Source organism: Candidatus Omnitrophota bacterium, from assembly GCA_028715965.1.
Classification (GTDB): Bacteria; Omnitrophota; Gorgyraeia; order Tantalellales; family Tantalellaceae; genus JAQUQS01.
Genome location: JAQUQS010000015.1, coordinates 1 through 44,287, shown reverse-complemented (window position 1 = coordinate 44,287; position 44,287 = coordinate 1). Strand labels below are relative to the sequence as shown.

The window sequence follows — 44,287 nt, the reverse complement described above, 5'->3', positions numbered from 1 at the left end:
CCTCCTTTTGTTATATGTCCCTATTATTAGAGACAACAAAAAGAGGTTTTTCCTTGCACCTTTTTTGCATTTACCTCATAACTCTTTTATTCTTATATGCTTACCCAACACGTCTGACTTAATTCCTTTCTGGAAATGGACGTATCTGAATTGACTTGTTTCTATTTGTCTTAACCGAATATGTTCCATTACGATTTCGGACAATTGTAGTCCTGTTTAGAATATTTACAGCTGAAGCTTCTTCCCTTTTATTCTCAGGAAGTGCGCCCGTAAAAAAATTAACCAACAAATCAACACTATCGAATTTTTGTATTATCTGACTGTGAATGTTCTTGCTTAATTCTGGATGAAATGATTGTGAGAGAGTTAACAACGCTTCTTCTTTTGGGTATCCATTTACACGGAGGAGAGAGTAGTCTTTTCGGCATTGATTCCACAATCTAACACCCTGAGTAGCTCCAATTGACATATTTACGAATACTGCTATGGGAAAAGCTATTATTCCACCAACTATTCCCCACATTTGATAAAAAAAACCTACCAAAATACCAACAATTATATAGGCAAGGGGCATGTTTCTAATTTTCCTGTTTCGCGATTTTATCTTAGTGAGCACGCTATCTTCTTGCTCCGCTCCCCTTTCAGTTAAGGTATCTCCGCAAGCAAGACAGACCCTCCAACTGTCATCATAAGTTTTGCCACATTTAGGACAACACCTGCCACCTTCCATCTTATCCCAAATAACACCCGCATCCTTTCTTATCCTAGAAAATTGTGGGTTTCCCATAAAAAGTCGAACGGAATCCTCAATCATTTTTTCTCCACCATAAACATCTGTAGCCTTCTTGATTGCTAGTCTAATTGCCTTCTCTTGAGATTCACAAGACTCTTTGACATCTTCATAAGGGAACTCGGGGCTCTCAATGGAAAAGATTAATACTTCTAGCTTGATTATGAAATCTAGAAGCCTATCTTTACCATTTACGGTATCTTTTGCAATATCTATGATTTGAGCATATTTTATTTGTTTTGTAGTAAATATATAGACATTCGCATCAAGTATTCCGGTGATGGCTAACAAGGAAGTCTCATCTGGGAAACATTTCCCATAACTCTTTTTTAGTTCCAAATAATATTTTGTAACCATACTAGCGATTAGCGTAAAGTTGCTGTCTTCGCCTATTGCCCCAAAAAAATCTGAGGCCAAATAAATGTCATTAGAAGACCCTCCACTAACAGATGTTTCAAGTGCTTTTCCAACCTCGGTAGTATATTTTTCAATAGCGTTTCCCCAATATTGTATGGGGTAATCTTCTATTTTTGACAGCTTTTTATCTGCATCACCACCATCTTTTATCTCAATTCCAAATAAGGATGACAGCAGGACAATAAACTCAGTTTCTGTTATGTCTTTATCTATTTTTTCTTGAAACCACATTACAAAATCCGGGAATCCAGCTATTAACCAAAATGGCATGTTCCCAGGTCTGCTGTGGGAGAATTTGTATTGGTGTATTGACTTTGTTGATGGCATTTGGATTTGGTCTACAGCAAAGCCTCCAGAAAGTAAAAGTAAAAGGTTTCCTGAAAACTTTGAGGGGTCAACCTTATGCTTTAACATCAAAGAAATCACATCATCAACTTTTTCTTTGTGCACTAGTGGTTCTTCGTACTCATTAGAAGCAAGTATGTTTTCCCAAATTTTTTCAATCACAGTTTATCCCCCCCCCCACCACACACACGCACACACACAAATTTCTGCCCAACTATCCACAAAAAAGGCAACCCCAGCCTAAGCCAGGATTGCCCATAATTTACCCAAAAATACTTTTCTTCACCATCACCTCACTATGTAAGGGTAAAAGTTTCTATGTGCTTTATTATACCCCTCTTATCAAAATTTGTTAACCATAACTTGCTAGGCCCACTCATCTTTAATGCCATTCCATCTTGAGAAACCCTCTATACTCTTCCCGGTTTTCTATCATTTTTCTAACAATCTCAAAATTGTTACTTTGAGAAAAAACGAAACGACAAGAAAACATTACTTGTAAATAATTTAAATTCTCCACCATTTCACGTTGTAAGGTAACACTTCTGCCCGATTTAAAACCTTCTATCATTTCATTTAAGTAGGCACGTCCGATTTTGGGTTCATAGTGGGGGAATTCCTTTAGTTTATCCTCTAGTTCGAGAAATGCTTCTTCGATGGAGGGACAAAATAATGCAAGTTCATATTTATGGGAAATAGGAAAATATATTTCTATCCCCTTGACCGCCAATCCGAGGTTACCATATGGAGAATAATCATTCTGATTTTGCAGCGTTACTGGGTTGTCCCCTATATAGAGGTTTTCACGCTCTGGAGCTTTTAATAATATCCATTTTTTGTTAAGAAACTGCGGGAGATTTCTATCCGCCTTCATTATCGTCCTTAAATGGAACATCTTTAGGTCTGTTTTATCCATCGCCATACTTTTGTCTATCTGTCCTTCTGTAAATCCCATCTTTACGCAGTGCTCTTTTATGCCATTAAACATTTGTCTTATTTGTAATGCAGTTACTTTGACCCTGAGTTGCTGAACCGCCAAAAATAATCCAAATATAACTTTCTCCTCTTCTGTCAAACCAGATATTGCATCTGCTTTTATCATTTTCTCGACAATACTAGCAGCCTTATCCTCAAGTTTATTAAACTTTTCCTCCATTGTTATCGTATAATTTCCTGTTTTTAAAAAATCTATGACCTCTTGGGGCAGGTCATTTTTTTCAAACTTATCATCTTTCATTAGTTTTTCCGAGAGCTCCTTGCCAGAAATATCATAAAAGCCTGTTTCAGCTGCGATATTTCTTATCTGTGTCTCAAAAATATTATCTGTGTGCTTATCATACGCCCACACTTTTTTCTTTTTCCCATGAGCAAATCCCTTAAGTATCGACTGCGGAACATAATGTTGGTTTTTGGGGAAACTGTGTTTTGCCACTTTTGCTCCTTCAGTAAGACTGCCCTTCTCTCTGCATACACCGTAGCCTACGCCTAAAATAGTAAATTGGAATTATTCTTTAATATTTTATAGCTATTAAGCGAATTGCTCAATTACATTATCCTTGGGGACCGATTGGGGACGAAATGGGGACTAAAAACAAAGACCTTGCCCTGCCTTTATACTCAAGGAGAGTTGTGGCGCGTGGCTGACAGGTGACGTTTGCTAAACAAGTAGCTTATTACAAGAGATTATAAGAAAAGGGATTACGATAAATAATGGGCTATAAAAAATATATGGCGGAGAGGGAGGGATTTGAACCCTCGGTAGGGCTTTAACACCCTACGACGGTTTAGCAAACCGTTGCCTTCAGCCACTCAGCCACCTCTCCGCACTTCTTCGCTTCTATTTTCGACTCACTAAGCTTCGAAGGTGCTCCGCTCTATTCTATCCAAGCCGCAAGTTCCTGCGAAGCGCATTGCTAAGCTTCTCGCTATTCGCAAAGCAGAACACCTCTCCGCCGATATCTGAACTATATATACCATTCTTGCGAACGTATATCTCAAACTCAAGTCTTTTTAAGTCCTCCGGGGCGCGACCGAGGGGTACCACTCCCCGAGGAAGTGCAGAGGTTAGAGAACCTCTGCCAATGTCCGAGGAAATGCCGTGAGCTCCGTCGAACGGCCTCCGCCGATATCTGAACATATGTCGTGCGCTAACAAACTATATATTATACTTCCAAGAACCAGGTCGCTCAGGGGACTTCGCGACACTTCCTCGGACATTACGTCCTCGGTCGTCCCCTATTGGTCGAGAAATATTTGCAATTCTAGCACAATTTAGCGAAGTTGAAAAGTTTTTACTGCTCGCGCCGTATCGTATGACGAAGGTGCCTGCCCAAATGAGCCAGGCACCGATCATCCTTACTCCACTGGCCTACTATCTGCCTTCGCTCTTACGCTTTGCAAAACAATCCTTGCAATATACCGGACGGTCGCCGCTCGGCTTGAAAGGAACTTCGCATTCTTTCTTACATTCGTCGCAAGTGGCCTTGTGCATTTCACGAGGTCCGCCGCCGAACCCACCGCGTGATCCTCCACCGAATCCGCCGCGTCCGCCTTGTTGATAACCCATGTCTCCTCCTCTTTGTGTTGGTATAAATACAGCTTATCCTAAGCCCTGTTCCGCCTCGGTCCCGGACTTCTGGTTCTTTTTCTCGAGTTTATTTTTCATTTTTTCTTCTTTTTTCTTCTTCTTCGCGAGTTCTTTCTGCCGTTTCTGGTATGAATAATTGTCTCTTCCCAACATATCCTCCTTTTATCTTATCCGCCCGCTTGCCGCGGACATCCCGGCGCCCGGAACGCGTCTCGGACACATCAAGACCGAAATGGTCACTACTAGCTTTAACTGGAAGTGGAGCGCCTGGTATATAAGGGTTTTTGGCGGATATGCCGGTTGGGGACTATATGGGTTTTGTTACCTTTTCCCTAAAAAGAACTCCTGCATGATGGTCCGGCATTCGGGTTCCAGCACCCCGCCGATGACCTCGATGTCGTGGTTGAAAAGACCCGGCTTTGTAAGATCCACCGCCGAACCGCACGCGCCGGTCTTCGAATCCGTCGCGCCATAGATGATACGCCCTAGCCGCGCCAGTATTGCCGCTCCCACACACATCGAACAGGGCTCAATTGTAACATAAAGGTCGCAGCCATTCAACCTTTCGTTCGCCAGTTGCGCCGCCGCCTGGGTAATAGCGATCATTTCCGCGTGGGCCGTCGGGTCCTTGAGCATCTTTATCTGGTTATACGCCCTGGCTATGGGTTCGTTATTATACACGATCACCGCGCCTACCGGGACCTCGTCGTTATCAAACGCCGCGCGGGCCTGGGCAAGCGCCATATGCATATAGAACTCGTGCGTCTTCATGATGTGGAGATTTTACCATATTTTAGCGCTTTCCTGTATATTATTTTGTTAACCCCATGCTTTTATTGACTTTAAATATGATATTTGTTACATTGGATTGTATACTAACCTTTTCGGAGGGCCGAACTTGACCGAACGGATGAACAACAAAGAACTGTCACTCGTGGTTATCAGTACATTATGCGCGCTTTGCGTCATAACGGCGCTTTTCCGCGTCTCGGCAATAAGCCTTTTTCCCCTGGTAGAGCTCGTGAAACGCGTCTACATGTTCGTCAACATGAACGCCTTCATGCCGTTCATAGTTTCCGGCAAAAGTATCTTCGTTTACCTGTACACAGGCATATTCACATCCCTGGTCCTTACGGGCACGGCCCTCGTGTACCTCCGGATAAAACGGCCCGAAAGCCTGCCGGAAGTGAAACACGCCTTCACGGTAGCGCTTCTCGCGCTTTTCGCCTGCGTGGCCGCTATCCAGACAATAAGCCACGCGTCTATATTCGGCCGCGAGATGACCGCGTTCTCGGGAAAAGATGAACGCCAGAAAAAGCTCATGGTACACGGACTGCCTTATATGTTCTCGGAATTCGCGCACGAGGCTCTACCGGGCAGGCATAAAGCCGTACTTATAACGGACATAGAGGACTGGCCGGACCAGGATCATTTCGTATTGCAGGGAAGGCTTCTTTACAACCTCCTACCCATAGACGCCGGCGACCTCACCAAAGGTAAGGACGACTGCATGGTGGTATTCTCAAAGAAAGAACCGACTATTAGCGCGGAACTCACGGAAAAATACCCGACCGTGAGCATAATGGGTAATTATATGGCCATCGCCGTAGGTCCGGAGACGGAAAGGAGCGACCGCTAGCCCATGATGCTTCTTTTGAAAGCCATAATAGGACTGCTTATACCGACCGCCACAGGTTACGGCCTCATGGTCAACCTCTCGAGCCGGGAAAGATCTCCGTTCTCCCTTGACCTCGCGCTTTCTTTCGGCCTCGGCATGGGTCTCTTGGGGCAATGGATGCTCCTCCTGGCTATCTTCGGCGTAAAATTCTCACTGTACTCGATACTCCTGCCGCTACTTCTTTTCGCGGCCATGATGCTATGGACCGGACGGAAAAGGCTCGAGGGACGTTACCAGTTCCACGCGCGCGCCGTGATCGACGGGATAAAAGGCCTTTTCATGAAAGGGCCCCTCGCCTGCCGACTGGTATTCGGTGTATGCGCGTTATACCTCGCGTACACTCTTTTCTATATATTCTGGCGCGCCTGGTCGGTCCCCATAAACACGTATGACGCGGTGAACGTCATAGCCCTCAAGGCCAAGGCATTCTACTACTGGGGCGAGCTGGGCAATCTCGGGAATTTCTATCACCCGCCGTACCCCCTGCAGGTACCCTTCATGGAAACGTGGATGGCGTTCGCCTCCGGTGGATGGACGGAACCGGCGATAAAACTTATCTTCCCGGTATGTTTTGTATCGTTCCTCGTGGTGTTCACCGAATCGGTACGGTCCCTCACTAACCGATTCTGGGCGGCGATAGCCATACTCATGTTATGCTCGTCGCATTTCCTCCTGTACCACGCGACCATATCGTACAGGGACCTTTTCATGATGTATTATAACTTTACGTCGATATACTTCCTCATCAGGTGGTACCGCTCGGAAGACCCCCGCACATTGCTCCTGGCGTCGCTTTTCGGCGGGTTCGGCATATTCACTAAGCTGGAAGGCCTGTCGTATTTCGCGCTTCACGCGCTCCTATTGGCGACAATGCTGAAAATAAAGACATCTTCCGGATACGGTCCGCGTCCCATAAAGGCCCTGGCGGCTTTTCTCGTGCCAGCAGCGCTTATCGGAGGCCTTTTCTATTTTTTCAAGGCCTACGCGGGACTGGCGCCCGAAAAGACAGCCGTGTACCTCACCCAGGAAAGCTTCTCCCGGCTCTGGCCGACGGCAAAAGCGTTCTTCCAGCACCTTTTCATCCTGGGTAACTGGAACATCATATGGTTCATCCTGCCGGCCATCGCGCTTATGTACCCCACGCGCGTCTCCGGCAGGAAAGAACCCGCGTTCCTTATCATAATAATATTCTCATACCTGGTGTTCTACGTGGTCTACGGGGCGTTCAGCGAAAGTTTTGTCTGGATAGGCGGAGAAAGCAACATAACGACCACCGGACGGCTGGTCCTTCACTTCTATCCGCTCGCGATAAGGGCTATCGCCCTTATATTGTCTTCCGAATATGTAGTCCCACGGACTAATGGTTCCTGAATTATCCTCCTTCGCCAACTCATTTATATATTCTCCGGCTATGGAGGATCATCCGCTATCCCGGCCGGGAACGGAGTCCACCGAAGTAACACTATATCTCTACGCATTCTTTCCCAAAGCGCGAGAACAAAGGCACATATGATCGTGTGAAGTTCCTTCGAAGCTGAGTAAAAAATGTATTAGAAGCGAAGAAGAACGAAGGCGGATAAATATTAAGGCTTGAGACCGAGAACGAGTTCGGTGAACCCGCGGAAGCATACCCTCATAAGATGCAGCCCGTGCTGGAGGGTCTTCATCTTGGACACACCGGCCCTGCGCGCCTGGTAATGGACAGGCACCTCTATGATCTTGCTCCCGTTATGCACCGCGCCGAACAGGAGATCGAAGTCTCCCCACTTGTCGCGGCCCATCTCGATACGAAGGTAATCTTTTTTGTAGAGCGCCTTTGTGCCGCAAAGCGTATCGGTTATATGCTGCCCTGTAAGGTATGTAAGGATGAGCCCGAAAACCTTGTTGCCCAGGAGGTTAAGGAACCTCATGGATTGCTGGGCCATCGGGTACACCATACGCGTACCGTTCACGAACCCGCATTTACCTTTGTTGAGGAGATCAAAGAATTCCGGCAGCTCTTCCGGCATGACCGTCATGTCCGCGTCAAGTATCATGACCACTTCCTGCGCGGCGGCGTCGAACCCGGCCTTCACGGCATACCCCTTGCCGTGGTTAGGGCTGTACGTTATGAGCCTGAGCCCCTCGACCTCTCCTTCAAGCGCGCGCGTTATCCCGGCCGTCCGGTCATTAGAACCATCATCCACGACGATGATCTCGGTGTACTTACCCATACGCGGCACACGTTTCACGGCCTCGGCGATGTTCCCTTCCTCGTTGTAACACGGGATAACCACCGAGCACCCCATCCCAAGGTCGGTCCTGTCCTCGGGAGTGGCCCTAAGCACGGCGTAATGCACGAACGAGAATTTGTTGAGGAGCCACGTCTTCACCCCTATGGTATTCGCCAGGTATGACAAAAGCGGTATCTTCTTGGGGAACAGCAAGAGATACCCCGTATAACTTATGGCGTAATCCAGGTACTCTATGATACGCGCGAGGTTCCGTTGTTCGACGAAATTATGCGGCCCTTCCGGCATCTTGGCGCCTATTTTCTCCATGAAGTCCAGGACCGGGCTCCACCACGGGTTTATCGTAGTGATAAGGAGCTTGGTCGTGGGTTTGCAGTACCTGTGTACGCTGCGCAACACGTTCGCGACGTCATACACATGGTCCAGGAGGTCCACCATTATTATATAGTCGAACTTTTCATCGAGCCCGAGTTCCTCTATGGGGGAAGATATGAATTCTATGCTCTTGTCCGGATACTTGCTCTGGGCAAGCTCTATCATGCGGTCGGAGAGATCTATCCCAACCCCGCGCGCCGGTTCGGTAGCCGCTATTATATCGCCCGTCGCGCACCCGACCTCGAGCACGCTCGAACCCGGCGCCACGTGTTTCCTGACGAAATCGATCAGGCTCCGGTGATAATACCAGTTCTTTTTCTTCCACTTGTCGTATTCCACCGCTACGTTATCAAAATGTTCCTTGACCCCGAGCTTGTGTTCGTTAAAGCTCATCCGGTATGCCTCCGTTGATATTGATATGGTTATTTATGGAACTTTTCCGTGCGCTGTTTCACTATCTCGCCGATCATTTCATTGATACTTATAGTGAGTTTCCAGTTCGGGTAATCCCTGCGGAACTTGGTCATGTCGGAATAATAACATATATGGTCGCCTATGCGGTTCTTGTCCGTGTATATATAGTTGAGTTTGAGGCCGAAATCCTCCTTGAGAATATCGATGGTCTCGAGTATGGAGATCGAGTTCTCCCTGCAACCACCCAGGTTGTAGACCTCCCCGTGTTTAGGCCGCTTGTAGAACTCGAATATGGCGCTTACAACGTCCTTTGAGTGTATCTGGTCACGCACCTGTTTCCCGTTATACCCGAATATGGTATAGAGCTTCGAGGTTATCGCGCAGTCAACTATGTACACTATGTAGCCATGTAGTTCGACCGCGGAATGCTGCGGACCGGTAAGACACCCGCCGCGGAATATACCGACCTTCAGACCGAAGTACCTTCCGTATTCCTGGGCCAGGATGTCGGCGGCGGCTTTTGACGCGCCGAACAGGCTGTGGGTGCTCTTGTCTATGGTCATCGCCTCGCTTATACCCCTTGTCGACACTCCCGCTACCGCCTGTTTCTCCGCGTAATCGTACCTTTTTTCGAGCTCGACCAGCGATACGCCGTTAGGCGCGTCGCCGTACACCTTGTTCGTGGAAAGGAAAGCGAATACCCCGTCCGGGGAATACCGCCTGAACGCCTCCAGGAGGTTCAATGTCCCGACGGCGTTCACGTCGAAATCCGTGAACGGTTCCCGCGCGGCCCAGTCGTGCGAAGGCTGGGAAGCGGCGTGTATAACAAGGTCGAACGGTCCTTTTTCCTTGAAAAGTTCGGCTACAGCCTCGCGATCGCGTATATCCATGGCGTGGTTCTTGAAATGCGGGTGTTCCTCCTCGAGCGCGATTATATTATGCGTTACGTCGCCTCCGGGACCGAAAAAATATTTCCGCATATTGTTGTCTATCCCGACGACCTGTTTAGCGCCTTTCTCCGTGAAGAACCGTACCGCTTCGTATCCGATGAGCCCTCCGGCCCCGGTCACCAGTATGTTCACGCCACCACTCCTTTATTATAAATACCTATAAGATATATATACTACCTTATTTGTCTATATACTACCCTCGAAACACCGAATAGGCAAATAAAAAAACAAGGCCCGGCATGGGTTGGGGAAGTTCATTACCGGGCCTTTTGCGTGGATGGCCGCACCAGGAGCTACCCGCTGTTGCCATCAAGTTCTTCAAGATGATGTTTGACCTGCTTGGCGCGCACCATAAAAATAACGTCTTCGGCTATGTAGGTCGCGTGGTCACATATCCTCTCAAGATGCCGCGCAATGAGATAAAGAGGCAGGGCCCTGGGCGCGCATGTGCCATCCTTCATCATGTGGTCGAACAGAAGCTCTTCCTGTATGGCGTTCCGGAGTTTGTCCGCCTCAGGGTCCATATATATGACCTTTTTCGCAAGCGCCTCGTCACGATTGACGAAAGCGTCTATGGTCCCCCTTACCATCCATCGCGCCACTTCCGCTAGGCGCGGGATATCGTCAAGCGGCTTCAGGGGCGGCTCTCCGGCTATATCCAGCACCCTCTGGGAAATATTGACCGCGAGGTCCGCGATACGCTCTATCTCGGCGTTTATCTTTATGGAGGTCGCCACGAACCTGAGATCGAACCCCACGGGCTGCTGGCACGCCAATAGCTCTATCGCCCTTTCCTCTACCACCAGTTCCAGTTCGTCGATCTTGTTGTCGTCGTCTATGACCTTTTGGGCCATGTCCTTGTCCTGTTTTACCAGGGCCTCTACGGACCTGTATATCGCTTCCTCGGTAAGTGTCGCCATTTTTATAAGGTCCGTATTAAGTTGTTTCAGTTCATCATCTATGTAGCGTTCCATGGTATATCACCTTTCATTTGTTTTTTATCCTCGTCCTTCGGCCCGGCGTACCGGGCTCAACCGAACCGGCCGGAAATATAATCTTCTGTTATCTTCTTCGACGGGTTAGTGAATATCTTGTTCGTTACGCCATATTCCACCAGTTCTCCAAGCATGAAAAAAGCGGTATAGTCGGAGACCCTGGCGGCCTGTTGCATGTTGTGCGTGACTATGGCTATGGTGTACCTTTGCTTGAGCTCGTGTATGAGTTCCTCGATCTTGGCCGTGGCCGTCGGATCAAGCGCCGAAGCCGGCTCGTCCATAAGAAGGACCTCCGGTTCTACCGCGAGGGCCCGGGCTATGCAAAGCCTTTGCTGCTGCCCGCCGGAAAGATCGAAAGCGCTGGCGTTCAGGCGGTCTTTCACCTCTTTCCAGAGCGCCGCCCCCTTAAGGCTTTCCTCCACCTTCCGGGCAATGAACCCCTTGTCGCGAACACCGTTTATCCTGAGCCCGTAAGCCACATTATCGAATATGCTCTTGGGGAACGGGTTGGACTTCTGGAACACCATGCCTACACGGCGCCTGAGCGCCACGACGTCCACTCCCTCCCCCAGTATATCCTGCCCGTCGAGGAGCATCTTTCCTTCTGTACGTATGCCGGGAATAGTATCGTTCATGCGGTTTATGGTGCGGAGGAACGTGGATTTCCCGCATCCCGACGGCCCGATCACCCCGATGACCTGGCGCTCATATATATCCATGTCCACGTCCTTGAGCGCGAGGACGTCCCCGTAATAAAAGTTGAACCCTTCCGTGTGGATCTTGACCTTGGGCGTTATCTTTTCCATCATTATCCTTTTCTCCAATAATAGTGTTTGTTCCATCCGCTAATCCCTCTTCAGCTTCCTCAGGTGATATCGCATTATTATGGCTATAAGGTTCATCCCAAAAACGAGCAATATAAGCACTAGCGCCGTACCGTAAGCTATGGGCCGTACGCCCGTGATGTCATGATGCTGGGTAGCCATTACATAAAGATGGTACGGAAGAGCCATGAACTGGTCGAACGGGCTCCGCGGCAGGAACGGCAGGAAGAACGCCGCTCCGGTGAAAAGTATAGGCGCCGTCTCACCGGCCGCGCGGGAAAGCCCCAGTATCGTTCCGGTAAGCATGCCCGGTATGGAGTACGGCAGCACATTGGTCCTTATCATCTGCCACTTGTTGGCCCCGAGCGCGAGCGACCCGTCACGGTACCCCTGCGGTACGTTCTTGAGCGCTTCTTCGCTGGCGGTTATGGTCAGGGGAAGTGTCATGAGCCCGAGCGTAAGGCCCGACGCGAGTACGCATGTGCCAAGGTCCATAAACTGCACGAAAAGTACTACCCCGAACAGACCGTAAACTATCGACGGCACGCCCGAAAGGTTCCTGATGGACATCCTGATAAGCCGCGTCAGTTTGCTGTCCCGCGCGTATTCGTTGAGATATATCGCGCACCCCATTCCCAGCGGCACCGCCATTATAGCGGTTATAAGGGTAACAAAGAACGTCCCGACAATGGCCGGATATATGCCACCCTCCGTCATGCCGTTCCTGGGCGGCTGCGTAAGGAAGGTCCAGGAGACCTTGCCCATGCCCTTGGTCACTATATCCCATAGTATTATGAAAAGAACAAGGCCGACGATGCCCATACATGCCCTGAGGACCATGAACCCTATGTCCTGCTCTATTTTTTTTGATCTCCGGGACCGGTATATCGTCATCATCTCGCCTTTATCTGGTATTTGTTAAGCACTATATCGGCTATCATGTTAATGAAAAAAGTTATGATAAAAAGCGTGAGCCCCACCGCGAACAGGGCGTAATAATGCGTCGTATTATACGGCACTTCTCCCAGCTCTATCGCTATGGTGGAGGTCATCGTGCGCACTGAATCAAGGAACCCGCGCGGCATGGCCGGGGCGCACCCCGTGGCCATAAGTACCGTCATCGTCTCACCTATCGCGCGGCCCATCCCGAGCATGCATGAGGCGAATATCCCGGATACGGCGGCCGGTATCTTCACTCTCGTCACGGTCTGCCAATGCGTCGCCCCCAGCGCGAGCGAAGCCTCGGTGAATGACTTTGGCACGCTTTTCAGGGCGTCCTCCGAAAGGCTTATTATGGTCGGGAGCGCCATAACACCTAAAAGCACGGAGCCGTTCACCGCGTTAAGCCCGTTAGGCACGTGGAAAAGCTTCGCGATCATCGGACCGACAAGCACTATTCCCAGGAAACCTATTACGACCGACGGGATCCCTGCGAGTATCTCTATTACAGGCTTGGCTATTTCCCGCACCCTGGGCGAAGCCACGTCGGAAAGATACGCCGCGGTGCCTATGCCCAGCGGGATCGCGAACAATAGCGCGCCTATCGTTACCATGGCGGTACTCACCAGCATAGCGAGTATCCCGTAAGAGTTCTCCACGTATGAAGTCGGGTTCCACCGGGTGCTGAAAAGAAAGTTCCCTATCTTTATTTCCTGGAAAGCCGGAACAGCGGTAACCACAAGAAGCGCGAATATCCCCACAAGAACGGCCACGACCAAAAGACCGTTGAACAAAAAGAGGCCATGTATCACCTTCTCTTTTATCCTCATGATATTTACATGGCCTCCTTTTGTCATATACATTCCGCGTTACGATCCCAGCTGTTTGACGTTATAGTCCTGGTATTCCTTGGGAAGCATGAAGAACCCTTCCTCCTCGACTATCGCCTGGCCCTCGGGACTGAGCTCGAATTTGATGAAATCGAGCACATCTCCTTTGGGAGTACCGTTAATATATTGGTTGAGCGGTCGCGATATCGGGTATTTCCCGCTTTTTACGTCCGCCTCGTCAAGAGGGCTCGCGTAAGGGAAACTGGCGTTCTTCGCTACCTTTAGCACGGTTATCCCTTCGGCCTTCTTCACATACCCTACGCCTACGTACCCTATCCCGGTCCTGTCGGCTTTTATGGCCTCGACTATCTGGGAGTTACCGTTCATCCTCTTCATGTTGGCGGAATAGTCGCCTTTAAGCACTTCTTCCATGAAGAACGAGAACGTCCCTGAATTGGACTGGCGCCCGTAAAGCGTAACCGGAGCGTTATCCCCGCCCACTTCCGACCAGTTCTTTATCTCGCCGCGGAACATCTTGCCGAGCTGTTCCACGGTAAGCCTGTCAACGGGATTATCCTCGTTAACTATGACGCTCAGGCCATCTATGGCCACGACCACTCTTTTCGGGGTTATGCCCCTCGCCTCAGCCTGCGTTATTTCCTTCGCTTTTATGTCACGCGAAGCGTTGGCTATATCGCACTTGCCGTTCATAAGAGCGGCTATCCCGGTACCCGAACCGCCGCCGGTAACGGCTATGTATTTCCCGCTGTATTCTTCCATGTACACTTCGGAGAGCTTCTGCACCAGGTTTATAAGGGTATCGGACCCTTTTATCTGGAGCATGTCCTTAGCGAACCCGTTCGAAGTGAACATGAAAAGGGCCAGCACCATCATCGCGATCATCTTGGTGTACTTTCTCATTTATCAGCTCCTTTTCGCTTTATTCTAAAAAAACTATGCGACATTCACGCTACATTTGTGTTACAAAACCGTGAACTTAGAACTTCACGTTTATGTCCGTCTGCCATAGCTGGTACGGCTGGTCATACGCGCCGGCATCCAGGTCTATCGGGGACGTGTAATAGTACTTTACGCTCAGTACGGTGTTCTTGAAAAGAGCGTAATCGATCCCGCATACCGGGCCTTCGCCGTTCGTCCCGCCTCCGGCGGGAGCGCCTGTCGCGCTCCTATACCCGTAGAAATCCGAATCCGGCATGAAGTCCGGCACCGCGTCCTGCTCGAGGTGTCTCCACTCGAAATACGCCTTCCACTGCCCGGGATCCTTGGGTTTCTTGTCCCCGACATACGCGCCGAGCATCCAAGCGAAGTTCCTCTTACTGGGATCCGTGTTCCAGATAAGGTCCGCGTACACACCATGGCCCACTTTAAGATCGAATATGGCCTTGGCGTCGTATTTGAGTATGACGTCCACCATATCGTAGCCATACTTGAACGTATTATCGGCGTTGTAGCTGTTGGTACCCGATCCGGCCACGACCGCGGCGCTCGTATAACTGTCGTTGTTCTTTATGTGCGAAGTGGCGTAATAAGCCGCGTAAGCGCCGAACGTCGCGTCCCAGTCCTCTATAACGTCCATCCTGGTCCCGCCCTGGAACACGAAAAGGAGCGGATCTTTCTGCGACGTCGAGAGTTCATCGATCCAGAGGAACCCAAAGTTGCCGAAAAGTGTCGTCGGGACGTTCCCGAGATCGAAACTCGAGGAAGCATAGTTCATGGCTATACCGCCCGGGCAGATATCCCCGTCCCAAAGAAGAGAAGTGTTCTCGAACGGGTTCTTGAACTTACCGGCCCATACATCCATGGTACCGATATCGGAAGGCAGCGCGGGATGCCAGTCGATATAGTACTGGTCAAGCCGGATATCCTGGGTTTGCCAGTTGTTGTCCAATGTCTGGTTCGTGGACCTCGGGTCGGTAGACCCGGTCACAAGGAGCACCCCCGCGTCTATCTCGTCATTGACCTGGCCCTCTACCCCGAGCCTGGCCCTTACCCTGTTCCGGATACGTTCGTGTGCCGGATCAAGTCCCTTTCCCCACTCGACCTGGTTCCGGTACCGCACGTCTCCCTTTATCTTTATCTTCTGCGTCCAGCTCGGGGCCGTGACCGCCTCACCCTTGGCCAGCTCCCGGGCAGCCTCTTCTTTTGCTTCGGCCACTATTATCTGGGCCTCATAAGGCGTAAGTATGCCTTTTTCCACCAGTTTGTCGACCAGTATCTCCATTTGACCGGCCTTGGCGGTATACACACCAAAACCGGAAACGAGAGCCCCGGCTATAAGGATCATGCTTAGAATCTTCTTCATCGTCTTTTCCCTCCTAAAAGTTATTTTATTTCCCGTGATCGCTACATATTTTAACGTCGATCCCGTATGCTCCAACGTCCATAAGGCCGGACCGTTCCACCCGTCCCGCCCCTGGCCGCGTTCTATCCTTTATCCCATCCATGTTCTTATAAGTGAAACAGTGATCGGCCACAAACCCAGCGAGGGCCTTCCCCTCTTCTTTCGCTCGTTCACCTCCCTTCCTTACGGTCTTTTCATGGTCCATCACCGCGGTCAAAAGATCATTAGAGATTTCCGCGCTGAAGACAAGATGAAAGAACCCCATAACGGTGAACGCCAAAGCCAACACTACAAGGATCATCATGGTGGTTCTCCCTTCTAAGGTCACATGAATTGTACAAGCCCGAGGTGAACTCGGTTTGAAGGTAAAGTGAATTTCCCGTGAACTTGGAAAAGGGGTTTTTACGCGTTCTTTGCCGTGCTATTACGATATCAGGGTATAGTTCGGGATAGTGAAGGTGAAGACGGAACCCTTACCCGGCGCGCTTTCCACGAATACCTGCCCGCCGTGTTCCTGTATGATATGTTTTACGATGGAAAGACCAAGTCCGGTGCCGCCTATCTTGCGCGACCTGGCCTTATCTACCCGGTAGAAACGTTCGAAGATACGCGGAAGGTCCTGTTCCGGTATACCAATGCCCGTGTCGGAGACGCTGCATTCGGTGAACCCGTCACGGCTCTTCGCGTTTATTCTTATGGAGCCTTTATCCTCCGTATATTTTACGGCGTTATCCACAATGTTCATGAGCGCCTGGTATATAAGCCTTTCGTCAGCCAGTATAGCGGGCATGCCGTCCGGGACGTCTATTCCTATATATATGCCCTTGTCGTTCGCCTGTTGTTCTATATCCGCGACCACCCTGCCGGCCAGGTCCTTGATGGAACAAGGCGCGAGTTCGAGCGCGAGCTTGCCCGATTCTATGCTTGAAAGGTCCAGAAGGTCCTCGATAAGGTTCGCCAGTCGTTCGGAATCGTTATATATGATCCTTATGAACTCTTCAGCGTTATCTTTATCCCCGAGCGCCCCATCAAGAAGTGTCTCGGCGTACCCTTTTATATTGGTTATGGGCGTCCTGAGCTCATGTGACACGTTCGCCACGAAATCCTGCCTTACCCGTTCCAGCCTGCGCATATCGGTAATGTCGTGAAAAACAAGGACCGCGCCTTCGACCTTATCGTTCTTTATGACGGAGGTCGCGTGCACAAGGAGCTTCTTCTCTTCCGGAAGAAGCACCGATATTTCCTCTATCCCGACCTTACCTTCCGCTCCCAGTACCGAATCAGCAAGTTCCTGGACCTTCACGTTGCGTATCACTTCGAGTGGTTTCCGGCCCACGGGATCCTCTTTGACCGACAAAAGATCCCTTATCGCCCTGTTCATTATGAGTATCCTGCATTTCGCGTCCACTATTATGACGCCGTCGAACATGCTCGCGAAGACCGCCTCGAGCCTGGACCGACTGTCGGTAACGTCCTCTATGCGCGCCTTTATCTGGTCAGACATATCGTTGAACGTCGTAGCAAGGTCCTCGACCTCATCCCGCGTGTTCACGAGTATACGCCTTGAAAAATCACCGCGCGAGATCTCCTTGGCGGCGTCCGATATCTGTTTCAATGGATGTGAAATGAAGAAAGAACCTACGGCCCCGAATATAAGCGTTAGTATGAACACAAGTACGAACGATAGTCCCGCTATGCGTTTAAGATACCCCGAGACCTCCGCGAGCTCAGAAAGCGGGACGGAAAGCCTTATCACCCCGCGCGCTTCCGGACGACCGAAGATGGACGCCATGTACAGTCGTTGGTCCTGCACTGTAGTGCTGAACCTTTCGCTCTCACCCGAACCGCTCGCGAGGGCTTCCTCCACCTCCGGGCGGTTTATGTGGTTCTCAAGCTCCGCGAGGTCTTCCAGTTTTATTTCCGAATCGCCCAGGACATTCCCGTCCGTACCAATGATCGTGACCCTGGCGTTCAGGTCACGGCCGGCGATATCGGCGAACTCGTCCAGGGCCGCCGAGGACATGTCGGGCGGGGTCTTCTCCAGGAAAGACCGCAGGAGCCCGGTATCTTTGTCGAGATTGTTCTTTATCCTCTGGTATGTATATTGCCTTAAGTTATTATTAAGGTAGGCATAGATCACCGACAGAACAAGGGCCAGCGTCAGGGCAAGCACAATGGTTATCTTATGGTACAGCTTTATCCTCAAGCGTCAGTTCCCCTTCTTGAACCTGTATCCTATCCCGCGCACCGTCTCTATCGCCTTGCCCGACTTGCCGAGTTTTTCCCTAAGCCGCTTGATATGCGTGTCTATGGTCCTTGTGGTAACATCCGAAGAAATATCCCATACGTCGTTGAGAAGCCGTTCTCGCGATTGTACACGTCCGGCTCTTTCCATCAAAGTAAGCAGGAGCTTGAATTCCATCGGGGTAAGGATCGCTTCTTTCCCGTCCACAGTGACCTTATGGCATGGCACGTCTATTTTTATCCTGCCCGCTTCCAGCGTTTCGACCTCCGTGCCCCCTTCCCCGGAAGCGCGTTTAAGTATGGCCTTGACCCTGAGCACAAGTTCACGCGGACTGAAAGGCTTTACAATATAATCATCCGCCCCCAGCTCCAACCCCACTATGCGGTCCACTTCCTCGCCCTTGGCGGTCAACATGACCACAGGCACATTACAAGTCGCCTTTGCACCCTTCACCCTGCGGCACACCTCAAGCCCATCGATCTCCGGCAGCATGATATCAAGCACTATAAGGTCGATTTTCTCGCGCTCGATCCGCGAAAGAGCATCCTCCCCGGAGAAACTGGCCAGGCAGGCGTAACCCGCTTTTTCCAGGTTATATTTCACGAGATTGGAGATATTGCGGTCGTCTTCCACTATAAGTATCTTCTCTTTGGACATACCAAGCCCCTTTGTTGTACCATGAACAAAGAACATCGTTCTATCGAATATCTTACAGTACCAGGCGGGAAAAGTCTATACCGCGTGACATGATTATTTTACCATAAAGCCTTGAAGACATGAAATTTACGTTCACGGTATATTAACTTTTCCGTAACCGGAACGTCACGGACAATTGTTAAAATATTTCGTTTTGAGCCTTGGTGGACAGCTCTTTTATGCCCTGCCTATGCCGAAATACCTGAACCCGGCTTTTTCCGCCGCGTTCTTGTCGAAAATGTTGCGGCCGTCAAAGATGATCGGGACCTGCATAAGTTCCTTCACCCTGCCGAGGTCCAGCGTCTTGAACTCTTCCCATTCCGTACACACAAGAAGCGCTTCAGCCCCCTTAACTACGGCATACGGGTCACCGCAGAACTCGAGGTCAGGATATTCGACGCGGGCCCTGTCCATCGCCTTTGGGTCATAGACCCTGATAACGGAACCTTTCTCTCTAAGCTCCTCGATGATCTTGAACGCGGGAGCGTTACGTATATCGTCGGTGTCGGGCTTAAAGGCAAGGCCCAGTACGCCTATCACTTTCCCATCAAGCACCCAGAGCTCTTTTTCTACCTTATGGATGAACCTCTGCCAGGCGCTTTTGTTGATCTGTTCGACGGCGCGCACAAGGGAACTGTCCACGCCGAGAATACCCAGTGTGCGGTTGAACGCCGCTATGTCCTTAGGAAAACAGCTTCCCCCGAACCCTATGCCGGGCGTCAGGAAACGGCTGCCGATGCGCTCGTCCAGACCTATGGCGTCAAGGACCTCAAGGGCGTCCGCGCCCGCCTCTTCACATACCTGGGCGATGAGGTTGGCGAATGATATCTTCATCGCGAGGAAAGTATTGGCGCCGTGCTTGATAAGTTCCGCGCTGCGCACGGATACAAGCCTTACTGGAGCGCCGGTCCTGTCTATGAGCGGTTTATAAAGCTCCAGCATCTTTTTCGTGGCCTTTTCGGAGTCCGATCCTATGACTATCCGGTCCGGTTCCATGGTATCCTTGATCGCGGTCCCTTCCCTGAGGAATTCCGGGTTCGACACCACATCGAACTTGATACCTTCCGTTCCGTACCGTTCTATGGTCTCCCTGACCTTTTCCGCCGTTTTTACCGGTACGGTGCTTTTGTCCACGATGACCCTGTAGTTCCCGTCCAGGTTAGCGGCCACTTCCTTGGCCACTTTTTCCACGTACTTGAGCTCCGCCTTGCCGTCCTCCCTCGACGGGGTGTTGACACAAATGAATATTATCTCCCCTTGCTTGACGGCCCCCGCTATGTCGTCCACGAAACCCAGGCGTCCCGACTTCATCCCCTTTTCCAGGAGTTCCTCCATGCCCGGCTCGAATATCGGCGATATGCCTTTCTTGAGCCCGGCGATCTTTTCGGCGTTATTGTCTACACATAGCACGGTATGCCCCAAATCCGCCAGGCACACACCGGTCGTAAGCCCGACATATCCGGTTCCTATTACGGATACTTTCAACACTTTCTCCTTTCTTACACTTTCATTCCCGATCGGATAAGGTTACTATATAAAGGTCCTTTTTTCAAGCCTTCCCTGCGACAGCAAGCGCGCGTTCTTTTATCCACGAATAAAGCACCGGGACCAGCACCATATTAGAAAGGGTAGCGGTAACAAGTCCACCTATAGTAGGGATAGCCATGGGTTTCATTATCTCCGACCCCGTCCCCGAAGAGAACATTATGGCCATAAGCGCGAGTATCGTGGTCGCTACGGTCATTATGGCCGGACGGATGCGCATAAGCGCGCCTTTCTCCACAAGCGCCCTTATTCCTTCCCGGGTCCCGGGCTTTTCCTTGTTAAAAAGATCGTCCAACACCGATAAAAGTACTACGGCATTATCGGTCGCCACCCCAAAAAGCGCTATGAACCCGACCCATACGGCGGTAGAGAACTTGAACCCGGCCACGAATAGCAGTATAACCCCGCCCATGAGGGACACGGGTATCCCCGAAAAAAGCAACAGGAGCGAGCTCAGTTTCCTGAAAGAGATGTACAGGATAAAAAGTATCACCGCGAGTGCCAGGACAAAGGACGGCACCAGACGCTGCCGTGCCTGCATCTCCGACTCGAACTGCCCTGACCAGCTGATAAAATATCCCGTCGGGATGACCAGGCCACCGTTATCCACTCTGTGTTTCACGGCGCGTTTGGCGTTCTCGACAAAGTCCACTAGACCGGTCTTCTCCGGGTCCACGTTTATGAATACCCTGACATACGACTGCGTATTCTCCGAGTTTATCATCGCGGGCCCGGACGTTTTTTTTAGTTCCGCGAGCTGCGCTAGAGGTATATGCTTGCCGTCCGCCGTACATACAAGCACACGCTCGAGTGATACCGGGTCATCCCGGAGTTCACGCAGGTACCTGACCCTGACCGGGTACCTTTCCCTGCCGTCTATCACCCATGTGAGGTTCATGCCGCCTACCGCGGTCATGATTATATCCTGCACATCATCCACCTTCACCCCGTACCTGGCGGCTTTTTCCCTGTCTATGATGATCTCAAAATACGGCCGGTTCGAGACCCTTTCCGCGTATGGATTGACCGCGCCATCGACCCCGGACACTATGCGCTCAAGCTCAGACGCTATCTCGACGGACCTGTCGATATCCGGACCGAACACCTTTATGCCTACCGGCGTCTGTATGCCCGTGGCCAGCATATCTATCCTGTTGCGTATAGGCTGCGTCATTATGGGGCTCACGCCCGGCATCATGGTCTTTTCTTCTATGAGCCGCACAAGTTTCTCCCTTGTCATCCCCTTACGCCACTTACTCTTATCCTTGAGATGTATTATCGTCTCGATCATCGTGACTGGCGCGGGGTCTGTCGCCGTCTCGGCCCGCCCCAGCTTGCCGACCACCCACTCCACCTCGTCCGGGAAACCCTCCTTGATGATAACATCCTGCCGTTTCATTACATCCATGACCTGGGTAAGCGACGCTCCCGGAAGGAGCACAGGCATAAAGAGAAGGTCCCCTTCGTTCAGGGGCGGCATGAACTCCTGTTTCACGTTCATGCCGCAAAAGGTCCCGACTACCACAAGGAATACGGCGACCGCTATAACCACTTTTTTGTTGTTCACGCCCCATTTTATAACAGGGCGGTATATGGACTTCAGTATCTCCGTAGTCCTGTTCTTCTCGGGAGGAGACAATCTGCCTTTCAGGGAATAATACGCGAGCGTGGGCAGGAGCATGAGCGTGATAAGCGCCGCCCCGACCATGGTAAAGGTTTTGGTGAAGGCAAGCGGCCTGAAGAGTTTGCCTGCCTGGCCCGTAAGCACGAATATCGGCAGGAAGCCTATGATAGTGGTCAATAGAGCGACCAATATCGGTTTCCCGACCTCTCGCGCTCCCTCCTCACACGCGTCGAGCCTTTCCGCGTCACTTACGCCTTTATCCCCGGACCTTTCCTGCCTTACGAGTATACTTGTATATATGTTCTCCACCATCACGCAGGCCGAGTCCACCATGACACCGATAGCGATAGCTATCCCTCCGAGTGACATTATGTTCGCGTCGATCCCGGACATGGCCATAAGAAGGAAAGCTATAAGGATACCCAGCGGCAACACCACGGATATGGCCAGGCTCCCCAGGAAATGCAGAAGGAATACCGATATGACCAGGACGGTTATTATTATTTCCTGCAGGAGTGTCGTCCTCAGGGTGTTGATCGTCCTCAGGATAAGCCCGGTCCTGTCATAAAAAGGCACGATACGGACCCCGGGCGGAAGCCCGCTCTCTATCTCTTTTATCTTCGTTTTTATCCGGGAAATGACCTCTAGGGGATTCTCGCCGTACCGCATTATCACGACACCACCAGTGACCTCTTTCCCCTCTTTATCCAGCGCTCCACGGCGGAAATCCGGCCCCATTGTGACTTTGGCAATGTTCTTCACGTACACCGGGGTGCCATTCTTGGCTTTTATGACAATGTCCTCTATGTCCTTAGTGCCGGTTATGAACCCGACGCCTCTAACGATGAACTCCATGCCGCCCTCTTCGAACACCTTGGCACCTACGTCCAGGTTGGAGGCCTGGACGGACCGCATCACCTCATGCAGAGATACATCGTTAGCGATAAGCTTATTGGGATCTACGTCTATCTGGTACTGCCGGACAAACCCGCCGATCGACGCCACTTCGGACACGCCTTCTACCGACGCGAGCTGGTACCTGACATACCAGTCCTGCAACGACCGGAGCTTCTCAAGATCATAGCCGTCGCCTTCTACGGTATACCAGAATATCTGCCCTACGGCAGTGGCATCCGGCCCCAAAGCCACGACGACATCTTCGGGTATGGACCGCTTGGCCTGGTCCAGCCTTTCAAGCACCCGCGTACGCGCCCAGTAAAAATCGGTCCCTTCCTCGAATATCATGTTTACAAGGCCGAACCCGAAAGCGGATGTCGACCTCACCACCTTCACCCCGGGTGTCCCCATAAGGCCTGTGGTCAAGGGGTATATGACCTGGTCTTCTATGTCCCGGGGGCTGCGGCCGGGCCAGTCAGCATATACTATTACCTGCATTTCCCCGATATCCGGGATCGCGTCTATCGGCACCTGTTTCATGGCGTTAAAACCCGCGAGTGCCATGAATATGAAAAGACCGATGACCACGGTCCTGTTCCTGACACATACTTTTATTATTTTTTCTACCATGTCATCCCATCACATCAATGTTGATGTGCCGTTTCTTTCGTCTTAGGGCCAAGGGATCCGCCGTATGCCGAAGAGGCCACGCCGGTTATCTGGCTTTGTGAGTCTATAAGAAAATTCCCTTTTGTCACCACTTCTTCTCCCTCGCTGAGCCCGGAGATCACGGGATAGAACTCCCTATCTCCCCCCTCGTCCTTCGAAGTCCCTATGGCCCCTACTTCTACCTTCCTTCCCTCGAACTTCCCGGGTCCCGTCATAACCCATACGATCTTACGTGTACCCGTATCCAGAAGCGCCTCTTTGGGCAGGGCCAGCGTCTTGCCGTCACTTGAGACCAGGCACGTGCCTTCTATGTCCACATTAACATACATCTCCGGTTTAAGTTCCAGTTCCGGGTTGTCGATCTCGGCCCTGAACCGTACCGAACGCGTGGCCGGGTCGATTACCGGGTCTATAGCTGAAATAACGCCTGAGAACATCTTGCCGGGATAACTTTCCGATGTCACCGTCACCTTACCCCCCACCGGCACCCAGCTGATCTCATACTCGTATATATCACCATACACCCACATCTTTTTATCGGGGAGCACAAGGCCTTCCTGGATCTTACCCGTCTCCGATATCCCGTCGATCTGTTCGTCGCTAAGTCCAAGCAGCCTTAACTTCTTCCGGGACGCGTCCACCATTCTTTGCGTTCTGTCCCTTATCTCCGGATCCCCGCCTCCGGACATTTTTTCCATGGACTCGATACCGGAGATCAGCTCTTCCTGCGCTATGGCCATATCCGGATCATACGCAACATTGCCAGCCGCCCGAATGTTCTTGCACAGTTTCCTGCGCGCAAGGGTTTCGGTACGCACGTCCGCGCGTAAAAGCTGTTCTCTCGGCACCGTGAGCGCCACGACCCCGGCATCCGGGCCTAACGGCCTTTCTTGCCCTCCGCCCGCCATCACGGCGACAAGAGACATACCGCATATCGGGCACTTCGTTGACCCGTCGCGGTATTCTTCCGGCGAGACATGTACCGTCGGATGCATACCGCAAGTATAGTATTTCACATGCTCTTCTCCCGATACCTTGTCGGCGGAGGGCCCCTGAAGCCTTCCGCAAGAGGCGAGCAGCACGGTCGCGCACACGAGCGCGGCCATGTAAACGAATGGACATGTTCTTCTCATATGTACCTCTTCTCAGAATTCACGACCTACCACCCTTTCAAGAAAAGCCCTTGTCTTAGCATGGTCGGTTATGGCCCGATAATACGCCAACTTCGTCTGTAAAAGAACCCTTTCGGAATCGAGCCAGTCTATGAAATTCAATGTACCGGTCTCATATCCGTATCGCGTCACTTCCAGGGATTGCTCCGCCTGCGGGATGAGCGCGGTACGATACAGGTCTATGGTATCCTGGTAGAAATTCAGCCGGTAATACAGGTCTTCCACCTCATACCGTACCCTGTCTTCCATGCTGCTGACCTCTTGTCTCCTGGCTTCAAGCATGGCCTTCTTTTCCTTTACCTGCGCGGATAACTTGTCGAACCATAGCGGTACGTTCACGGACACGGTCCCCATCCAGGCGTCCTTTCCGTCATCGGGACGGCTCGTATACCCGGACCCTACCGAGATATAATCGAACCCGATCGACACGTCGGGGACATATTCCGCGACTGCTATGTTCTTTTCGTATTCGGCCCGGTCCTTTTCTATGCGTGCCGCCGTAAGTTCCTGGCGGCCCTCCATAGCCATTGATATGAGATCATCAAGTGCTATCTCGGGTCCGGGTGCCGGCACATCGGCCACGCGTCCAACCGGGGCGCCGTCCTTTCTCCCCAGGACGGATCTCATGCGCGCCTCGGCCGTTTCCCGGCTGTTCCTGAGCTGCAGCAATTTGTCGTCGAATCTCGCCAGCTCGATGTTAAGCTTGATAACATCCTGCTGCATAGCCTTATTGGATTCATATTTTGTCTGCGCGGTCCTGGCCACTCCGTCGACGATGCTTTTCTCCTGCTCCGTAAGGCTTATCGCCTGGTCTATCCAATAAAGCTCGAAGAAAATGAACTTCACGTCCTTTATTACGTCCATGATAGCGGCTTCATATTCCTTCTGGAGCTTTTCCGCGCTTTTTTCCTGTGCTTTACCACGATAATACAGCTTCACAGGATAAGGCACTTTGAGCTTTCCGCCATATTTATGTTGTTGCGGACCCACACGGGTCTCGACGCTTTCCCCAAAATACGTATAGCTTACCTCCGGGTCCGGCAGGGAATATTCCCGCTTTACCCTGTATTTAGCCGCCTGCCATAACCCTTCTTCTGCCTTTATAGCGGGATTGTTCTCTATAGCTTCGGTTATAAGAGTTTTCAGGTCCTCGGTAGCGGCCCACGAGATCGTACCGCACAGGAATATGGGGAGGAACGCTATTATGAGTATAATACGTGTTCTTTTCGTTGGCATGTTCCGTCCTGTTCCGGGTTATATACTATCAGAACGCTTTTTTAAGGTTCGTTTCGGCCTGGTCGGACAGCCATTCCTTGGAGTCTTTACGGCCGTATTCCCAGCCAAGGTCTATAACATTCCCGGGGAGAGAGTCCCGCGACTGCCAGATATACTGGGTCCCGAGGTTCCGTCCGGTATAAAGGCTATTATACCACACGAGAAATATCGCCGAACAAAAAAGACCCGCGGCCAGTATGGATATCCACCGTGAACGGATATCCCTTACCGCTGACAACGGGTAAACCAGCAGACCAAAAAGGGTGGCACACGAGATGACCATCCCCCAGAAAGAGGCCGGGGAATGGTACCTCATTTCGATCGTATGTCTGCCCGCGGGCATGAATACGGCTTGCTCCATCCCGTTCGCCCTGTATATGCCCGCTTTTTTGCCGTCAAGCGACGCCTGCCATCGCGGGCTGTATGGATAATTAGTGATAAAAAAACAGTTGGCGCTGGCTACCGCGTCATATTCCACCCGGTTGAAAGAACTGTATACCAGATTGAGGTATCCCAGGAAATCCTTGTCATATCCGTTCTTGGCGACCTCGTCCCCCACGTATCCCTCGACTATCGCCACACCTTCTTTTTTCGCGCCTTGCCCCATAAGGGTGTAATCTTCCTCGTTCGACGACGCCGGCACGTATGCCGGGCAAAGTTCCGCAAGCCGGGACTCGAAGAAGAAACCTTTGTCCCTGTGTATGCTTACAGCCCTGGAAGCCATCCCGTACCCGACCTCGGCCGCGTAGGAAAGCTTCATCTTCTTCTCGCGCTCCATGCTCATCATCGTCCTGCTGTACTTCTCGGGATGGAAAAGCGTGCCATACCTGAGTACAGATATGCTCTGCAGCAGCACGAGTACCACCGCCGCCGCCAAAAAGAGCTTTTTCCTCCCGGGGACGATCCCGCTGAGGAATACGGCCGCGAGGGACAGAAGCCCGGCCATGTTCGATACGTAACGTACCGCAACTGGTGCCGTATATATAAGGCCCGTGTCCCATTCCCCCACGTTATGTATCGGCACTTTACATGTAGCTACCCAGAACACCATCATGGTCACGGCCGCACACGCCGCGAGAACGGAATAAAGAGGTATCCGCCTCTCTTTGCCCCGCGCCTTCACGGTAATATCGCCATACAGGAACACCCATGTCAGGAGCATTGAAGCTAACGGGGGAATGACCACTCCTATCCACCATGAATGCCGGAGCCCTGAAGCAAGGGGCAGATATTTCCGCATGTAATACGGTATCGGCGTGAGGGGATCAATGGAAAAAACAAGAAAGAACATCATCGCGGACCACAATATCCACGCGCTCCTGGATATTTTAACCTTAAAGATACTGAGAACAGGCATAACAGCAGCCATAGCCATCACCGCGGAGCCGCCGAAAGAACTTTTATAACTGCTCTTCAATGGGTCAAAGAACGCGTTCAGGCCTTCTACCAGAAGTGGCCATGTCCCCGGATCGAAAACATACCGGATCTCTTCCTGTACTCGATCAATATTGTCCGCCAGAAAACTGAAATAGAACGGCACGGCATATGCCGCGGATAAAAGCATACCGGCGGACATCCCCCCGAAGACCGCGAAATAATATCTTCTCTTCTTTCCCGGGTCAACGGTCCCGACACCACAGTCCCGCAAGAACGCGGGTACCATAACAACGAAAAGAAAGACCGATATCAAAGCGTAATACATGACCTTGGGATGTCCCCCGCATATCGTGAGATATGTAGCTCCGGCTATCATGAGCGGTCCGGCATATTTAGTCTCCTTCATATATTGCCTTACGAGAAGGGCTATCAATATGATAAATGCCGTATAGTTCTCAAGCGACGCGCCGTATCGGAACACGAAAAGTGTTTTGAGGTTGTATATCGCGATAAACGACAATATGAACGCCGGGAGCCCATCGGCCCCCATACGCCTGAGGATGCGGAACAGCATAAGCTGGACAAATCCCATCGAAAGAAACCTGAGAGCGGTATTCCACTCAAGTGAATATCCCGTCCAATATCCCGGCATTACCGACGCGACATAAGGAAGCGGATGGAATATCTGTCCTAGGGTAAGGGCGCTGGAGCTCATCCCTCCCCAGTATCCCGGAATATACAACGGGAAAGAACCTTTGTATATCGAGAACATGAGTTCCAGCTGGTTGTTCATGGGATAACGGAAATAATCAAGCCCTAACGCGTTCTCCGAGATAAAGGGCGCTATCCAATAGAAGACAACGAACGGGACCGCGAAGAAAACAACGTCCTTGAACCTCATGGCCGCGCTCTTTATCGTTGGGATCTTTTTCCGATCAAATATTCCCATGCGCTCCCCGGTCATGTTGCTTTCTCCCCACCACGTAATATTGCGCTCCGGCTGGCAACCATGAAATGGATCGCTCGAAGGCCCGGGTCCATTTACCGCTTAGCCTGGGCGGCACGAACAGGAAATATCCCGTTCTTACGTGCGCCATACCGGCTTTTTTCATAAGAGATACGGTTTCCACCGAAGAGAGCAGTTCCGCGTTCCTGTCGATCTCGGCCCTCTTGACCACGAACAGCGTGAGCGGGTTCCATGGATTATGCTCGAACACGATGAACGTCCCCCCGGGGACAAGTGCCCTGTATATGTTCGTGACCACGACCTGCCGCAAGACCGGCACTATATGATGGAAAACACAGCTTGCGTATATAACATCGTATCTCTGGTCGGGCAGCGCGCGTCCTTCCGGGTCCATTTCGAACAATTTCGCGTTCCCGGTATCGTGTCGGCACCGCCCCTCTTCTATCATGCCCGGGGATACGTCACACCCTTCCAGCCGGAAGCCCTTCCCCCTCTCGCTTATAAGTCCCAGGAACTCACCGGTTCCGCACCCGAGGTCCAATATGCTTATATCTTCACGCCCTGCCCTACCTGTCCCATAACGGGCGGCGATCTCGTCCATCAGGATATTCGCTTTTACCGCCAAAAAATCTTTCTGGCTCCGACCCATCATCTTTTTGAGCGGGTCATCCATTCCACCGTCATATCCTTTGGCGTAAGAGTCGAACTCTGCCGGTTTTTTCCTGTCTTTTCCCATAACGACCTTTATTCCACGCGGAAGGGATAGGGTTCCGCGGCTCGCAGGGCCCCATCCGTGACCATATCGCTCACAAAATACAGCGGGCGGTCCTTTGCCATATCATATATACGCCCCACGTACTCACCTATAAGCCCAAGCGATAAAAGATTAAAGAATCCGAAAATCACTATTGAAAGTATCAGACTGGTCCATCCGGGTACCAGTTCCTTCCCTCCGGCGAAATGCTGCAGGAGCACATACACCAGGTAACATAGCACCGTCGATGAAGCTATAGCGGAGAATATATACGCCAGTCTGAGGGGAAAAGAGCTGAACGATACTATGGCGTCCATTGCGAAACTGAACATCCGTGACCATGTATATTTAGACCTTCCGGCAGCACGCGGTTTCCTTTCATAAGGCACTATAGCGGTCTTGAAACCCATCCACCCCACCATACCGCGTATGTACCTGTGCCGTTCCCTTAAAGTAAGGAACGCCTTCATGCTCCTGCGGTTCATCAGGCGGAAATCCCCGGAATCCGCCGGCGCCGAACTCCTTGAGACAAAAGTGAATATCTTGTAGAACCATCTCGCCGTGAGCTTCTTGAGCAGGCCCTCCCCGTGCCGTCTTTCCCTTACGGTGAACACGATGTCGGCGCCCTTTTTCCATTCTTCGACAAGAAGGTCCACCACCTCCGGCGGGTCCTGCAGGTCAGCGTCCATGGATATAACGACATCGCCCCTAGCCAGGTCATATCCGCACGTAAGCGCCTGCTGGTGCCCGAAGTTCCTGGAAAGCCTAACGGCGCTCACCCTTTTATCTGAAAGGGCGAAAGTCGCTAATTTTTCCCATGTGGAATCCTTACTGCCGTCATCCACCAGCACGAACTCAACCTCGTACTCACCGGCGTATTTCCCCCCCAGCTCCCTGAGCGCCGCCTCAAGTGATGACATAGCAGTCTCTTCGTTATAAAGTGTTATGACAAAAGATATTAATGGTTTTTTGCCTGACAGCATATTCCCCCTCCGTTCAATGATATTTCGTGATTTAGTATACCATTTTACGCCGTTAATTTAAAATATTTTAAACCGTCCGGACCCGCGCGGTTAATCTTGTGCCATCATGGGAGAGATGCTATACTTATTGAGGCTGGTTACATCCTATTTTACCATGGTACGTATGTATGAGAAAATATACGCGTTATAGAAAAGTTGTTCTGGTCTCCGGGTTTTGCCTGGCGTTCATCCTGTCCCTGGTCTTCCGGTATATATCGGTCTTAAATGCCGGCAAGGGACCATATCTCCGTCCTCTCGGCGAGATATACCATACTTTCGGTAATTTTTATTATTTTCCGCTCCTCAAAAAGAACTACCGTCTTTTTGTCGGTGAATACACCCGCAACGTGGTCCTACCGGCATTAAAGGACGCGAATGATACCGGTCCCAACCCGCGATTGAACTGGAAAGCCTGCGCGGCGCTAACAAGTTTCCTGAAAATGCCTAAAGACCCTTTGACCAGGTTCATCCCGTCAGACCAGTTAAACGGACAGTTCAAGCTGGCTTACGGGTACGACATCGGTACGGGCATAAGCGGATCGGATACGGGCAAAGGGTTCCTTGTGGAGAAGGTCGAAAAACATTCCAACGCGTATAAACGCGGAGTAAGGCCCGGACAGGTGATAATACGCGTTAACGGTATCGACGCTTCCGTACTTGGGGGCACGATGATAACCAACATGCTCGAGGGGAACAACGGTCTTGGGCTCGAACTGGAGCTTTTTTCCCCGGATACCGGGCTTTACGGCACCTGTTCAGTGATGAATACACCTTTCTTCATAGAGACCGTTCTTGAGGAACCCACAGGGAAGAAAGGTGTCCGGTGCATCGCTATAAAACATTTCAACAAGAAGACCGCGGAAGACGTGGACGAGTTCATAGAAAAATTCCTTGAAGAAGGTATGACCGGTCTTATAATAGATCTCCGAGGGAACTCCGGGGGGCCACCATTGGCTGTAATGGATATAGCGAGCACTTTTGTCCCGCCGGGGGTTACTATCGCGGGTTTTTATAAAAAGAACGCTGTCCCCTTCGGCCTGATCACCAAACGCAAGGATATTTCCTATTCCGAGCGCCTTATGCTTATCGTCGACGGGACTACCGCCGGTCCGGCCGAGATCCTGGCGGCTGGCCTGCAATTCTTCAAGCGGGCCGTCATCGCCGGGACTGAGAGGACAGCTGGCCTGGCGTTCATACGGGAACTTTTCCGGCTGGAGGACGGTTCGGGCCTCGAGATGATAACGGGTAAGCCTTTCCTTCCCGCCTGGGGAGAGGATTTCTCCCTTTTTATTGAAGATGTGGTCCCAGACGTGCCTTTGCCTAAAGAGCATCACGATCTTGTGGGATATGTAGCGCGGAATTACTTTTGATATCCTGCGGGTCCACGGGGACAATGAGGGTCTTTTTGGGTAAAGATATCCATGCCGGCGCCGCTGGTAACAGCCATACAACCTCCGCACACATGCCTTAACCGGCAACCCCGACAAGCCTCGGGCCCCATACGGTATCTTTCCGCCAGTGAGGAATCATATATATCACCCAGACGTTGCCCGTTGACGTTCCCCAGAAGGGAGGGAAATTTCCTGCAAGCGTGCACTTCCCCGTCGGGGAGCACAGTAAGAAAATTGAACGCCGCGCCACACCCGTGCCCAGTACACCCTCCGAACAGCTCATCTTCGTTCCGGTCAAGCACTACATTGATCAGATTATCCTTGAACCCGATAATGGGGTTAGACTCCGAGGCCTTAACGAACCTTTCGACGAACTCCATATATTCTTCTCCCCCGGGCAGTTCAAGGGCCGCGCCAGAGCCTACCTGTGAAAGTCGGTTATAGGTGAAGTATTCCGCGTGCCCTCTCAGCCTTTCCGCAAGGGGCAGCACCTGGTCCATATTATCCTTAGTCAGGGTAAGCATGACCGCGCTTGGTATCCTCAGGTCGCGCAATATGCCCAGGAACTCTATTACGTTATGGAAATTGCCTTTACCCCTTATTTTATCGTTGTGCTCCGGGAGTCCCTCCAGGCTTACCTGGTAATATCCCGGCTTATGTATGGCTACAAGCCTTTTGAGCGCTTCACGGGTAACGGGATTCCCCAATATGGACGTGGAAAGTCCCCGTCGCACGGCCGAATGGTACATCTCGAAAAAATCAGGATGCATGAAAGGGTTCCCGCCGGTAAAACATACGTGGCCGCGCACTCTTTTTACGCGACAAAGTTCTTTCATGTCATCAAGGATCTTGTGGCTCTCGGCAAGCGAGATCTCCTCACGCCGGCTGCGGTCATAACAATGCATGCAATTGAGGTCACACGCATGGGTTATATGCCACTGGAGCGTAAAGACATCGGCATCGGTATATTCCCGTGACGGGATCGTACCCTCGTCTTTAGGGAACAGGCTGGCGTCCCTTCTTATGCGTGACCGCGGCGCGATCATTATACCTTTCGCCGCGGCATTCCTCAAGGCGTTCTCTATGGTCCCTTCGGCGTTCTCGCCGACTTCCGCCAGTTTATCCGGGTCTATCTTTTCCACTATGACCTTTATGGCCAGGAGTTCCTCCTTGGAGGCCGGGGCCACGTTCACGTTCCCGTTTTTAGGATCCTTCCAGGTAAGGACCCACTCCTCCCCGGGCATTGGCATATACACATGCTTCTGGTCATGTGGACTGAACAGGTGCGCTATTTTCCAGGTCGAATGCATCACTTCAAGAACGGGATTCAGTTCATATCTATCTACTTCCGGCATTTCCATGTCCGGCATTTCCGAAAGATCTACCTTTGCCCTTTCCACAACCAGAAGTCCCGGGAGAAAACCCGGTACATTTATATCATCGGCTACGCCCTCCACCACCTCAGGAAAAGCGCCCGGATCTACGGTATTCGGCACATGGGCTATTATCCTCTCCCATTCCTTTTCCCCAACTATGGACGAGGAAAGGCTGTATATGCCCGCCAGGTCTTTTCGCTTGATCTTTCTTTTCATTGCCCACAATAAATAAGGCAGGCTGTTATTCAGCCTGCCTTATCCTTCCCTAATTTAACTCCCGCATGTCTCGGAACCTTTTCCGCATGACCCCTTCCCACAGGACGACATTCCCGCGTCGGAGGAGGCTTCTTCGGTCCCCGTTTTGTCGGCATCCTCTTTACTGGCCATGGAAGTATCCTGTTTTTCGCCGGATTCCGACATCCCGGCATTCTTGCTCCCGCATGAGCCCTTACCGCAGCTTGAAGCTCCTTCGGCGTGTACGGTAAAAGTACCCAGACCAGCGATGAGCCCCGCGACACTGAACCCCGCAAGCAGCTTCTTGATCATTTTTTTATCCATATTCCCTCCTTTATCCGGCCCCTTTCATACATCCATCTCCTAAGCGGAGCCTTTCTCGGAAAAGATACTTATATTGTATCATATTATATGCATGGACCATAGTCCTCAACCATAATTCATAGTTTTTTCGTAATGCTCAACTTTCCGCCCCCAGATACCATCAGGGAGACACAAGCGGCCACTATTACAAACACATACTCTATGCCGCCATCCTTAAGAAAAAATCCGTTCTTAAGATGCACACTGACCGCTGCCACGACCATTATTACCGTAAGTACGCCCGCCGAAAGCCTGGTAAAGAGGCCCAGTATGAGGCAGAGACCGCCCAGAAGCTCTCCGTATCCGGCCATATAAGCCATAGGAACAGGTGGATCTATATTCAGGGACCCCAGGAACTTGGCAAAGTTCTCTATGCCGGGACCGCCGAAAAGCCCGAAGACCTTCTGCAGGCCATGTGCCATGAACATAACACCCAACCCCAATCTTATGGGTAATGCCGCCCATTCCCTCCATTTATCCATATCTCCTCCTATGTTCTTTTCCTCATGAGCGCGGTGAACAATACTTTTTTATTTTTCAGCCCACGTAAACGTACCAGGCACATCAGGTAATGTGCGCATGTCGCCGCCCGCCCACGGACCCTGCGGCCGAACACCATACCACAAGAAAGGTTATTTGCCATGGGAATGATATACCCGGGATCTATCGGGACGAATCTCCTCAATTTCTTTCGTCGTATATCTCTGGCTATGTTCCGGGCTATGCTTCCGGCCTCCTCTATAGAGAACTGTATCCCCATCCTGATAAGTTCACCTTTATACGTCATTCCGGCACAGTCCCCCGCTACGAATATGTTATCTTTTACCCTGAGGTACTCATCCACGGATAACCTGCCCTGTCTCTCTTTCGAAAAAGGCGTTTTTTCAACGAACGCGGGCGTTTTCACTCCAGCGGACCAGACAAGCATGGAATTATCGAACATCATACCGTCCGAGAGGGTCACGATCCCGTTCTCGTACGATCTGACCGTAACGCCGGTCAGGACGTTGATCCCCAAAGCGGCAAGGTTAGCACGCGTATACTCTTTTATCCACTCCGGCATAGGGCCCAGTATCCCGCTACCAGCCTCAACAAGGTGTATCTCTTTATTCTTTTTTCCGCGGGACAGGAATATCCTGAGAGAAGTGGCGATCTCCACACCGGTATACCCCCCACCGCAGATCAGGTACCTTTCATACTTATCCTCATTAACGGCTTCCAGCACTTTTACCACGTCGTCAGCGTCATCGAACCTGAACGCCGCATTCTTTATTTTATCATTACCGTAAAAATTGGTCTCGGACCCGGCGGCTATGACCAGATATTCGTATCCGATCCTGAACCCTCCCGCCTCCACTACGTTCCTGGTGGGATCGATAGAGGTAACATTATGTTTTAAATGGACATACCCGTGCCGTGCCGCGTGTTTAGCAATGGGATACTTGAATATACCGGAAGGCACTCCCCTCCCTATTATGTCGGGTATCCCGGGAAGGAAATGTGAATCATCTTTTTTGTCTATCAGGATGATACGGGTACCCGTCCCCAGGCTGTTCTTCCGGGCGGATAACCTCTCCGCAAGGACCAGGCCGGCGAACCCTCCGCCTATGATGATGATATTTTCCTGCGCCATATGCCGTCTCCTTAGGCCTATATTTTACTACCCACGGACCACACCCGCAACTTACTTTGTCAACTAAATCCAAATCGTCAAAAAACAGGTTATTTATCCGGTTTTATGGTAATATTATATGAAGCATATCGGTTATCTGGGAGGCTTTTCCTTAAAAAGGGGGACGAAATGAAAAAGAAGGTCGTTACTTTTGAAATAGGCTGGGGCTGGTTCGCTCTTCTGGGAGCGTGTCTTTTACTTGCCGGATTTGCAGCAATATATATGCCGCTTATAACAGCGGTAGCCATAGATGTCATTATCGGGGGACTCTTGGTGATCGGTGGAGCGGCTAACATCTTATTCGTTCTCGGGCACAAGGACAAACAGGCGTTCATATTGAAGATCGCGTGCGCGCTCGTCCCTTTGGCGGTAGGTGCGATACTGGTATTTTATCCCCTCAAAGGCGCGCTCTTGATCACGGCCCTTATAGCCGCGTATCTGGCCGTTGAAGGCATTCTGAAGACCATAGCGGCATTATACATAAAACCGGACGTGAACTGGGGGTGGCTTATCTCCAGCGGCATCATCTCAATACTACTTTCCATGTTCATCTGGGTCAACCTGCCGTTCAACGGCATGTGGATACTGGGCATCCTTGTAGGCATAAACCTTATCTTCACTGGATGTTACCTGGTAATGACGGCGGTACTGCACAGGTAATAAAAGACCATCCTTTACAACATAAGGGGACAGGCAAGACCTGTCCCCTTATGTAAAACCGTTTTTATTCCCCAGCACAAACCTGTTTTATATTCAAAGCAAAACCTGTACCCCAAAGCTTTAACTAGCCAAGGTACAGGTTTAAGTTCAAGAACGGGGACGGATTTGGGAGCAAGAACGGTGACAGGTCTAGCTTTGATCTTAAAAACGGTTTTAACGAGGTAAGATCCGCGTTTCGCCTGCCGGCCTATACCCCGAATTGATGCAAATGTTCATGAAGAAAGAAAAGCGGACCTTCCTCGACCATGAAATGGAACATTCTTAGTATCCCAAGAATAGACGTCTGGCATCTAAGCAGGACTTTGTTCACGCTTATAGAATCGAATTTTCCGCTTATGACATGGCTTTGGGCATCAAGGAGTATCTCTTCCCCATTTTCGTTCTGGAGAAGCACACTGTTCTTTCCCAGCGGGCGCCATCTTTGTGGGTTGATCCCGGCCTGTGACCGCAGGAAAAGCGATATCACCGGTATCCCTATTGCGGCACCCACATGGACCGGCCCGGAATCATTCGACACAAGGCCCTGACAACGCTTGAGTATGCTGGTTAGCTGGGAAAGCGTAGTCTCGCCCGTAAGATCGAATACGCGGTTCCCGGCGGTCTTTTTTATGGCCTCGGCGGCAGGACGGGCATCTGCCCCTCCAACGATCATTATGTATACGTCATTTTCCCTTATAAGCCGCTGGGCCAATTCGGCATACGACTTCGTCGGCCATAACCTTGTCGGGCAGCTTGCGCTGGGATGAAGCGCGATAACGGGTCTGTCCGTGAGCTTTTTCTCGCGAAAATACCGGTCCGCCCACTCTTCCGACCCTTTATGTATAGTGACCTGAAGGTCCAGGTCCCCGTCTTTTGCCCCGATATCTTCTAGGAGGTCCATGCAATATTCCACTTCATGCTTGGTCCCCAAATGACGCCTGTCCTTAACGGGATGATTTAACAAAAAACCGTATTTCTTATTCTTATATCCCAGCCTGTACGGGATCCCGGCAAGAAAACACGCCAGGTTCGTATGTTTTTTAGTATGGTATATTACAGCCAGGTCGAATTTCTTCTTCCTTAAGGTCCTGATGTGGCTTAAATACCCCCACCATCCGGCGGATCTATTCTCAAGGATAAATTCATCGATGAACGGTAGACCATCTACAAGTTCCCTGGTCGACGGGTCAACCCACAACGAGATCTTCGCGCAGGGGAACTTATGGCGTAAAGCGCGTATAGCCGGTATGGTCAGAACTACATCCCCCATGCGATCGGTACGCACCACGAGAATATTCTTGAAGTCCCGCATAAAACCGTCCTTTATATATCTACTGCAAAAAAGAACTAATTATAAGGATGAGATCGCTATATTTACACTTGGAAGGATACTTTCTTTTGACCAGTCCATTATATTGCGTCATCGCCGGAAACACAATGTTTTTTAACTTAACTCGCTTAAGCTTTTGGTCCGAATGCCTGTTCACCCAGGAAAAGACAACGAGGAGTCCGGCATCAAGCCGGACGTAAAACCCGAAGGCGACCGAAAACGCAATGTCTGAGGAAGTGTCGCGAAGCCCCCTGAACGAACAGGCCCCTAAACAGCGTAGCACCCGGCGGGGCCAGCCCCCATATTTTCATTGCGGCTTTTATGCCAGGGCAGGAAAACCAGCCCCGAGCTATTTAAAGTTATGAAGGCGACCGAAGACGCAATGTCTGAGGAAGTGTCGTGAGGTCCCCCGAGCGACTCCCTGGCTGGCACAGTGACAAAGAGATAGCTTTTCCGGGGGAGCTTGTTTCCCCGGAAAAGATAGAACGCAGTCACAAAAAAAGGCATCCTTCTCAGGATGCCTCTTTTGAGCCATTTTCTTATAGAAAATGGCGGTCGGCGCCTTCCCGGGACGCCAACATTTCCCCCAGACATCTCTATGCCCGGGATTTCCTCGAGGTCAATGCCTCTTCGGTCACTCACGTTCGGTGCCCCCTCGGTCATGCCAGGCAGGAAACCGTGCTTCGCTTCTTCAGATACGCTTACAGGGTCCCTGACTGGCACAGTGACGGAGAGATAGCTTTTCCGGGGGAACTTGTTTCCCCGGAAAAGATAGAACGCAGTCACAAAAAGAGGCATCCTTCTCAGGATGCCTCTTTTGAGCCATTTTCTTATAGAAAATGGCGGTCGGCGCCTTCCCGGGACGCCAACATTTCCCCCAGACATCTCTATGCCCGGGATTTCCTCGAGGTCAATGCCTCTTCGGTCACTCACGTTCGGTGCCCCCTCGGTCATGCCAGGCAGGAAACCGTGCTTCGCTTCTTCAGATACGCTTACAGAGTCCCTGACTGGCACAGTGACGGAGAGATAGCTTTTCCGGGGGAGCTTGTTAAGGCTACAGGCAGGAAACCGTGCTTCACTTCTTTAGCTACGCTTACAGGGCCCCTGACTGGCACAGCATTGGAGAGAACTTTATCGGAAAAGCTCGCTTTTACAGATAAAGTGAGCGGAGATGCACAAACATCCGAAAGGATGTTTGTAGCCATTAAATACAAAACCCCGCCTAAAAGCGGGGTTTGTGTTTAATGGCGTGCCAGGCAGGATTCGAACCTGCGACCAACGGCTTCGTAGGCCGGTACTCTATCCAGCTGAGCTACTGGCACGCGTAAATTTCTGCTATTTTCTATCCTGCGTGCCACACCTTTTAGCTACGACCGAGGACGTAATGTCCGAGGAAGTGTCGCAAGCTCCGCCGAGCGACCTGGCACGCGTAAATTTCTGCTATTTTCTATCCTGCGTGCCACACCTTTTAGCTACGACCGAGGACGTAATGTCCGAGGAAGTGTCGCGAGCTCCGCCGAGCGACCTGGCACGCGTAAATTTCTGTTCTCTTATTCTTGTTCCTGTTGTCCCAGCCAGAACATCCGGGATCAACCATAATAAAATTTGAGTTTTTATTGTAACACATTTATAATATTAGTCAACGAACTGGTTCCTCAACACATGAAAGAGGTAGTAATGGCCGATAACGGTTCATCCTTCCAGCTTATCGAGACCATCCTGTGGGAAGAGAACAGATATTTCCTTCTGGGCCTTCATATGGACCGACTAAGATCAAGCGCCCGAACACTTTCCCTTTCTCTGGATGAGGCCCAAGTACGGAACGAACTGGACAAAATAGCCGCGTCTTTTGCCCCGGATAAGGAATACCGGGTCCGGTTACTTCTTGCTCCGAACGGCGGCCTGAAAATATCACATTCCCCCCTGCCTCCACCACCAACATATCCGGTAAAAGCTGTATTGGCCACAAAAAATACCGAAAAGGATGACCCCCTGCTCAGGCATAAAACGACTAACCGGTCACTTTACGATACCGAACTTGGAAAAGCCCGGACTTTGGGTTTTTTTGACGTTATCTTCACTAATACAGACGGTGAAGTGACCGAAGGGGCCATAACCAATATTATCGTGAACAAGAACGGGCTGTTCCTGACGCCGCCGATATCTTCCGGCGTCCTGCCCGGAGTTTATAGGAAATATCTCATGGATTCCGGGAAAATCCCGCTCAAGACAGCGATACTTTACAAGGAAGATATCCTGGGGGCGGACCATGTGTTCCTGATAAATTCCGTAAGACGAATGATGCCCGCGGAGATCACGCCATAAGAGCGTTCAACTCTTGCCGTCCACCTTCTCCCTGAAGTGGAACATCTTAGCCAAATGGTTTATCTCTTCATCCAAGAGATCATCTATCGTCCTGGCTCCTTGGGCATCCGCGTGTTGCCTAAGTTCATGAAGAAAAAGCATCAGGTCTTTTTCGAACGTTATCCCCGCGCGAAGGGCGTCTTCCTCGCTCACGGTCGTCTCTAAAAGCTGTTTCCTGGTCTTGTCGCAGTTGAAGGTATTGGTATCCACGAGCGACCTAAGGTACATGGCCCTTTCTCCCGGATACGCCTCTTCCTTCTTCCCTCGGACCGAGTCCAGTATTTTCTCAAGTTGCACCTTGTGTTTTTGCTCGTCCTTCGCGAACTCGGTAAAAAGCTTACCGACATGGTAATTCTCACTATTACGCGCGAGAGCCAGATAAAGATCCACCCCCCTCGCCTTGGCCTGTATGGCCATCTCAATGATGTCTTTCGAGGTATATTGTATATCCATAAACCCGCGCTCCTTTCGGTTTCGGTTTTCATGGAAAATATAGCATATAAGCCTTTATTTTTCAAATCATATAAGGATCGGGCGATCTTTGCATTTTTACCCTTGAAGATATATACTTATAATAACTTTTCCAAGAAAGGCAGAAACATAGATCATAATGAAGATATCTTTCCTAAAGACCCGTTTCGTAGGATACCTGGTCCTCTTTTCGGTACTCAGCTGGTTCCTGTTCAACTTCCTGTTGAATCGCCAGGGGACCATCATGTACAGCTATTTTATAGAAAAACCCACAAGATATAACCTGGAAAGGGCCGAACGTCTGGCTTCTTCCATATACCAGAGCTTTAAAAAAGAGGTTTCTATCCCCACGATCGGGAATATTACGTCCTTTATAAATAAATACAACGATATCCCGTTCCTTAGCGTGAACTTCGTTTACCAGGACGACAATGGCACGATGAACAGCGTTTTGAACGACGTAAAAGAGCTGGACATCCTTAGCGCCGAGTATGTTTATCCCATAAAGTACGAGAACAGGGACGTGGGCACCCTTATGGTCTACGATATAAACAAAGAATACGAGAAAGGAATGAGCGAGTACGACCATATGCTGCTGGTAACGCGTATATCTTTCGCTATAATGCTGGTACTGCTTTTGTCAGTCCTTGTTTTCCGGGAATACAGCGCCGTTATAGAGCATGAGAAAAGAAAAGCCGAATATCGCGCGGTGCACGACGGTCTTACGGGATTATATACCCAGAAATACTTCAAGGAGTTCCTGCAACGCGAAGTGACCCGTTCACAGCGATATAAACGCCCGATCTCCCTCATAATGTGCGATATCGACCATTTTAAGAAATTCAATGACACGTATGGCCATCTTTGCGGGGATATGGTCTTGAAAACCGTCTCTGGCATCGTATCCACCGACGTCAGGTCTTCGGATATAGTGGCCAGATATGGCGGAGAGGAGTTCGCCATACTTCTCGTGGAATCTTCCATGGAACACGCTTCAGCGGTCGCGACGAGGCTCAGGCAGCTCACGGAGCGCGCCATCGACATAGCGGAGCGCATAAAAAGCGATGTCGAACATACCGCCATACAATTCGACCACACGCAGGTGCATGTTACAATGAGTATGGGAGTTTCATCATATAACGGGCATGAGGACTATAAGGCGGAATACCTGATAAGCGAAGCCGACCACGCTCTTTATGAATCAAAGGAAAAAGGCAGGAACCTCATAACCATATTCGACCCGACCACCAAAAGCTTTACCAGCCACCCCTGATACACGCTAAAGATACGCTTCTTTCGAAAGATAGCCAATATAATCTTTTACCGAGTCTTCCAGTTCCCGGAAAGTTCTCGAATACCCGGTCCCTTTGAGCCTGGCCATCTCAGCTTGAGTGAAGTACTGGTATTTTGGGCGTATGTCCTCCGGCATTTCGACATACTCGATGACCGGTTCTTTCCCCAGCGCCGCGAACATCGCCCCCGCGAGGTCATTCCAGCTTCGGGCCTTACCCGTGCCAAGGTTGAAGATCCCGGTCTTATCAGGGTTGTTCAAGAGATGATACATAACATCCACGACATCCTTGATATATATAAAATCCCTTTTTTGTTCTCCGTCGGCATACTCCGGATCATATGACTTGAACAGCGTTATCTTGCCTTTATCCCGCACCTGTCGGAACTTCTTACAGATAACGCTCATCATGTCACCCTTATGGTATTCATTCGGCCCGAATACGTTGAAGAACTTTATCCCGGTAACCTTGCCTATAAGCCCGCTGGAAAGCACCCACATATCGAACATGTGTTTGGAAAGTCCGTACATATTCAGCGGTTTCAGTCCCTTTATGGAATCCACCTTGTCGCTATATCCCGCGCTGCCGTCACCGTAAGTTGCGGCGGATGACGCGTAAATGAACGGCACCTTGCTCTTGAGCGTCCATTCCGCGAGGACCTTGGAATACTCATAATTGTTCTTGATGAAATAATCCGCGTCGGTACATGTCGTCGAGCTACAGGCACCCATATGTACTACCGCTTTTGGACGCGGCAGTTTACGCTCCTGGACCATCCGGAGAAAATCATCTTTCTGCACGTAATCGATAAAACTTTTACCTGCCAGATTGCGCCACTTTTCCGAACTATCAAGATGGTCCACGACGAGTATATCCTCTACGCCCTCCTGGTTGAGTTTCGAGAGGAAACAACTCCCTATGAACCCGGCACCACCCGTAAGTATTATCATGACCTCTTTTTCCTTTCCCGAGAAACTATTCTTTTTCGTCAGGCAAAGACCTTAAAAGTTTGATGAGCTTGTTCTTGTTCTTGATGAGCAGGCTCTCTATGGCGAACAGCTTCTTGAAATCCTTTATCTCCCGATGAGGATATCCCATAACGACCTTCTCCTCGTCGACCCTGCCTGTTACCCCGGATTTAGCGGCTATCCTGGCGTTCCTGCCCACGATGACGTGGTCGGCCACTCCCACGTTCCCTCCCATCATGGTATTGTCCCCGACAATAGAACTCCCCGCTATGCCTGTCTGGGCGGCTATCAGGACATTCCGCCCTATTTTTACGTTATGGGCGATCTGCACCAGGTTGTCAATCTTCGTTCCACAGCCTATTTCCGTGTCAGTGAACGTACCCCTGTCAATACACGTATCGGCCCCTATCTCGACGTCATCCCCTATCACAACACGTCCCATCTGCGGGACCTTGTAGATCTTACCATCCTTCGGGAGGTAGCCAAATCCATCCGCGCCTATGACCGTCCCCGAATGTATGATAACGTTCTTCCCTATAATGGTATTCGGATATATAGTAATGTTCGGGTTGATGACAGTTCTTTCCCCTATCGATACGTTATCCCCAATAGAACAATTCGGACCGATCTGGGTGTTCTTGCCCACTCTTACGCGTTCGCCCACGACAGCGTGCGCCCCGATCCCCACTCCATCACAAATGGAAGCCGAATCCGCTACGACAGCTGTTGGGTGGACCTCTCCGGTCCTCGGCGGGAGGATCTCCATCATCACGTTATATAACACGGTCATGGCTTCTTTAATGTCCCTGACCCTGATCACAGTTTTAGGGAAAGTCTCAACATGCAATGAAGTGATAACACAGGAAGCCTCGCTTTTGCCCGCGGCTTCCAGCGCTTTATCGTCCACCGCAAAGGTTATATCACCTTTCGAGGCGATATCGCTCAGTTCCATGCCCGTTACGACCGTGGTGCCGTCCCCGACCACCTCGGCCCCAAGGAATTTTGCTATTTTGCTGACAGTTATCATATCCATATCCTGTTATACTGCTCTGATTTACCGGCTTTTTTATTATACATTATGCCCCATAAAAGTCCAGCTGTTAGTATCCGGCTTTCGAACCGGGCACCTATCCCAGAAAAAAGAACGGTCCCGCCATTAAATGACGGGACCGTCTGAATGCCTTTTTGACGATATTAGAGATTGTCAGAAAGACCCTTGCCAGCCTTGAACGCCACAACTTTTTTAGCCGGTATCTTTATGGCTTTTCCGGTCTGCGGGTTTCTGCCGTTCCTTGCTTTCCTTGTCTTCATCTGGAAAGTGCCCAGCTCAGGAAGACGAATAACTCTTTCTTTCGCGTTGCCTTTTGAAAGACGGGTCGCGAGAGCGCCTACGACGGTATCATATGCTCTGCCCGCTTCGGCTTTCGTTTCGTATCCACCCATTTTGAATACGGATTCAATAAATTCAGCCTTGTTCATCAACTACCTCCTTAGTTAAGTTGGACAAAACTTCCATAAGAGAGATATTACTAAATTTCACCGGCGTTGTCAATATCATTTAGTGGATATAAGGGTTTCCGAGCATCAACGTTCTGTAGTCCAAATTCTACGCGGTTCATAGAATAACACGATTTTTGATTTTTCGGCATTGTGTGATCCTTACGATTTACATACGGAAGAAAAAACAGTATAATGTTCCACAATACGTTATGTGCGCGTTAGTTTTTTGTCCCCGTAGCTCAGATGGATAGAGTACCGGCCTCCGGAGCCGGAAGCGACAGTTCGAGTCTGTCCGGGGACGCCATAAAAACAAAAACCCCCTTCATGGGGGTTTTTTATTTTTCATAGCTCGCCGACAGGCTTGTTTGAGCCGCAGGCACGTCTGAGACGGGTTTTATTCAACTTGGATCACGTAACGGTTCGCAGTAGGCGCTGTCGATCCCGATTGCCAGAAAAGAACTAACTATACGACCAGACAAAACACAGCCACTGAACACCACGCATAGAGGGTTACGCGCGAATGCGCGTTTTATGGACGGTGGAGCTTCGCAGTTATGCGGCCTTGCCTTTTCTCCATATCGCTCCTACGGGTCATTGCGGCCGGCAGATATCCCGTACACGAGTTCTGTGGCCTAAGGCCACAGCAT

39 protein-coding genes and 3 tRNA genes are annotated in these 44,287 nt (G+C 50.7%); 7 read left to right on the top strand and 35 right to left on the bottom strand.

Annotated features, from left to right (window positions below):
• Positions 1-118 precede the first annotated feature (118 nt).
• The 6 genes from PHH49_06700 to tadA all read right to left on the bottom strand — a co-directional run bounded on the left by PHH49_06700 (position 119) and on the right by tadA (position 4,910).
• Positions 119-1,714 (bottom strand): zinc ribbon domain-containing protein, encoded by a 1,596-nt coding sequence (locus PHH49_06700; GenBank protein MDD5488628.1) that lies wholly within the window; start codon positions 1,712-1,714, stop codon positions 119-121.
• 220 nt (positions 1,715-1,934) lie between these two features.
• Positions 1,935-2,984 (bottom strand): DUF4238 domain-containing protein, encoded by a 1,050-nt coding sequence (locus PHH49_06695; protein MDD5488627.1) that lies wholly within the window; start codon positions 2,982-2,984, stop codon positions 1,935-1,937.
• A 297-nt stretch (positions 2,985-3,281) separates the two neighbouring features.
• Positions 3,282-3,375, bottom strand: a tRNA-Ser gene (locus PHH49_06690).
• Between the two features lie 548 nt (positions 3,376-3,923).
• The gene (locus tag PHH49_06685) at positions 3,924-4,118 is read right to left on the bottom strand and encodes a hypothetical protein (GenBank protein MDD5488626.1); all 195 of its coding nucleotides are present in this window, start codon (positions 4,116-4,118) and stop codon (positions 3,924-3,926) included.
• A gap of 33 nt (positions 4,119-4,151) precedes the next feature.
• Positions 4,152-4,292, bottom strand: coding sequence for a hypothetical protein (locus tag PHH49_06680; protein MDD5488625.1), 141 nt, complete (start codon positions 4,290-4,292; stop codon positions 4,152-4,154).
• 168 nt (positions 4,293-4,460) lie between these two features.
• A complete protein-coding gene (gene tadA, locus PHH49_06675) occupies positions 4,461-4,910 on the bottom strand; it encodes a tRNA adenosine(34) deaminase TadA (GenBank protein MDD5488624.1) in 450 nt (149 codons plus the stop codon).
• A gap of 127 nt (positions 4,911-5,037) precedes the next feature.
• Here tadA and PHH49_06670 point away from each other — a divergent pair, with 127 nt between their 5' ends.
• Together PHH49_06670 and PHH49_06665 are read left to right on the top strand one after the other, a co-directional pair.
• Positions 5,038-5,778, top strand: coding sequence for a hypothetical protein (locus tag PHH49_06670; GenBank protein ID MDD5488623.1), 741 nt, complete (start codon positions 5,038-5,040; stop codon positions 5,776-5,778).
• Positions 5,779-5,781: 3 nt separating this feature from the next.
• On the top strand, positions 5,782-7,188 hold the full coding sequence (locus PHH49_06665) for a hypothetical protein (GenBank protein MDD5488622.1): 1,407 nt from the start codon (positions 5,782-5,784) through the stop codon (positions 7,186-7,188).
• Positions 7,189-7,400: 212 nt separating this feature from the next.
• On the opposite strand, the gene PHH49_06660 is transcribed toward PHH49_06665, so the two are convergent.
• From PHH49_06660 to PHH49_06575, 18 genes are all read right to left on the bottom strand, one after another.
• A complete protein-coding gene (locus PHH49_06660) occupies positions 7,401-8,816 on the bottom strand; it encodes a glycosyltransferase (GenBank protein MDD5488621.1) in 1,416 nt (471 codons plus the stop codon).
• A 29-nt stretch (positions 8,817-8,845) separates the two neighbouring features.
• Entirely contained in the window at positions 8,846-9,919 is a 1,074-nt protein-coding gene (locus PHH49_06655) for an NAD-dependent epimerase/dehydratase family protein (GenBank protein MDD5488620.1), read from the bottom strand.
• Between the two features lie 161 nt (positions 9,920-10,080).
• Positions 10,081-10,761 (bottom strand): phosphate signaling complex protein PhoU, encoded by a 681-nt coding sequence (phoU, locus tag PHH49_06650; protein ID MDD5488619.1) that lies wholly within the window; start codon positions 10,759-10,761, stop codon positions 10,081-10,083.
• Between the two features lie 56 nt (positions 10,762-10,817).
• Positions 10,818-11,588, bottom strand: coding sequence for a phosphate ABC transporter ATP-binding protein PstB (pstB, locus tag PHH49_06645; GenBank protein ID MDD5488618.1), 771 nt, complete (start codon positions 11,586-11,588; stop codon positions 10,818-10,820).
• 39 nt (positions 11,589-11,627) lie between these two features.
• Entirely contained in the window at positions 11,628-12,503 is an 876-nt protein-coding gene (pstA, locus tag PHH49_06640) for a phosphate ABC transporter permease PstA (GenBank protein MDD5488617.1), read from the bottom strand.
• The gene (pstC, locus tag PHH49_06635; GenBank protein MDD5488616.1) at positions 12,500-13,375 is read right to left on the bottom strand and encodes a phosphate ABC transporter permease subunit PstC; all 876 of its coding nucleotides are present in this window, start codon (positions 13,373-13,375) and stop codon (positions 12,500-12,502) included. The genes pstA and pstC overlap by 4 nt, the downstream gene beginning before the upstream one ends.
• A gap of 39 nt (positions 13,376-13,414) precedes the next feature.
• On the bottom strand, positions 13,415-14,296 hold the full coding sequence (locus tag PHH49_06630; protein ID MDD5488615.1) for a PstS family phosphate ABC transporter substrate-binding protein: 882 nt from the start codon (positions 14,294-14,296) through the stop codon (positions 13,415-13,417).
• 76 nt (positions 14,297-14,372) lie between these two features.
• Entirely contained in the window at positions 14,373-15,698 is a 1,326-nt protein-coding gene (locus tag PHH49_06625; protein ID MDD5488614.1) for a putative porin, read from the bottom strand.
• Positions 15,699-15,723: 25 nt separating this feature from the next.
• Entirely contained in the window at positions 15,724-16,041 is a 318-nt protein-coding gene (locus PHH49_06620; GenBank protein MDD5488613.1) for a hypothetical protein, read from the bottom strand.
• Between the two features lie 120 nt (positions 16,042-16,161).
• Positions 16,162-17,943: an ATP-binding protein gene (locus PHH49_06615; GenBank protein ID MDD5488612.1), complete on the bottom strand. Its 1,782-nt coding sequence runs from the start codon at positions 17,941-17,943 to the stop codon at positions 16,162-16,164.
• Between the two features lie 3 nt (positions 17,944-17,946).
• On the bottom strand, positions 17,947-18,639 hold the full coding sequence (locus PHH49_06610) for a response regulator transcription factor (GenBank protein MDD5488611.1): 693 nt from the start codon (positions 18,637-18,639) through the stop codon (positions 17,947-17,949).
• A 216-nt stretch (positions 18,640-18,855) separates the two neighbouring features.
• The gene (locus tag PHH49_06605) at positions 18,856-20,163 is read right to left on the bottom strand and encodes a UDP-glucose/GDP-mannose dehydrogenase family protein (protein ID MDD5488610.1); all 1,308 of its coding nucleotides are present in this window, start codon (positions 20,161-20,163) and stop codon (positions 18,856-18,858) included.
• 64 nt (positions 20,164-20,227) lie between these two features.
• On the bottom strand, positions 20,228-23,374 hold the full coding sequence (locus tag PHH49_06600; protein MDD5488609.1) for a CusA/CzcA family heavy metal efflux RND transporter: 3,147 nt from the start codon (positions 23,372-23,374) through the stop codon (positions 20,228-20,230).
• Positions 23,375-23,388: 14 nt separating this feature from the next.
• Positions 23,389-24,546 carry an efflux RND transporter periplasmic adaptor subunit gene (locus PHH49_06595; GenBank protein MDD5488608.1) on the bottom strand — a complete coding sequence of 386 codons (1,158 nt, stop codon included), beginning with the start codon at positions 24,544-24,546 and terminating at the stop codon, positions 23,389-23,391.
• A 12-nt stretch (positions 24,547-24,558) separates the two neighbouring features.
• Positions 24,559-25,821 (bottom strand): TolC family protein, encoded by a 1,263-nt coding sequence (locus tag PHH49_06590; GenBank protein MDD5488607.1) that lies wholly within the window; start codon positions 25,819-25,821, stop codon positions 24,559-24,561.
• Positions 25,822-25,849: 28 nt separating this feature from the next.
• Complete coding sequence (locus PHH49_06585) at positions 25,850-28,186, bottom strand: YfhO family protein (protein ID MDD5488606.1); 2,337 nt, start codon at positions 28,184-28,186, stop codon at positions 25,850-25,852.
• Positions 28,173-28,940, bottom strand: coding sequence for a class I SAM-dependent methyltransferase (locus PHH49_06580; protein MDD5488605.1), 768 nt, complete (start codon positions 28,938-28,940; stop codon positions 28,173-28,175). Before PHH49_06580 ends, PHH49_06585 begins: the two co-directional genes overlap by 14 nt.
• Before the next feature lie 8 nt (positions 28,941-28,948).
• Positions 28,949-29,941 carry a glycosyltransferase family 2 protein gene (locus PHH49_06575; GenBank protein ID MDD5488604.1) on the bottom strand — a complete coding sequence of 331 codons (993 nt, stop codon included), beginning with the start codon at positions 29,939-29,941 and terminating at the stop codon, positions 28,949-28,951.
• 167 nt (positions 29,942-30,108) lie between these two features.
• On the opposite strand from PHH49_06575, the gene PHH49_06570 reads away from it, so the two are divergent.
• Complete coding sequence (locus PHH49_06570; GenBank protein ID MDD5488603.1) at positions 30,109-31,350, top strand: S41 family peptidase; 1,242 nt, start codon at positions 30,109-30,111, stop codon at positions 31,348-31,350.
• On the opposite strand, the gene sbtM is transcribed toward PHH49_06570, so the two are convergent.
• The 4 genes from sbtM to PHH49_06550 all read right to left on the bottom strand — a co-directional run bounded on the left by sbtM (position 31,341) and on the right by PHH49_06550 (position 34,977).
• Positions 31,341-32,963, bottom strand: coding sequence for a thio(seleno)oxazole modification radical SAM maturase SbtM (gene sbtM / locus PHH49_06565; GenBank protein ID MDD5488602.1), 1,623 nt, complete (start codon positions 32,961-32,963; stop codon positions 31,341-31,343). The genes PHH49_06570 and sbtM overlap by 10 nt on opposite strands.
• 54 nt (positions 32,964-33,017) lie before the next feature.
• Complete coding sequence (gene sbtA / locus PHH49_06560) at positions 33,018-33,305, bottom strand: SbtA family thio(seleno)oxazole RiPP natural product precursor (GenBank protein MDD5488601.1); 288 nt, start codon at positions 33,303-33,305, stop codon at positions 33,018-33,020.
• A gap of 116 nt (positions 33,306-33,421) precedes the next feature.
• The gene (locus PHH49_06555) at positions 33,422-33,826 is read right to left on the bottom strand and encodes a DoxX family protein (protein ID MDD5488600.1); all 405 of its coding nucleotides are present in this window, start codon (positions 33,824-33,826) and stop codon (positions 33,422-33,424) included.
• Between the two features lie 8 nt (positions 33,827-33,834).
• A complete protein-coding gene (locus PHH49_06550; protein MDD5488599.1) occupies positions 33,835-34,977 on the bottom strand; it encodes an FAD-dependent oxidoreductase in 1,143 nt (380 codons plus the stop codon).
• Positions 34,978-35,145: 168 nt separating this feature from the next.
• On the opposite strand from PHH49_06550, the gene PHH49_06545 reads away from it, so the two are divergent.
• Positions 35,146-35,676: a DUF308 domain-containing protein gene (locus tag PHH49_06545; GenBank protein ID MDD5488598.1), complete on the top strand. Its 531-nt coding sequence runs from the start codon at positions 35,146-35,148 to the stop codon at positions 35,674-35,676.
• Positions 35,677-35,923: 247 nt separating this feature from the next.
• Here the strand turns inward: PHH49_06545 and PHH49_06540 are convergent, their stop codons facing one another.
• The 3 genes from PHH49_06540 to PHH49_06530 form a co-directional block, all read right to left on the bottom strand.
• On the bottom strand, positions 35,924-37,027 hold the full coding sequence (locus PHH49_06540; GenBank protein MDD5488597.1) for a glycosyltransferase family 9 protein: 1,104 nt from the start codon (positions 37,025-37,027) through the stop codon (positions 35,924-35,926).
• A 285-nt stretch (positions 37,028-37,312) separates the two neighbouring features.
• The gene (locus tag PHH49_06535; GenBank protein ID MDD5488596.1) at positions 37,313-37,978 is read right to left on the bottom strand and encodes a hypothetical protein; all 666 of its coding nucleotides are present in this window, start codon (positions 37,976-37,978) and stop codon (positions 37,313-37,315) included.
• A 312-nt stretch (positions 37,979-38,290) separates the two neighbouring features.
• Positions 38,291-38,367, bottom strand: a tRNA-Arg gene (locus PHH49_06530).
• A gap of 340 nt (positions 38,368-38,707) precedes the next feature.
• Between PHH49_06530 and PHH49_06525 the strand changes: the two genes are divergently transcribed.
• Positions 38,708-39,370 (top strand): aminotransferase class IV, encoded by a 663-nt coding sequence (locus tag PHH49_06525; GenBank protein ID MDD5488595.1) that lies wholly within the window; start codon positions 38,708-38,710, stop codon positions 39,368-39,370.
• Positions 39,371-39,376: 6 nt separating this feature from the next.
• Here the strand turns inward: PHH49_06525 and PHH49_06520 are convergent, their stop codons facing one another.
• Positions 39,377-39,862, bottom strand: a complete 486-nt coding sequence (locus PHH49_06520; GenBank protein MDD5488594.1) for a ferritin family protein — start codon at positions 39,860-39,862, stop codon at positions 39,377-39,379.
• Positions 39,863-40,019: 157 nt separating this feature from the next.
• On the opposite strand from PHH49_06520, the gene PHH49_06515 reads away from it, so the two are divergent.
• Positions 40,020-41,153: a GGDEF domain-containing protein gene (locus PHH49_06515; GenBank protein ID MDD5488593.1), complete on the top strand. Its 1,134-nt coding sequence runs from the start codon at positions 40,020-40,022 to the stop codon at positions 41,151-41,153.
• A 6-nt stretch (positions 41,154-41,159) separates the two neighbouring features.
• Here PHH49_06515 and rfaD read toward each other — a convergent pair whose 3' ends face one another.
• The 3 genes from rfaD to PHH49_06500 form a co-directional block, all read right to left on the bottom strand.
• Positions 41,160-42,122, bottom strand: a complete 963-nt coding sequence (gene rfaD, locus PHH49_06510; protein ID MDD5488592.1) for an ADP-glyceromanno-heptose 6-epimerase — start codon at positions 42,120-42,122, stop codon at positions 41,160-41,162.
• Between the two features lie 25 nt (positions 42,123-42,147).
• On the bottom strand, positions 42,148-43,167 hold the full coding sequence (lpxD, locus tag PHH49_06505; protein MDD5488591.1) for a UDP-3-O-(3-hydroxymyristoyl)glucosamine N-acyltransferase: 1,020 nt from the start codon (positions 43,165-43,167) through the stop codon (positions 42,148-42,150).
• Positions 43,168-43,334: 167 nt separating this feature from the next.
• On the bottom strand, positions 43,335-43,619 hold the full coding sequence (locus PHH49_06500) for an HU family DNA-binding protein (GenBank protein ID MDD5488590.1): 285 nt from the start codon (positions 43,617-43,619) through the stop codon (positions 43,335-43,337).
• 249 nt (positions 43,620-43,868) lie between these two features.
• Between PHH49_06500 and PHH49_06495 the strand changes: the two genes are divergently transcribed.
• A tRNA-Arg gene (locus PHH49_06495) sits at positions 43,869-43,944 on the top strand.
• Positions 43,945-44,287 lie beyond the last annotated feature (343 nt).

What these genes read in the sequence shown, in the direction of transcription:
- PHH49_06685 (MDD5488626.1), bottom strand. Translation starts at nt 4,118, where the DNA reads ATGGGTTATCAACAAGGCGGACGCGGCGGATTCGGTGGAGGATCACGC.
- PHH49_06680 (MDD5488625.1), bottom strand. Translation starts at nt 4,292, where the DNA reads ATGTTGGGAAGAGACAATTATTCATACCAGAAACGGCAGAAAGAACTC.
- tadA (MDD5488624.1), bottom strand. Translation starts at nt 4,910, where the DNA reads ATGAAGACGCACGAGTTCTATATGCATATGGCGCTTGCCCAGGCCCGC.
- PHH49_06665 (MDD5488622.1), top strand. Translation starts at nt 5,782, where the DNA reads ATGATGCTTCTTTTGAAAGCCATAATAGGACTGCTTATACCGACCGCC.
- PHH49_06660 (MDD5488621.1), bottom strand. Translation starts at nt 8,816, where the DNA reads ATGAGCTTTAACGAACACAAGCTCGGGGTCAAGGAACATTTTGATAAC.
- phoU (MDD5488619.1), bottom strand. Translation starts at nt 10,761, where the DNA reads ATGGAACGCTACATAGATGATGAACTGAAACAACTTAATACGGACCTT.
- pstB (MDD5488618.1), bottom strand. Translation starts at nt 11,588, where the DNA reads ATGGAAAAGATAACGCCCAAGGTCAAGATCCACACGGAAGGGTTCAAC.
- pstA (MDD5488617.1), bottom strand. Translation starts at nt 12,503, where the DNA reads ATGATGACGATATACCGGTCCCGGAGATCAAAAAAAATAGAGCAGGAC.
- pstC (MDD5488616.1), bottom strand. Translation starts at nt 13,375, where the DNA reads ATGAGGATAAAAGAGAAGGTGATACATGGCCTCTTTTTGTTCAACGGT.
- PHH49_06630 (MDD5488615.1), bottom strand. Translation starts at nt 14,296, where the DNA reads ATGAGAAAGTACACCAAGATGATCGCGATGATGGTGCTGGCCCTTTTC.
- PHH49_06625 (MDD5488614.1), bottom strand. Translation starts at nt 15,698, where the DNA reads ATGAAGAAGATTCTAAGCATGATCCTTATAGCCGGGGCTCTCGTTTCC.
- PHH49_06620 (MDD5488613.1), bottom strand. Translation starts at nt 16,041, where the DNA reads ATGATGATCCTTGTAGTGTTGGCTTTGGCGTTCACCGTTATGGGGTTC.
- PHH49_06610 (MDD5488611.1), bottom strand. Translation starts at nt 18,639, where the DNA reads ATGTCCAAAGAGAAGATACTTATAGTGGAAGACGACCGCAATATCTCC.
- PHH49_06600 (MDD5488609.1), bottom strand. Translation starts at nt 23,374, where the DNA reads ATGGTAGAAAAAATAATAAAAGTATGTGTCAGGAACAGGACCGTGGTC.
- PHH49_06595 (MDD5488608.1), bottom strand. Translation starts at nt 24,546, where the DNA reads ATGAGAAGAACATGTCCATTCGTTTACATGGCCGCGCTCGTGTGCGCG.
- PHH49_06590 (MDD5488607.1), bottom strand. Translation starts at nt 25,821, where the DNA reads ATGCCAACGAAAAGAACACGTATTATACTCATAATAGCGTTCCTCCCC.
- PHH49_06585 (MDD5488606.1), bottom strand. Translation starts at nt 28,186, where the DNA reads ATGGGAATATTTGATCGGAAAAAGATCCCAACGATAAAGAGCGCGGCC.
- PHH49_06580 (MDD5488605.1), bottom strand. Translation starts at nt 28,940, where the DNA reads ATGGGAAAAGACAGGAAAAAACCGGCAGAGTTCGACTCTTACGCCAAA.
- PHH49_06575 (MDD5488604.1), bottom strand. Translation starts at nt 29,941, where the DNA reads ATGCTGTCAGGCAAAAAACCATTAATATCTTTTGTCATAACACTTTAT.
- PHH49_06570 (MDD5488603.1), top strand. Translation starts at nt 30,109, where the DNA reads ATGAGAAAATATACGCGTTATAGAAAAGTTGTTCTGGTCTCCGGGTTT.
- sbtM (MDD5488602.1), bottom strand. Translation starts at nt 32,963, where the DNA reads ATGAAAAGAAAGATCAAGCGAAAAGACCTGGCGGGCATATACAGCCTT.
- sbtA (MDD5488601.1), bottom strand. Translation starts at nt 33,305, where the DNA reads ATGGATAAAAAAATGATCAAGAAGCTGCTTGCGGGGTTCAGTGTCGCG.
- PHH49_06555 (MDD5488600.1), bottom strand. Translation starts at nt 33,826, where the DNA reads ATGGATAAATGGAGGGAATGGGCGGCATTACCCATAAGATTGGGGTTG.
- PHH49_06550 (MDD5488599.1), bottom strand. Translation starts at nt 34,977, where the DNA reads ATGGCGCAGGAAAATATCATCATCATAGGCGGAGGGTTCGCCGGCCTG.
- PHH49_06545 (MDD5488598.1), top strand. Translation starts at nt 35,146, where the DNA reads ATGAAAAAGAAGGTCGTTACTTTTGAAATAGGCTGGGGCTGGTTCGCT.
- PHH49_06540 (MDD5488597.1), bottom strand. Translation starts at nt 37,027, where the DNA reads ATGCGGGACTTCAAGAATATTCTCGTGGTGCGTACCGATCGCATGGGG.
- PHH49_06525 (MDD5488595.1), top strand. Translation starts at nt 38,708, where the DNA reads ATGAAAGAGGTAGTAATGGCCGATAACGGTTCATCCTTCCAGCTTATC.
- PHH49_06520 (MDD5488594.1), bottom strand. Translation starts at nt 39,862, where the DNA reads ATGGATATACAATATACCTCGAAAGACATCATTGAGATGGCCATACAG.
- PHH49_06515 (MDD5488593.1), top strand. Translation starts at nt 40,020, where the DNA reads ATGAAGATATCTTTCCTAAAGACCCGTTTCGTAGGATACCTGGTCCTC.
- rfaD (MDD5488592.1), bottom strand. Translation starts at nt 42,122, where the DNA reads ATGATAATACTTACGGGTGGTGCCGGGTTCATAGGGAGTTGTTTCCTC.
- lpxD (MDD5488591.1), bottom strand. Translation starts at nt 43,167, where the DNA reads ATGATAACTGTCAGCAAAATAGCAAAATTCCTTGGGGCCGAGGTGGTC.
- PHH49_06500 (MDD5488590.1), bottom strand. Translation starts at nt 43,619, where the DNA reads ATGAACAAGGCTGAATTTATTGAATCCGTATTCAAAATGGGTGGATAC.